Source organism: Dyella sp. 01N448 (assembly GCF_056399225.1).
In genome coordinates, this window is record NZ_JBFTQX010000009.1 from 1 (window position 1) to 57,671 (window position 57,671).

At 57.6% G+C, this 57,671-nt stretch carries 47 protein-coding genes (1 of these 47 running past the window's edge); 24 read left to right on the top strand and 23 right to left on the bottom strand.

The features are described from left to right. A partial coding sequence (locus tag AC1DKY_RS15430) for a hypothetical protein (protein WP_441604652.1) occupies positions 1-447 on the top strand: 447 nt, incomplete at its 5' end. Positions 448-644: 197 nt separating this feature from the next. On the opposite strand, the gene AC1DKY_RS15435 is transcribed toward AC1DKY_RS15430, so the two are convergent. Beyond that, positions 645-1,763, bottom strand: a complete 1,119-nt coding sequence (locus tag AC1DKY_RS15435; protein WP_441604653.1) for a class I SAM-dependent methyltransferase — start codon at positions 1,761-1,763, stop codon at positions 645-647. A 466-nt stretch (positions 1,764-2,229) separates the two neighbouring features. Here AC1DKY_RS15435 and AC1DKY_RS15440 point away from each other — a divergent pair, with 466 nt between their 5' ends. From AC1DKY_RS15440 to AC1DKY_RS15455, 4 genes are all read left to right on the top strand, one after another. Then, entirely contained in the window at positions 2,230-4,332 is a 2,103-nt protein-coding gene (locus tag AC1DKY_RS15440) for a hypothetical protein (RefSeq protein ID WP_441604654.1), read from the top strand. Positions 4,333-4,410: 78 nt separating this feature from the next. Further along, positions 4,411-4,794: a GtrA family protein gene (locus AC1DKY_RS15445; protein WP_441604655.1), complete on the top strand. Its 384-nt coding sequence runs from the start codon at positions 4,411-4,413 to the stop codon at positions 4,792-4,794. A 266-nt stretch (positions 4,795-5,060) separates the two neighbouring features. Further along, entirely contained in the window at positions 5,061-6,044 is a 984-nt protein-coding gene (locus AC1DKY_RS15450; protein WP_441604656.1) for a glycosyltransferase family 2 protein, read from the top strand. Next, positions 6,041-6,523: a hypothetical protein gene (locus AC1DKY_RS15455; protein ID WP_441604657.1), complete on the top strand. Its 483-nt coding sequence runs from the start codon at positions 6,041-6,043 to the stop codon at positions 6,521-6,523. The genes AC1DKY_RS15450 and AC1DKY_RS15455 overlap by 4 nt, the downstream gene beginning before the upstream one ends. Before the next feature lie 75 nt (positions 6,524-6,598). Here AC1DKY_RS15455 and AC1DKY_RS15460 read toward each other — a convergent pair whose 3' ends face one another. The 8 genes from AC1DKY_RS15460 to AC1DKY_RS15495 all read right to left on the bottom strand — a co-directional run bounded on the left by AC1DKY_RS15460 (position 6,599) and on the right by AC1DKY_RS15495 (position 16,554). Then, a complete protein-coding gene (locus tag AC1DKY_RS15460) occupies positions 6,599-7,204 on the bottom strand; it encodes a D-glycero-alpha-D-manno-heptose-1,7-bisphosphate 7-phosphatase (protein WP_441604658.1) in 606 nt (201 codons plus the stop codon). After that, complete coding sequence (locus AC1DKY_RS15465) at positions 7,201-7,902, bottom strand: nucleotidyltransferase family protein (RefSeq protein ID WP_441604659.1); 702 nt, start codon at positions 7,900-7,902, stop codon at positions 7,201-7,203. Before AC1DKY_RS15465 ends, AC1DKY_RS15460 begins: the two co-directional genes overlap by 4 nt. Further along, on the bottom strand, positions 7,889-8,488 hold the full coding sequence (locus AC1DKY_RS15470; RefSeq protein WP_441604660.1) for a D-sedoheptulose-7-phosphate isomerase: 600 nt from the start codon (positions 8,486-8,488) through the stop codon (positions 7,889-7,891). Before AC1DKY_RS15470 ends, AC1DKY_RS15465 begins: the two co-directional genes overlap by 14 nt. After that, positions 8,473-9,504 (bottom strand): GHMP family kinase ATP-binding protein, encoded by a 1,032-nt coding sequence (locus tag AC1DKY_RS15475; RefSeq protein WP_441604661.1) that lies wholly within the window; start codon positions 9,502-9,504, stop codon positions 8,473-8,475. The genes AC1DKY_RS15470 and AC1DKY_RS15475 overlap by 16 nt, the downstream gene beginning before the upstream one ends. Before the next feature lie 213 nt (positions 9,505-9,717). Beyond that, positions 9,718-13,056 carry a glycosyltransferase gene (locus tag AC1DKY_RS15480; RefSeq protein ID WP_441604662.1) on the bottom strand — a complete coding sequence of 1,113 codons (3,339 nt, stop codon included), beginning with the start codon at positions 13,054-13,056 and terminating at the stop codon, positions 9,718-9,720. 3 nt (positions 13,057-13,059) lie between these two features. Beyond that, the gene (locus tag AC1DKY_RS15485; protein WP_441604663.1) at positions 13,060-14,463 is read right to left on the bottom strand and encodes an ABC transporter ATP-binding protein; all 1,404 of its coding nucleotides are present in this window, start codon (positions 14,461-14,463) and stop codon (positions 13,060-13,062) included. Further along, positions 14,453-15,352 (bottom strand): ABC transporter permease, encoded by a 900-nt coding sequence (locus tag AC1DKY_RS15490; RefSeq protein ID WP_441604664.1) that lies wholly within the window; start codon positions 15,350-15,352, stop codon positions 14,453-14,455. Before AC1DKY_RS15490 ends, AC1DKY_RS15485 begins: the two co-directional genes overlap by 11 nt. A gap of 23 nt (positions 15,353-15,375) precedes the next feature. Continuing rightward, positions 15,376-16,554 (bottom strand): cystathionine gamma-synthase, encoded by a 1,179-nt coding sequence (locus AC1DKY_RS15495; protein ID WP_441604665.1) that lies wholly within the window; start codon positions 16,552-16,554, stop codon positions 15,376-15,378. A 236-nt stretch (positions 16,555-16,790) separates the two neighbouring features. Between AC1DKY_RS15495 and AC1DKY_RS15500 the strand changes: the two genes are divergently transcribed. The 6 genes from AC1DKY_RS15500 (at position 16,791) to AC1DKY_RS15525 (ending at position 22,647) form a co-directional block, all read left to right on the top strand. Continuing rightward, on the top strand, positions 16,791-17,579 hold the full coding sequence (locus AC1DKY_RS15500; protein WP_441604666.1) for a hypothetical protein: 789 nt from the start codon (positions 16,791-16,793) through the stop codon (positions 17,577-17,579). Between the two features lie 208 nt (positions 17,580-17,787). Then, the gene (gene rfbB / locus AC1DKY_RS15505; protein WP_441604667.1) at positions 17,788-18,858 is read left to right on the top strand and encodes a dTDP-glucose 4,6-dehydratase; all 1,071 of its coding nucleotides are present in this window, start codon (positions 17,788-17,790) and stop codon (positions 18,856-18,858) included. Continuing rightward, entirely contained in the window at positions 18,855-19,742 is an 888-nt protein-coding gene (gene rfbA / locus AC1DKY_RS15510) for a glucose-1-phosphate thymidylyltransferase RfbA (RefSeq protein ID WP_441604668.1), read from the top strand. The genes rfbB and rfbA overlap by 4 nt, the downstream gene beginning before the upstream one ends. Continuing rightward, complete coding sequence (rfbC, locus tag AC1DKY_RS15515) at positions 19,739-20,296, top strand: dTDP-4-dehydrorhamnose 3,5-epimerase (protein WP_441604669.1); 558 nt, start codon at positions 19,739-19,741, stop codon at positions 20,294-20,296. The genes rfbA and rfbC overlap by 4 nt, the downstream gene beginning before the upstream one ends. After that, the gene (rfbD, locus tag AC1DKY_RS15520; RefSeq protein WP_441604670.1) at positions 20,293-21,228 is read left to right on the top strand and encodes a dTDP-4-dehydrorhamnose reductase; all 936 of its coding nucleotides are present in this window, start codon (positions 20,293-20,295) and stop codon (positions 21,226-21,228) included. Before rfbC ends, rfbD begins: the two co-directional genes overlap by 4 nt. 6 nt (positions 21,229-21,234) lie before the next feature. After that, positions 21,235-22,647, top strand: a complete 1,413-nt coding sequence (locus AC1DKY_RS15525) for a mannose-1-phosphate guanylyltransferase/mannose-6-phosphate isomerase (protein ID WP_441604671.1) — start codon at positions 21,235-21,237, stop codon at positions 22,645-22,647. 69 nt (positions 22,648-22,716) lie between these two features. On the opposite strand, the gene AC1DKY_RS15530 is transcribed toward AC1DKY_RS15525, so the two are convergent. After that, positions 22,717-24,060 (bottom strand): phosphohexomutase domain-containing protein, encoded by a 1,344-nt coding sequence (locus tag AC1DKY_RS15530; protein WP_441604672.1) that lies wholly within the window; start codon positions 24,058-24,060, stop codon positions 22,717-22,719. Positions 24,061-24,860: 800 nt separating this feature from the next. On the opposite strand from AC1DKY_RS15530, the gene AC1DKY_RS15535 reads away from it, so the two are divergent. Together AC1DKY_RS15535 and AC1DKY_RS15540 are read left to right on the top strand one after the other, a co-directional pair. Further along, a protein-coding gene (locus AC1DKY_RS15535) for an IS3 family transposase (RefSeq protein ID WP_477179992.1) occupies positions 24,861-25,936 on the top strand; the annotation gives its coding sequence in 2 pieces (ribosomal slippage) (positions 24,861-25,119 and positions 25,119-25,936; 1,077 coding nt in all). Positions 25,937-26,990: 1,054 nt separating this feature from the next. Next, positions 26,991-28,004, top strand: coding sequence for a hypothetical protein (locus AC1DKY_RS15540; RefSeq protein ID WP_477179993.1), 1,014 nt, complete (start codon positions 26,991-26,993; stop codon positions 28,002-28,004). A gap of 589 nt (positions 28,005-28,593) precedes the next feature. On the opposite strand, the gene AC1DKY_RS15545 is transcribed toward AC1DKY_RS15540, so the two are convergent. The 4 genes from AC1DKY_RS15545 to AC1DKY_RS15560 form a co-directional block, all read right to left on the bottom strand. After that, on the bottom strand, positions 28,594-29,304 hold the full coding sequence (locus AC1DKY_RS15545; RefSeq protein WP_477179994.1) for a VRR-NUC domain-containing protein: 711 nt from the start codon (positions 29,302-29,304) through the stop codon (positions 28,594-28,596). A 170-nt stretch (positions 29,305-29,474) separates the two neighbouring features. Then, positions 29,475-30,056 carry a DUF6037 family protein gene (locus AC1DKY_RS15550; protein WP_477179995.1) on the bottom strand — a complete coding sequence of 194 codons (582 nt, stop codon included), beginning with the start codon at positions 30,054-30,056 and terminating at the stop codon, positions 29,475-29,477. Positions 30,057-30,213: 157 nt separating this feature from the next. Next, entirely contained in the window at positions 30,214-30,705 is a 492-nt protein-coding gene (locus AC1DKY_RS15555) for a PIN domain-containing protein (RefSeq protein ID WP_477179996.1), read from the bottom strand. Continuing rightward, positions 30,686-31,765 carry a helix-turn-helix domain-containing protein gene (locus AC1DKY_RS15560; RefSeq protein WP_477179997.1) on the bottom strand — a complete coding sequence of 360 codons (1,080 nt, stop codon included), beginning with the start codon at positions 31,763-31,765 and terminating at the stop codon, positions 30,686-30,688. Before AC1DKY_RS15560 ends, AC1DKY_RS15555 begins: the two co-directional genes overlap by 20 nt. 98 nt (positions 31,766-31,863) lie before the next feature. Between AC1DKY_RS15560 and AC1DKY_RS15565 the strand changes: the two genes are divergently transcribed. From AC1DKY_RS15565 to AC1DKY_RS15580, 4 genes are read left to right on the top strand one after another with little or no spacing between them, the layout of a single operon-like run. Next, positions 31,864-32,037: a hypothetical protein gene (locus tag AC1DKY_RS15565; protein ID WP_477179998.1), complete on the top strand. Its 174-nt coding sequence runs from the start codon at positions 31,864-31,866 to the stop codon at positions 32,035-32,037. A gap of 30 nt (positions 32,038-32,067) precedes the next feature. Further along, positions 32,068-32,328, top strand: a complete 261-nt coding sequence (locus AC1DKY_RS15570) for a multiubiquitin domain-containing protein (protein WP_038615170.1) — start codon at positions 32,068-32,070, stop codon at positions 32,326-32,328. Beyond that, positions 32,303-33,496, top strand: a complete 1,194-nt coding sequence (locus tag AC1DKY_RS15575; protein ID WP_477179999.1) for a ThiF family adenylyltransferase — start codon at positions 32,303-32,305, stop codon at positions 33,494-33,496. The genes AC1DKY_RS15570 and AC1DKY_RS15575 overlap by 26 nt, the downstream gene beginning before the upstream one ends. Before the next feature lie 2 nt (positions 33,497-33,498). Continuing rightward, complete coding sequence (locus tag AC1DKY_RS15580) at positions 33,499-33,930, top strand: ubiquitination-like system serine protease family protein (protein WP_477180000.1); 432 nt, start codon at positions 33,499-33,501, stop codon at positions 33,928-33,930. Positions 33,931-34,102: 172 nt separating this feature from the next. Here AC1DKY_RS15580 and AC1DKY_RS15585 read toward each other — a convergent pair whose 3' ends face one another. The 3 genes from AC1DKY_RS15585 to AC1DKY_RS15595 all read right to left on the bottom strand — a co-directional run bounded on the left by AC1DKY_RS15585 (position 34,103) and on the right by AC1DKY_RS15595 (position 36,110). Beyond that, complete coding sequence (locus tag AC1DKY_RS15585; protein WP_477180001.1) at positions 34,103-34,885, bottom strand: HNH endonuclease; 783 nt, start codon at positions 34,883-34,885, stop codon at positions 34,103-34,105. A gap of 469 nt (positions 34,886-35,354) precedes the next feature. Beyond that, positions 35,355-35,672: a hypothetical protein gene (locus tag AC1DKY_RS15590; RefSeq protein ID WP_477180002.1), complete on the bottom strand. Its 318-nt coding sequence runs from the start codon at positions 35,670-35,672 to the stop codon at positions 35,355-35,357. Between the two features lie 84 nt (positions 35,673-35,756). Continuing rightward, positions 35,757-36,110: a hypothetical protein gene (locus AC1DKY_RS15595; protein ID WP_477180003.1), complete on the bottom strand. Its 354-nt coding sequence runs from the start codon at positions 36,108-36,110 to the stop codon at positions 35,757-35,759. 310 nt (positions 36,111-36,420) lie between these two features. On the opposite strand from AC1DKY_RS15595, the gene AC1DKY_RS15600 reads away from it, so the two are divergent. From AC1DKY_RS15600 to AC1DKY_RS15630, 7 genes are all read left to right on the top strand, one after another. Beyond that, the gene (locus AC1DKY_RS15600; RefSeq protein WP_477180004.1) at positions 36,421-36,747 is read left to right on the top strand and encodes a helix-turn-helix domain-containing protein; all 327 of its coding nucleotides are present in this window, start codon (positions 36,421-36,423) and stop codon (positions 36,745-36,747) included. A 93-nt stretch (positions 36,748-36,840) separates the two neighbouring features. Next, entirely contained in the window at positions 36,841-38,412 is a 1,572-nt protein-coding gene (locus AC1DKY_RS15605; RefSeq protein WP_477180005.1) for a recombinase family protein, read from the top strand. A 15-nt stretch (positions 38,413-38,427) separates the two neighbouring features. Continuing rightward, a complete protein-coding gene (locus AC1DKY_RS15610) occupies positions 38,428-39,312 on the top strand; it encodes a plasmid partitioning protein RepB C-terminal domain-containing protein (RefSeq protein WP_477180006.1) in 885 nt (294 codons plus the stop codon). Next, the gene (locus AC1DKY_RS15615; RefSeq protein WP_477180007.1) at positions 39,309-40,220 is read left to right on the top strand and encodes a plasmid partitioning protein RepB C-terminal domain-containing protein; all 912 of its coding nucleotides are present in this window, start codon (positions 39,309-39,311) and stop codon (positions 40,218-40,220) included. The genes AC1DKY_RS15610 and AC1DKY_RS15615 overlap by 4 nt, the downstream gene beginning before the upstream one ends. A gap of 238 nt (positions 40,221-40,458) precedes the next feature. Continuing rightward, positions 40,459-42,204 carry a GmrSD restriction endonuclease domain-containing protein gene (locus tag AC1DKY_RS15620; RefSeq protein WP_477180008.1) on the top strand — a complete coding sequence of 582 codons (1,746 nt, stop codon included), beginning with the start codon at positions 40,459-40,461 and terminating at the stop codon, positions 42,202-42,204. 231 nt (positions 42,205-42,435) lie between these two features. Further along, a complete protein-coding gene (locus AC1DKY_RS15625; RefSeq protein ID WP_477180009.1) occupies positions 42,436-43,923 on the top strand; it encodes a TnsD family Tn7-like transposition protein in 1,488 nt (495 codons plus the stop codon). Then, entirely contained in the window at positions 43,920-45,167 is a 1,248-nt protein-coding gene (locus AC1DKY_RS15630) for a TniQ family protein (protein ID WP_477180010.1), read from the top strand. Before AC1DKY_RS15625 ends, AC1DKY_RS15630 begins: the two co-directional genes overlap by 4 nt. Positions 45,168-45,175: 8 nt before the next feature. On the opposite strand, the gene AC1DKY_RS15635 is transcribed toward AC1DKY_RS15630, so the two are convergent. The 6 genes from AC1DKY_RS15635 to AC1DKY_RS15660 all read right to left on the bottom strand — a co-directional run. After that, positions 45,176-46,660, bottom strand: coding sequence for a TniB family NTP-binding protein (locus tag AC1DKY_RS15635; RefSeq protein ID WP_477180011.1), 1,485 nt, complete (start codon positions 46,658-46,660; stop codon positions 45,176-45,178). Further along, entirely contained in the window at positions 46,657-48,879 is a 2,223-nt protein-coding gene (locus AC1DKY_RS15640; RefSeq protein ID WP_477180012.1) for a hypothetical protein, read from the bottom strand. The genes AC1DKY_RS15635 and AC1DKY_RS15640 overlap by 4 nt, the downstream gene beginning before the upstream one ends. Beyond that, positions 48,876-49,784: a hypothetical protein gene (locus tag AC1DKY_RS15645; protein ID WP_477180013.1), complete on the bottom strand. Its 909-nt coding sequence runs from the start codon at positions 49,782-49,784 to the stop codon at positions 48,876-48,878. The genes AC1DKY_RS15640 and AC1DKY_RS15645 overlap by 4 nt, the downstream gene beginning before the upstream one ends. Positions 49,785-50,790: 1,006 nt before the next feature. Continuing rightward, positions 50,791-51,555, bottom strand: coding sequence for an HNH endonuclease (locus tag AC1DKY_RS15650; protein ID WP_477180014.1), 765 nt, complete (start codon positions 51,553-51,555; stop codon positions 50,791-50,793). 11 nt (positions 51,556-51,566) lie between these two features. Continuing rightward, positions 51,567-53,450 (bottom strand): hypothetical protein, encoded by a 1,884-nt coding sequence (locus AC1DKY_RS15655; protein WP_477180015.1) that lies wholly within the window; start codon positions 53,448-53,450, stop codon positions 51,567-51,569. 73 nt (positions 53,451-53,523) lie between these two features. Continuing rightward, positions 53,524-57,671, bottom strand: the 3' portion of a protein-coding gene (locus AC1DKY_RS15660; protein ID WP_477180016.1) for an Eco57I restriction-modification methylase domain-containing protein. It continues 181 nt past the right edge of the window; the window shows 4,148 of its 4,329 coding nt (coding positions 182-4,329); the start codon falls outside the window, past its right edge; it ends in the stop codon at positions 53,524-53,526.

Genomic DNA, 57,671 nt, shown 5'->3' on the forward strand with positions numbered 1-57,671 from the left:
ACGCCCCGCATGCTGGGCAAACTTGCCGAGGGCCTGGCCGCCGTCGCCGCGCCGGACTCCACCTGGCTGTTCAATACGGGATTGCCGCACTACGTTCGCCAGGAAGATCCGGGCTACCTCGATCCCCGCAAGCGCGGGCATATCGTCTCCTACGGCATCACGGGCTTGCGCCACATCTTCGAGCCCTTCGGATTCTGCATTACGCCCCTGCCCGGGAAGTCGTTCGCGTTCCTGGCGGAATTCCAGCCAACTCAAGGCCAGCAGCAGTTCACCAGCGACCGCTTCTACGCGCCCGTGGAAGCCAATGTGCGACTTCTGCGTGAATCAGAGCTGCTCTATATCGCGGCATTTGAATCCGCGCGCTCGTACTACTATCAGAATGAATCGCTGGAGCGCGCGAAGTGGGCACTCAGCCTTGATAAAGAGCTGAAGCGGAAGTCCGCCTAACCCTGCCACCGCAGCAGCGGAATCCGGATGGGTCACGCAGCCGCGGCACTCGCCGCGGGGCGCGGCTGGTCGGCTGGCCTCGGCATGATTCGCCGCGAGGCCCTTGCATCACTGCCAACGCCTTCAGTGCAGCTCAGCCAGAACTCTGCGGCTCTGGCTGCCTGCTCCATGATCGCTCTTCAAGAGCAAGAAACACGTCAATCGGGCAAGCGCACACTCTGGCGCGGAGAGATGCCTCGCGAATAATGACGCTCCTCGCAGGCCTCCTTGGTCATCGCAGCAACCATGTGCGTTGGCTTCAGCGTACCGGCCCTGAAACCCTCTTCGTCAAAAAAGTGCAGCCTGTCGACGAACGCCTTGTCCCAGTCTCCATTGGCATCGAAATTGTGGCCAAAGGTCCTGTCGATGAACACGTCGACCACGTTCGCGAAACCGATGAAAAGCTCAAAGTCGAAACGCTCGAGCAGGAGTGGCAGCACATCCTGCGCGCGTATCCCTTCGAAGCCCTCATCTGAGCAATCCCAGTTCTCGTACTCTTCCTCATGCCTGCGCAGCAGCTGGTTATAGCGATAAGACTGGGGAAGCTCCTTCCAGAATTCCTGCACTGCCACCATTGCCTCAGGCCAACGCTGGTGGCCATTTCGTCCGATGATGTCGTGCACGGCAAAATAGCCTTTGTCTTTGAGGGCCAGTTTCACCTGGTCGAACAATCCCTCCAGATTCAATACGTGGTGCAGCGATTGATTGGCCATGATGCCCGTGTACTGGCCATCCGCCACCCATCGATTGAAGTCCCCTTCCACAAACTCCAGATGCTCCAGCACGCCCTCGCGCTCCGCCATCTCGCGGCCGCGCTTGAGCATGTGTGGATTGATGTCCAGGCAGCGAATGACGAATCGGGTGAGCCCCATTTCGCGCATGATTTTCGCGATGCGAACTTCTGCGTCGCAGTTACCTACACCGACGCTTAGGAAGACCGGCGATTCGTCGCCACAACGCGTGGCGCTCATGACGAAGTACTTGGCAAAGAACTGATCTGAACTGGTAAGGCCGAACTCTTCGAACATCGGCCTCAGATAATTATGCGACCAATAATGAAAGATCTCGGGAAGAACGTTGATGTCCTCAACATCCTTGTAGATTTCCTTTTCCGCCTCGATCTTCTTGGCGTAGGCGTCATCGTTGTATCCATGCCGGGAGCTCGCAGGATCGAAGGCAGGCTCCGCCGCGCTTGCAGGCGGGAAGGCGCCATCGCGATTCGTCTTGAAAAACGCCCTGATCCCCGGGAGGAAACGCTGGAACTGCGCCATAGCCATATCGCCCTCAATCGTTATGCTGGTCCACCAAGAAGAAACATTTTTCCCCCGAACCCACCGTCCGGGTCACAACCGATCCCATCGACGCTCGCGAAGCCCGGTCTCCGGACCCTGGGCACGCTGACGTGACCTTACCCACCTAATTGCCATGGGTATACGCGACGCCACGTCCTGTTGGCAATAGGCAGCATTGTGAGATGAGCCGCTCAACTCATTCCTGCGAAAGATGACTGATCAGCCAGTGACCTCGCCGCATAATCAGCCTGATTTTTTTACCATCCCATTACAGGCAAAACACACGCCCCCGCTCATTTCCGAGCCAGCAGTTTCTCGGAACCTAGCAGAGCCCGGCCGGTCGATCGAGTGATTTTCCGCCATTACAACACTATACTCATGGTCGCAAATTCATGCCGGTGCTTACTCCCGGCAGCACGGATTTATTCCAGGGAACCAGAGGGATCGACGTTTGTTCAGACAGCACTCGGATAAGCTGGCGCTTTTGTCTGTTCGCGCTCTTTCGTTGAGCGGATTGATTGCCGTTATTTTAGGCCTGTGGCTTACGCAGGTGCTCCAGGGATTGGACGGCCTGGTTACGTTTCATGGTCTACTTATATTGACCGGAATGCTGATACTGGGCGTTCTGCTAAGCCGCGTAGCCAACTGGCCAGTAGCCAACACAGTGCTTCTGCTGGCATTGCTTTTGTTGGTGCATTTTGTCGGTATAGCGCCACTGCTCGCGGCCTTTTTGGTGGCGGCCGCATCCTTGGTAATTGGATCCGTTATTTGCCGAAGCACCGCATGGGGTGACGTGGTAGTTGCCTCCTTGTGCGGTCTCGCCCTACTCGCCGCGGTGGCTGGGTGGCTGCTTCCTTTCCGGGTTCACTACTTTTCCACCTATCTGATCTTCCTTGGCGCAATCGTTTTCCTGGGCCGAAAGCGTCTGATGGGCGTGGCAGGAGGCGCGAGGCGTGGATGGCTGGACGCCGTCAGCGCGGCCCCGTTGCCCGCAGTACTTGGGGCACTGGCGATAGCGATGGCGGCCTTGGCGTTGTGCCCTCCTACGGTCCAGTATGACGACCTGGTCCTGCATCTTTTTATTCCCGAACAGTTGCTGGCTTTTGGCTATTACAAGATCGACGTTGCCAGTCAGGTTTGGAGCGCCGCGCCCTGGGCCTCGGATGTAGTTCAGGGTTACGTCGCGATCCTCGCCGGACACGAAGCGCGCGGCGCGGCAAATCTGATCTGGTTCTGTCTGTCCCTTGCTGGAATCTGGACGCTGGGCGGAGAACTTGGATTGACTCCGCCCTTCCGCTGGATGGCGATTGCGCTGTATGCGTCGCTTCCGACAGTCAGTGCGCTCCACGGAACGATGCAGGCGGACACCGCCATTACCGCGGTAACTGTCGCACTGACCGCCATTGTGGCGCGCATCTCAAATACACGCCGTGCGGCCTTGTTATTTCCTTTCTTCATTATCTCCGGCTTAGCGCTGGCGCTAAAGACAACACAGGCGCTGCTGGTAGTGCCCCTGGCCTTGGTGGCGCTTGCTTACGTTGGCTTTGGACCTTTCTTTCGTCAGCTTGCACGTGGATTCATTCCCGCACTGCTGATATTCGGATCGAGCCATACGTACGCGTGGCTTCTTACAGGAAATCCGCTCTTTCCACTATTCAACGGTTTCTTTAAATCTCCCTACGCCCCACTTCGCAATTTCGATGATCCTCGCTGGCATCACGGCTTTGGCCTGGACACGCTCTGGGCCTTGACCTTCCACACCAATCTTTTTCAGGAAGCGTCGGCTGGCTCGATAGGCTTCTCCCTGCTCGCCCTGAGCGGATGCCTGCTCGCAGCACTGTGCATAGCTCGAGTCAGGTGGATCGCGCTTGCATTGCTGGCTGCGGCGTTGGGGACGTTCGCCGGCATTCAATACGCGCGCTATCTTGTTCCGCTGTTTCCAGCGCTCATCGTCATCGCTCTCGTCGTATGGCAACGCGCCCGCCTGAATTTATTTGGCCAAGCCCTGCTGACCTTTGTCGTGTGGCTTAACATCCTATTTATTCCACTCTCGGTTTACATATACGAGGACGATCTGTACTGGACCATGCTTAGCAACATCAATACGCCGCCGGATGTCGTCAAGGCGGATATCCAGCGCAAATTCGCAATCGAATTGCTGGTTGCCAAACACCTTGATCTAGCATGGCCTGCCGGGTACTCACTGTATTTGGCAGACCCGGGGCGCCCATTTATTGCGCCTTTCGCGGGCCGGGCGTTTGGCAGCGCCTGGTACGACCCGAGCTTTCTGGGCGCCGCCGGACACGCTGACGAGGACGCGTCGGGCAACGCCTGGGCTGCCCTGTTCGAGCGAACCGGCATTTCCCACGTATTGACGACTGGCACAGTCTCACCAGCCCTGCAGTCATCGCTTCAAAGGATGCAAGCAGCGCCCGAATTGACGGAAGGTGACAGCATCCTTTGGCGCATTTGCAAGTTGAACTGCAATAGCGCATCGCATCCGCTGATCGACGCCCGAGATTTCAGCGTAAATGCGATTCGCGCGAAACGATAGGCTTCAAGATGACGTCATTGAAATCGCTGCTCGCTGAGCTTCAACACATTTCGAACCTCTCACTAGAATTCGCAGGCTATGAAGACGCTTAGACAAAGTTTCAGCTACGGCATTGTTGGAGGGCTACAGATTGCTGTGGACTGGACGATCTTTGTCTCACTCTCTGCCCTGGGCATAGAGAGCGGCATTGCGAACGTGGCTGGCCGAGGGTCTGGAGCCATGCTGGGGTTCTGGTTCAACGGCAAGTGGACGTTTTCGAAGGGACCGAGCACTACCCTTCGCTTTGCACATTTGGCGAGATTCCTGACCTTGTGGACAGTGACAACGTTGCTGAGCACTTTAGTGGTGATGGTTGCCGCCAAGAATCAGGGGTTGCACTTTGCGTGGTTGATCAAGCCAATAGCCGACGTACTCCTCGCGGGGCTCGGATTTGGGGTTTCAAAGCTGTGGATCTATCGGTAAGAATGGGGCAAGCCGTAAAGCTCAGCGCACCAGCGGAGCGCCCTTGGTCCAGCCGCCCATTGAGGTAGCGGGCCTGGATTGGGACAGGCGGTCGTGGTCGCACTATGAGGTGGAGCGGCCACAACGGGGATCAGTACCGCTCGTAAAGGCTGGGCACCGGTAACCAGTTGGCGAATATCCATTCGCTTAAAGACATGATGGTGTCCAAGCGACCCTGCGGGGACTCTTGGATGTGCCGTCGGTAGTGGATTTGTATGGATGCTTTCATGGACGCTCAGACACCAAAGATTGCCGTTGTCATTCCTTGCTACCGGGTCGGGAGGCTTGTGCTCGACGTCATCGCCAAGATCGGCAATGAGGTTGGCTGGATCTTTGTCGTTGATGACAAATGCCCCATTAATACTGGCGCGCTGGTTGAGACCGAGTGCAGTGACCCACGCGTCACGGTGATCAAGCATGAGGTCAATCAAGGGGTCGGTGGCGCGACCGTGACTGGCTACAAGGCCGCAATCCACACGCCGGCAAAGATCGTCGTCAAGATCGATGGCGACGGGCAAATGGACCCGGCACTCATTCCGCGCCTGTGTCGCACGATCTCGCGCGGCGCCGTCGACTACATGAAGGGCAATCGCTTCCATCGCATCAGCGATGTGTCCGGCATGCCCGCCATTCGATTGGTTGGCAATGCCAGCCTGTCTTTTCTGACGAAGCTTTCGAGTGGTTACTGGCAACTGTTTGACCCGACGAATGGCTTCACTGCCATTCATCGTGAAATGCTCTTGGAGATAGAGCTCGACCATCTCGCCAAGCGCTACTTCTTTGAGTCTGACCTGCTTTACAACCTCAACCAGCTAAGGGCTGTGGTTGGCGAAATGCCGATGCGCGCCGTCTACAACGACGAGCCATCCAGCCTTAGCCCACTCAAAGTATTGTTCCCATTCTTCAAGGGGAACATGAGAAATTTCTGGCGACGCTTGATATACACGTACTTCGTGCGTAATTTTTCCGTCGCCTCGCTGGAATTGCTTCTGTCCATTCCCCTGATGCTGATAGGCATCGTCTACGGCGTCACGCATTGGGTAGAGGGAATCAAGAGCGGTACGCCAACGGCGCCGGGCGTCGTCATGGCAGCAGCACTGCCACTTATCATTGGTTCGCAATTGCTCCTGTCGTGGCTCAACTACGATGTTTCGGCGCAGCCCACTCAGCCGCTACATCCGCTCCTTGAGCGAAGAGCAGGCTCACCATGAGGATCGGCCTTTGCCTGGCCGGACTCCTGTCGGTTGCGGGCGTTGCCTGTTCTGGCAACTCCGGGCACGCGCGCGGTTCGGAAGTTCCCGGTACGGGCTTGCTAAATGGCACGCCTGAAGGTTTTGAGCTGCCGGGCGTGAAACTCGAGCTAAGTCCGAGCAACCTGCGACTCTGCGATCATCCTGACGGGCGAATGACCGCGACGATAACGTGGGACGCGCGGGCCGCAGGCGTCAAGGATGTAACGATCTGGGTCAGCAGCAACCCTAGGTCGAAAGGGTCGCGCTTCTTTGAAGGGGCCGCAGTGGGCTCAGCCCAGACCGACGCATGGGTCGTCAACAACACGACTTTTCGCCTTAAGGAGAGTGGAAAGCACGGCCGCTTACTGGCCATTGAGAAGATCTCGACAGTGGACTGCCTCGCGCAGGCGCCCGCCACTAGTGCCAACGGGTCTCCGATGGCCTCTGTTCAAAAATAAGTCGTCGCTCAAACAGGCAGCCCCGGGTAGCACGCGAATACGTGCTCCATGGTGGCCCGCGCATAACAAGAGCAGCTATGGACCCTGAGGCTTGGCGCTCGGGCTCAGGAGTGCGTAGGCATTGCCAAAGGGGGATGCGCTGTTCGCATCAATCATGACTGCCCGTCCGACGCCCGCGGCAGACGCGGCCTCCAGGTCGCTCGGCTGATCCCCAACCAGGATCGAATCAGGCAAGGACAAATTGAAGAGCTCTTCCGCCGCGAGAATCATTCCTGGCTGTGGCTTTCGACACTCGCAATTCACCATCCACTGCCCAACTCCTGCCGTCGGATGGTGAGGACAATAGAAGGTGGCCAGCAATGGAACGCCTCTCGATGCGAATTGCTCATGCATCCATCGCGTGTAATCGAGGAATGTCGACTCGGAATAGTAGCCGCGCGCTATGCCGGCCTGATTGGTAACGACGACGCACAGAAATCCAGCCTCCTGCGCCTGTCGGCAGAAGTCAAAAACCCCGGGAACCCACTCGGTCTGATCCGGCCGGTGAACATAACCGTGGTTGACGTTGATAACGCCGTCCCTGTCGAGAAAAAGCGCCTTGCGACGCTTCAGCGAACTATCTTCGACAACCTCACCGGACAGATAGACTCCCGGTCGTGGCACAGCAGCGCCGCCGCTCATGAGTGTCGGAACAACGTCTGCGCCCGCTCGTAGTCCTCGGGCACACCAATGTCGATGAAGTCAGCCGTGGAAGTGAAACCGGTCACGTGACCCTGGGCGGTTTCGGGATGCAGAACGCAGTCTTCGAAGGAATAGGCCTGGTCATCCGGAAGAGCGGCCAGGGCCTGCTCGGAGAGGTAATAGCTCCCGGCATTGATATAGCCTTCGCCACTGCCGCCCTTTTCACGGAACGAGCAAAGCCGGTCACCTTCCAGAACGACAGCCCCATAACGGCCTACATCGGCCACGTGCGCCAGCGCGACGCCCAGTAACCGTCCGCTGGCTTCGACCGCACGTTCCATGGCCGACGGGTCAAAGCGAAGAAACGTATCACCATTGGCTACATGCACGGCCCGACCACGCAGCATCCCGGCGGCAAGTCGTATTGCCCCGCCGGTGCCCAAGCGATCCACTTCATGGGAATAGGCTATGGCCATGCCCTTCCAGGCTGACCCGATCGCGCTTTCCACTTTCTCGGCCATATACCCCGTTGCGAGAATCGTGCGGCGGATGCCGCTAGCCGCCAACTGATCGAGTACATACGCGAGAAAAGGCCGTCCGCACACGGGTGCGAGCGGTTTAGGCAGATCGGGTACAACATCACGAAGCCGGGTGCCGAGTCCCCCGACCAAAACGATGGCTTCTTCAGCCTTTGGCATGCGCGAAGATCTCGTGCTCGATCAGGCCGCAGATCAGGTGGCCGACGAATTCATGCCCCTCCTGCACCTTGGGTGTTTCACCCGAGGGCATACGGAAGCAGACGTCGCACAACTCCGCCATGGCGCCGCCGCCCTGGCCGGTGAATCCGATCACGCGCATGCCGGCAGTACGTGCGGCCTGAATGGCGCGAAGGATGTTTTTCGAGTTGCCCGAAGTCGAGATCGCGAACAGCACATCGCCCTCGCGACCCAGCGCTTCGACCTGACGTGCAAAGACGTAGTCGTAGCCGTAATCGTTACCGATGGCAGTAAGAATGCTCGTGTCCGTCGTCAATGCGATGGCCGGCAAGCCGGGACGGTCGAAGTAGAAGCGACTGACAAGCTCCCCCGCCCAATGCTGAGCGTCCGCCGCGCTGCCGCCATTGCCCGCGAACAGCAGCTTGTTGCCCTGGTTGAGCGCGTCGACCGACACCTGGACGGCCTTGAGGATGAGTTCGTGCAACGACGCGTCGCGCGACATGTGCTGCAGCAGCGCCACGGTCTTGTCGAACTCGGCTTCGATTTTTTCGATCAGATGACTCGCCACGAGGTCGCCCCCTGTTGAGTGAAGTGGAAATCCAGAACGCTGCCGCCCTCTTTGAGCAGGGCGCGCGTCAACTTGATGCGCTGATCCGGTGCGCACAGGAACATCATAAATCCACCGCCTCCCGCACCGGAAACTTTGGCTGCGGTCGCGCCATTTTCGAAAGCAAGCTTCTCCATCCGGTCAATCAACGGATTGCTTACGCTCGTTGCGGTGTTCTTCTTGGCTTCCCAGCCCGCCTGCAGCGTGGAGGCAAGGCCGCGAAGATCGCCCTTGAGCACACACTCTTTCATCTGGACGGCTTCTTGCTTCAAGCGGTGCATGGCGTCAATGGAGGTCTGGTTTTTCTCGCCCACATTGCGTGACTGCTGATCGATGATATCGGCCGATGCCCGGGAAACACCCGTGAAGTACAGCACCAGCGAGGCCTCGAGTTCGGCCCACACCCAGTCTTTCACGCGCAGCGGGTTAACGATCACCCGATCGTTCCCGTAGAACTCCATGAAGTTGAATCCGCCGAAGGTCGCTGCGTACTGGTCCTGCTTTCCGCCGGCCAACCTCAGATCCATGCGTTCAATATCGTAGGCAAGGTGCGCTACTTCGTACTCGCCAAGCGGCAACGCGAAATGCTCCACGAATGCCTGAAGCAATGCGACAACCATGGTCGACGACGATCCAAGGCCCGATCCCGGCGGCGCATCGGAGAAGGTCTGGACACAGAGCGGCGGTTGCTCTCCGCGAAGGAAATCCCGCGACACGCGCGAGTAGACACCCTTCAGGAGCCTGAGGGGGCCGTCGGTGTTGACCTGCTCTTTGGACGTATCGAAAGCTTCCTGGATGTCCACGTCGATGGCGTTGAAGCGAAGCTGTTTGTCGCTCGACTGACCCACCAGGGCGTACGCATAGCGATCGATGGTGACGTTCATGACGTTGCCGCCATAAACATCGCAATAAGGCGACACGTCAGTGCCGCCACCGGCAAGTCCAAGCCTGAGTGGTGCTCGTGCGCGTGTGGTCATGTAGCCTCCTTGGCAGCATGGCGACAAGCCCTGTGCCAACAGGGCGCATCAACCTGGTTCGTTCTCGGAAATTCAGCCCAACGGCCACTCAGGCTGATGGATGCCACACCATCGGGCGTGGCAGACACGTCAACCTGCTGTAAATCATTCAGAATATTCATGGCGCATCTCAGTTTTCAAGCGTTGGGCACTGCCCATCCGCTCCTTGATCCGTCAGCGATTAGCCATCTTCGCGGCAGGCCACTGAACGTCAAGGGACAGGACATCCCATAGGGCCTTCTCCGAGAAGCGGCTCTTCACGAACCGTTGCGACTCACGTGACACCTGGACCCAATGGAGGTCATCCCGCAGGAGTGACACCACGTGATCGGCAAAAATCTCCGCATCATCGCTGGCGGCGAGGAAATGGGACGTTCCCTCCAGGCCCTGAGCGCCGGCCGACGTGGTCACGCACGGCACGCCATAGCGCAGTGCCTCGATCACCTTGCCCTTGAGACCACCGCCAAAACGCAGGGGCGCCACCGCCACCTTGGCGTTCGCGTAGTGGTGATCCAGCTCCTCGTCGCTTACAAACCCCGTGACGGTGATGTCCTCACGGGCAAGCGCCTTCACCTCGTCGGTGGGATTGGAACCAATCAAGTAAAGGTGCACGCCCGGTACGCGCTGCTTGATACGCGGGAGGATCTCCTGCACCAGCCACTTGGCACCGTCGACGTTCGGCGAGTGTGCAAAGCCTGCGACGAAGATCAGATCCTTGCGCTCGCCAAGATTGTTCTCCGGCTGCTCGGGGAACGATTCGAAGGCATATCCCGGCACTGTACGGGCAGGCGTTTCCAATGCATGCGATTGCAGCCAACGCTGCACGTACTCCGTTTCGCCATCAGCCGGGTAATAGATCGTATCGACCTTTGACCAGACCGATTCCTCAAGCGAGGAAAAACGTTCGCGCTCCTTCAGCAATTCGGGAGTCGGCTGGATCTTCAGCTGCTCACCGATGCGCAGATGATGAATGTCGTGGCCGTAGTAAAGGACATTCGCCTTGCTGTGACGACGAATGGGCTCCAGGAACGGACCGGCGACATGCGGGCGACTAACAAGCACACAATCGATGCTTTCACCGTTCTCGCGCATCCATTTGGCAAAGCCGTTCCGGTACTCCACGCCGTAGATCACTTCCACGCCGATCTGCTGCAACTTTTCGCCGTAGGCAGCGTCGTACCAGAGATTCTCCGGCCAGAACTTCACATCGACGCCGTGGTCCCTGAACGTCTTGATGAACTGCCACATGGTGCGCGACCCCGCATCGCGGTCCGGTTGCGGGATGTAGTGGTCGATGATCAGCAAAGTAGGGGTTTTGCCAGTCCGTCCACGGGCCAATTCGACGTGTTCGGCATTGGGGAAATGGTTTGCCTCAAGCGTGGCCTGCCATTTCTTGAAGAACTTTTTCTGGTTCTCGACCTGATAAGCCTTGATGCCGGAGTTCACGTCAGTGCCGTGCGAAACGCCTTCGAAATGGATGACCACCGACTTCGGCTGGTAGTAGAGCTTCAGGCCGTGCGCACGCACCTTGAAGGCAAGGTCTGAATCTTCGCAATAGGCTGGCACATAGATCTCGTCGAACCGACCCAGCGCCTGGAAAAGGTCGTTGCGCAACAGAATCGAAGCGCCCGAACAATAATCGGCTTCACGAACGTAGTTGTAGATGCTGCGCGAAGGATCATCGAGGCGCCCATAGTTCCACGCGCTACCGTCTCTCCAAAGGATGCCGCCGGCCTCCTGCATGCGGCCGTCCGGATACACGAGCTTGGAGCCAACCATGCCGCAGTCGGGAAACGTGTCGAACACCTCGAGCATGGCGTCGAGCCAGCCGGGAGTGACTTGCGTATCGTTATTGAGCAGATAGAGGAATTCGCCCTTGATCAGGGTCGAAGCCCGATTGCACGAGCGAACGAAACCGAGATTAGTCGGATTTTCCTCAAAGCGAAGGCCAGGAACCGATCCAAGCCACTTGATGGCTTCGTCGCCGGAAGCATCCTCGACCACCAGCACCTCATAGGGCACCTTGGGTGGATTTTCCATGATCGAGCGAAGACAGGCACTCGTATAAGCGAGCTGCCCGTAAGCAGGAATCACGATGCTGACAAGAGGGCTGGGGAAGGTCGGAAAAGATAGCCCCGAGATATGTTCAGCCGGCGTCTTTTCCTGTCGCACCTGGTTGACGGCGGGTGCCGTGCGCGGAGCGCGACCTCGCCGGCGTTGCAGCACATCGCGAAAATAACCCACGTCGCCCCGCCCCAAACGGGCAAGCGCCCGCAACGGTCGGGTGATACGCCAGGAATGCGAACCAAGGACGTGCGACATCTGGGTCTGCAAAGCCACCAGTTCGGATTCCAGCGAAGCGGCCCTCAGCTCGGAAGCCTTGCGATCGCGCCGCAGCCGCAAAAGTTCTTCAGTGGAGTTTGTCTGCGTTGCAAGTCTGTTCTGGGCGTCGGAGATCGCTCCAAGCCCTTTACAAAGCTCTACAAGCTCCGCCTCTTCGCGATTCTCCAGTTCCTCGTAAAGCCGCCCCAGAGCAGTTCGCTCGCTCTTGAGATCCTCGACTTCCTTGTTGAGCGATGTCGCCCAGGCGCCAATTTTTCGATGGTCTTCATCCAGTGCGGCATACAACCGTCGGGATGTCCCCAGCTCAGCGTCCAGACCCTGTGCCCAGGCAACCGTATCGTGGTGCTCCTGCACAAGGCTGGCGTAGGTTTGGTTTAGCTGATCGAAATCCTTGCTTACGCGCTGCCCCCAACGAGCTACCTCACGATGGCGCAAGTAAAGATCCTCGCCTTCCGTCATTAACACGGATGGCGTCGACTCCGGTAGTTCCACGTCTTGCGCCGCCGCGACGGCGATGAAGTACACCGGGTCGACCAACTGCGAAGTGCGCGCGACAACCGTGTCGCCCGTATCGGTCAGGGCGGAAATCTCCGGCCTTGCATCCGAATCGTCCATCGGCATGAGCGCGGAGGCCACGGTCATGCGCTGCCCGTAGTAGCGCACACGCGGAAAATGCGCGCGCAGCAGTACGTCCAACTCAGTGAAATCAAGTTCCTTTACATGGAACTCGTTGTGGTGGCCGGCCTTGTCTGAATATACGGGGCGATTGGGCGAGGAAATCACCAGGAAGCCGCCGGGGCGAAGTACACGGCGGATCTCGGTGATCATTTCTTCGTGCTTGTCGTGATGCTCGATCGTCTCGAAGGAGACAACAACATCCACGGAGTGATCCGGCAACGGAATGGCCGCCGCATTTCCTTCCTTGAATTCCAGCCCGGAACGCTCGCCATAGGCTTCGCGCGCATGCGCGACGGCTTCGGCCGAGATGTCCACGCCGATCACCGACGCCGCGTATTGGCTGAGCATGGCGCTGCCATAGCCCTCGCCACACGCGATATCCAGTACGACCTTGTCCTTGACCAACGGGCAACACCAGGCATAGCGATGGAAGTGCTCTTGCCTGATCTCCCCGGCTTCGGTTGGAACAAAACGCTCTCCGGTAAATTCCACAGCTCAACCCTCGATTCGCTGGATCTTGATCGAATGCATAGGTATACCCACCAGGCCGTGCTTCATGGTGCTTTCGCTCGCCCGGAAGGTCAGCGCGTCATGAATCCAGTGCTGCTGGGTGTGGTCGTCCTGAGAACCTGAAGCCAACGCTACATCGATCGAGTAGTCGCCAGTGGGAAGAATGGGCATACGAAAATCGAATTGCGCCCGAAGGACTGTGCCGGCCTGAGCCATCATCGGCGTGCTGCTGTAGGTCAGATAGCTGTTGTCGCCGAACAGCCGTTGCCCAAGGCGATCCTTCACGTAGAAACCGAAAATCGGCGTCTCTACGTCGGCGTTCACCTCGGCATCAATTTGGAGGCTGACCACCTCCCCACCGGTAAACAGCTGGGTATCGGATCCATCGCCGCCAACGAGCTTCGCACCTGAAATGCGCGCCTGCCCCGCGCCGAACTGGTTACCCATGTTCTCGGGATCAAAAGCGAAGACCTTGATGCGGTTGAGACCTTCTTGTCCCTGCAGCACGGCTTGACGAGCGTCCACGACGTCTTCAGGGATCGATGGCGCTGCCGGGCGTCCAATGGACTTCACGCCAGACGTAGAAGCTGGCTTGACGGTGACAGCCTGCCCCCCGGCGAGTCGATCGGCAGCATGCTGTTCAGCCAGGTACCGTTCGACCACATCACGAGTAGAGCCGTCCATCAGCTGGCGTCCCTTGTCCAACCAGATGGCGCGATCGCACAAATTGGTCACTGCGCCCGTATCGTGACTTACGAACAAAAGCGTGCCCCGCTTTTGGAAGTCCCGCAGAAAGCGCATGCACTTCTGGGTAAACCTGACGTCGCCAACGCTCAAGGCCTCATCGATGATGAGGGTGTCCGCATCGACATGAGCGGCAATGGCGAACGCAAGGCGCACGTACATGCCGCTGGAGTACGTCTTGACCGGCTGATGGATGAAATCACCGATGTCGGCAAAGGCCAGGATCGAGTCGAACCGCGCGCGCAACTTGACGTCCGAAATACCGTAGAGAAGCCCACTCAGGTAGACGTTCTCTTCACCCGTAAACTCCGGATTGAAGCCGGCGCCCAACTCGAGCAAGGCGGCAATGCGCCCGTTCGTGCGCACCTCGCCTTCGGTGGGGGTCAACGTACCGCAGACCATTTGCAGCAGGGTCGACTTGCCCGAACCATTGCGTCCGATGATGCCAACCGTTTCACCGCGCCTGACGCTGAAACTCACGTCGCGCAATGCCCAGAATTCGTTGTGGTAGGCAAGATCGTGGCGACCCACCACGCGACCCAGTCGCGGAAGAATCATTTGCTTGAGGCGATCGGCCGGGCGAGCGTAGATATCGTACTTCTTGCCCAGAGACTCCACGGAAATGTTGTGGCTATCAGAGGACATCGGCAAACCCCTTGCGCGTACGTTCAAACCAGCCAAAAGCAAACCAGGCAAAGACACATGCCGCCACGGCGTAACCGCCGAGCAATGACCAGGAGGGCATATGGCCCCACACCAGGACGTCGCGCGACGCCTCGACGATGACGGTCAATGGGTTGAGATAAAGGAGGTTCCGATACTGCTCCGGGATGTACTCCGGCGGATAGAAGATCGGCGCCAGGAACATCAGCATCGCGGTAATGATGCCGATCGCCTGCTTCAGATCGCGCAAGAACACGCCAAGCGAACTAAGCAGCCAGATCATGCCTGCGACAAAAGGAATAAACGGCAGAACCACCAGGGGAAAAAGTATCGCGGTCCAGGGAATGCTGCCGCGCACAAGCAAAGAAAACCCCAACAGGACCACCGTCGAAACGAGCAAGTGAAACAGAGCCGACCCCAGTGTGCTCCAGGAGAGCGTCTCCAGCGGGAACACCACCTTCTTCACGAAGTTGGTGTTTTCCACGATCAAGGTCGGGGCTCGATTGGCACATTCCGCAAACATCGTGTTGATGTTGAGGCCGGCAAAGAGGATGACAGCGAATTCGAACTGCCCCGTGGTCTGCCCCGTCCAGCGCGACTTGAAGATCAGGCCGAACACAAGGGTATAAACCCCCAGCATGAGCAGCGGGTTGAAGAATGACCACAGCAGTCCTATGAAGGACCCGCGATAGCGGCCGATCACATCACGCCGGGCCATTTGCACGACCAGGGGCAGATGACGCAGCAAAGCTTTGTACGGGGAGGCTGGGTCGCTAAGGCGATAGGGTGAAAGCATGCTTATCCAGTGGATCTGAAAAGATGGTGCATCGCCCGGATTTCTGGAACCCGGGCGCTGCGGGACGGCGTCCATGGCGTCTTGCGCTGGAAACGTGCTTACGCCAGGGCTGCGGCCAACTCATTTTGCAGATCACGCAGGTCCTCGACGCCAACCGATAGGCGAATGAGGGAGTCGCTGATCCCCAATCGCTTGCGATTGGCAAGCGGAACGGATGCGTGGGTCATGATGGCCGGATGTTCGATCAGGCTCTCAACACCACCCAACGATTCGGCCAACGCAAACAGGTTGCATCGCTCCAACACCCGGCGAGCCTTCTTCAGGCCGCCCTTCACTTCCACACTGATGATCCCGCCGAACCCGTCCATCTGTCGCTTGGCGAGCTGATGCTGGGGGTGGCTTTTCAGGCCTGGATAAATAACCCGTTCGATCGCCGGATGAGCTTCGAGCCACCGCGCGAGTTCCATGGCGCTTTCGCAATGGGCGCGCATCCTCAGATGCAGCGTCTTGAGACCACGCATGGCGAGGAACGCATCGAAGGGGCCCGAGACGGCGCCCACGGAATTTTGCAGAAAGGCCATTTGCTCGGCGAGTTCCTGCGTTCCCGCCACCACGATGCCGCCGACCATGTCCGAATGACCGTTCAAGTACTTGGTGGCCGAATGGAGCACCAGGTCGGCCCCGTATTCGAGCGGGCGCTGGAGCATGGGCGAGCAGAAGGTGTTGTCCACCACGAGCAGCAGGCCATGCTTCTTGGCGAATGCAGCCAATTTGGCGAGATCGACCAGCTTGAGCATGGGATTGGTGGGCGTTTCGGCCCAGATCATGCGTGTATTGGGCTTCAGCGCAGCCTTCAGGGCCGACGCATCGTTCAAGTCCACAAAGGTGAAATCGAGCCCCGCCGAGCGACGACGAACACGCTCAAACAGCCGGTAAGTACCGCCGTAGAGATCATCCATCGCAATGACATGGCTACCCGAATCGAGCATGTCCAGTACGGTGGCGGCTGCGGCCAGGCCCGATCCAAATGCAAAACCGGCTTTGCCGCCTTCCAGTTCCGCCACGCACCGCTCATAAGCCATGCGCGTGGGATTCTGGGTCCGGGAGTACTCATACCCCTTGTGCTTGCCGGGGCTCTCCTGAACGTAGGTGGAGGTGGCGTAGATGGGCGTCATGATCGCGCCAGTCGTCGGGTCAGGATGTTGCCCTGCGTGTATCGCCAGGGTTCCCAATCCAAACTTCGACTGTTTTGATCCTGCTCTGGTCTTTGTAGCCATAGTTTTAAGCTTCTGTCCCGCCCGAACCGAAAGTTCTACATCTTACCTGTCATGCCTGCGGCAACGTAGGGCCCGAGGCCGTGATCATTCATTAAAGCCCTGCTGGCGGGCTCTGGGTCTCGATTCTGTGAAATGGTTTTATTTACGATAATTACAATATCTTAACTATTGATCGTAGAATCCCTACGCCAAATGTTACGCTTTGATTACGCGGAAGCCGTCGCTAAACTGACGGCATGCGTGCTTCGCCCGTGCTGGTTCACTACCACATATTCAAGAACGCAGGCACCAGCATCGACGAGTGCCTACGCCATTCGTTTGGCGAATGCTGGGGTGCCTACGAGGGGCCTCACGCTCATGCCATCCAGTCGAGCGAACAGCTGGCCGCGCACCTTCAGGCCAATCCGCAGCTGGCTGCGGTATCCAGTCACCTGGCGCGTCCCCCGGTACCCACCCCAAACTGTCTGCCGATCGCGTTTATCCGCCACCCGTTGCTGCGGGCTTACTCCGTCTACCGGTTTACCAGGCAATGTCCCTCGCAACCTTTCTCTGATGTCGCGCTGGCCACGGGTTTCGATGGATATATCCGCTGGGCGCTGCGCAAGGAGCCGGGCAGCATCGTGATACGGGATTATCAGGTAGTGCACTTGTCCGATGCCTCCTGGCGGTGTGACCACATCCTCGACGCCAGAGCGCTGCCGGAGGATCTGGAACAAGCACGCGCCCTGATCTCGTCCTGGGGGGTTGTGGGCGTCGTCGAACAGTTCGACCTTTCCATCCAAACCTATCAGGCGTTGTACGGGCCGCAAATGCCGAAACTGGTCTTGATGCCATGCCGAGAGAACTGCACGACCGGTGGCCGAGCATCCACCGAAGAGCGCGTCGAGGCGCTGAAACAGCTACTAGGACAGGATCTCCACGACCAATTCATGGCTGCAAATCGGTTGGACCTTGCCCTGCATGCGCATGCCACCCATGTCTTGCAGCAAGCGGGACGGCGCCTGGATTTGCCCCGTCTGGATTGAGAGGGCGCGCCAGCGCGCCAGGCGGTTCAAGCGCCAGCCAGCACACAACTGGCGTTAACCGCTCCTTTCCGGGCCGCCTTGGGAATAACCGCCATTCCTTGGTTGTAAGCAATAGTGCAGGCATTATTAGCAGCCATCGGGAAATGGCTGCCAGCCTCGGCTGCCATTGACTTGAAAGCTACGCATCAACGACACACGGAATATGTCCATGAGTTTCAGCTCAAACAGCGGCGCCACCCTTCTGGTCACCGGCGGCGCCGGCTTCATTGGCGCCAATTATGTGCTCCAGGCCGTGGCCCAGGGACATAAGGTGCTCAATCTGGACAAGCTCACCTATGCGGGCAACCTCGATACGTTGTCGTCCTTGGACGGCAATGACCGGCATATATTCGTGCAGGGCGATATTGGCGACCGCGAGCTCGTCTCCAGCCTCTTGAAGACACATCACGTGGATGCCGTGGTCAACTTCGCCGCCGAATCCCATGTCGATCGTTCGATCGACGGTCCTGCCGCGTTTATCGAAACCAATGTCGTGGGCACGCTGGGCCTGCTGGAAAGCACCCGCGATTACTGGCGCTCGCTGGACGGCAGCGCACGAGCAGGTTTCCGCTTCCTGCATGTCTCGACCGACGAAGTCTACGGCTCGCTGGGTGACGAGGGTCAGTTCAAGGAAACGACGCCCTATGCGCCGAATTCGCCCTATTCCGCGTCCAAGGCCGCATCCGATCACCTGGTGCGCGCCTTTCATCACACCTATGGCCTGCCCACGCTGACGACCAATTGTTCGAATAACTACGGCCCGTACCAGTTCCCTGAAAAACTGATACCGCTGGTTATTCAAAAGGCCTTGGCGGGCGAGTCGCTGCCGGTTTACGGCGATGGCCTGAACGTGCGCGACTGGTTGTACGTAGGCGATCATTGCACCGCGATCTCGCGCGTGCTCGAGGCCGGTCGCGTGGGCGAGACCTATAACGTTGGTGGCAATGCCGAGCGTGAAAACCTCACCGTGGTCAAGACCATCTGCGCCCTGCTGGACCAACGCAGCCCGCTGGCCGATGGTCGCAAGCGCGAATCGTTGATCACGTTTGTCAAAGATCGCCCTGGTCATGATCATCGCTACGCCATCGATTCGTCGAAACTCCAGACCGAGCTCGGCTGGCGTCCATCGCAAACGTTCGAATCGGGCATCAAGCACACGGTCGACTGGTATTTGGGCAACACGGCGTGGGTTGCACGCGTGCTGGATGGCAGCTATCGCATGGAGCGACTGGGCGCATGAGCAACTCAAAGGGCATCATCCTGGCCGGCGGCTCAGGAACACGGCTCTATCCGATCACGCAGGCAGTGAGCAAACAGCTGCTGCCCGTGTACGACAAACCGATGATTTATTACCCGCTGGCCACGCTGATGCTGGCGGGCATCCGCGACGTGCTGATGATCAACACGCCGCACGAACAGGCCTTGTTCCAGCGCCTGCTGGGCGACGGGAGTCAGTGGGGCATCAACATCACGTACGCGGTGCAGCCCTCTCCCGATGGCCTGGCGCAGGCCTTCATCATCGGCCGTGATTTCGTCGGCAATGACCGCAGCTGCCTCGTCCTGGGCGACAACATTTTTTATGGCGTGGGCTTTACCGAGCGCATGAAGCGCGCCGCGGCCCGCGAACGCGGCGCCACCGTGTTCGGTTACTGGGTCAAGGATCCGGAACGCTACGGCGTGGCCGAATTCGACCAGACGGGCAAGGTCGTCGGGCTGGAAGAAAAACCCGCCGTCCCCAAGTCGCATTACGCGGTGACCGGTCTGTATTTTTACGACAACCGTGCACCTGACTTCGCCGCAAGCCTGAAGCCCTCGCCGCGCGGCGAGCTGGAGATCACCGATCTCAACCGCTGCTATCTCGACGACGACTCCCTGCACCTGGAGCAATTGGGTCGAGGCTATGCCTGGCTGGATACCGGTACCCATGAGTCCCTGATGGAAGCAGGCAACTACATTCAGACCATCGAGAACCGCCAAGGCCTCAAGATCTGCTGCCCCGAAGAAATCGCCTACGTCAACAAGTGGATTGATGCAGAACAACTGCTACGCCTGTCGGCGCCACTGTCCAAAACCGGCTACGGGCAATATCTACAGAACCTGATCAAGCAAGGCTACGTGGGATGAAGTTCATTGAATCCTCACTGCCCGGCTGCTTCGTCATCGAACCGCAGGTCTTCGGCGACTCGCGGGGCTTCTTCTATGAAAGCTACAACGAGGCCAAGTATCGCGAGGCGGGCATCGACAGGAGATTCGTCCAGGCGAACGTTTCGCGCTCGGCCCGCGGCGTACTTCGTGGCTTGCACTACCAGTGGCCGCATCCGCAGGGCAAGCTGGTCAGCGTCCTGGAGGGCGAGGTCTACGATGTAGCGGTAGATATCCGCCGAGGGTCGCCGACCTTCGGCCAGTGGGCGGGCGTGATGCTCACTGCGGAGAACCATCGCCATTTCTGGATACCCGAGGGCTTTGCCCATGGATTCTGCGTGGTTTCCGAATTCGCCACGTTCTCCTACCAGTGCACCGATCTCTACGACGCAAAGGCCGATGGCAGCATTCGCTGGAATGACCCGGCGATCGGCATCGACTGGCCCATCTCCGCCCCCCTGCTTTCCGACAAGGATGGCAAGGCGCCCCTGCTTGCCGACGTGGCGCTGGACCGCCTCCCGGAGTATCGCGCTTGAAGATCTTGCTGTTGGGCGCAAACGGGCAGCTGGGCCGCACCTTCTTGAGCCATGGCGGGCTTGCGTCCCGCGGAACAGTGGTCGCCGCCACCCGTGACGGCAAGCTCATCGACCAAGGCGCCGGCATTGCGGCCGACCTGTCGGCCCCGGAAACCCTGGCGACGTTGCTGGATCATCAGCAACCGGACGTTATCGTCAATGTCGCTGCCTATACGGCAGTGGATCGCGCCGAGCAGGAAGAAGCCATCGCCACCCGCATCAACGCCGAAGCCGTCGGCGTCCTGGCCCGATGGGCCAAGGCCAACGACGCGCTGCTGGTGAACTACTCCACCGACTATGTGTTTGCGGGCAACGCCAACCATCCTTATGGCGAAGATGCCGCGGTAGCGCCTGCCGGAGCCTATGGCCGCAGCAAACTGGCCGGTGAGCAAGCGCTTGTGGCCAGCGGTGCGCACTATTTCAACTTCCGCACGGCATGGGTGTATTCGCCGGTCGGGCAGAACTTCCTGCGCACCATGCTGCGCCTCGGCGGTGAGCGAGACGAACTTCGCGTCGTTGCCGATCAGATCGGCAGCCCAACCGACACCATCTTGATTGTCGAAGGCAGCTTGACGGCCATCGATCGCTGGTTGAGCGCCGACGCAAACACGCGAAAGAACCTGGAAGGAACCTACCATCTGACGGCAAGCGGCCAGACGAGCTGGTTTGGCTTTGCTTCCGCCATTGTGCAAAGGGCGGCCCAACGAGGGCTTCTTTCGAAAACGCCCATCGTGCATCCCATTGGCAGCAGCGATTTCCCGACGCCTGCCAAACGGCCCGCCTATTCGGTGCTCGACAATGCGCGGTTTGTCCGCACATTTGATCATCCCCTACCTGATTGGCAGGCAGGGCTGGAGCGCACGCTCGATATGCTCACCCCCGTCCACAACTGAACCCTTATGCTCATTCCCCTCATACTCAGCGGTGGCAGCGGGACCCGGCTATGGCCGATCTCGCGCAAGAATCTCCCCAAGCAGTTCCTTTCACTGGCTGGCAGCGAAACACTGTTCCAGCAAACCGTGAAGCGCGCCTTGCGCCTTCCGGATGTCGCTGCACCCGTCGTCGTTGCAAGCGACGACCATCGCTTCCTGGCGGCCGAACAGCTGCAGGAGCTGCAGGTTCCCGATGCAAGCATCTTGCTGGAGCCGGTCGCCCGCAATACGGCGCCTGCGATCGCCGTAGGTGCGCTGCAAGCCCTGGCCAGGGATCCTCAGGCGATCCTGCTGGTGCTGCCGGCGGATCATCTGATCGGCGACGATGAAGCGTTCGGGGATGCGGTTGCCAAGGCTCGCCCGCTCGCCGAGCAAAACTGGCTGGTGACGTTCGGCATTCGCCCCGATCGACCGGAAACCGGCTTTGGCTACATCCGCCGGGGCAAGCCGCTGGAAAGCGAGACGTTCCAGGTCCAGCAGTTCGTGGAAAAGCCCAAGCTCGAGGTGGCCGAAGGCTATGTATCGAGCGGCGAGTACGACTGGAACTCCGGCATGTTCATGTTCCGGGCCTCCACGTATCTGGACGAGCTTGGCGCACACGCACCGGCCATGCTCGCCGCCGCTCGCGCGGCATTCGATAAGGCGAACACGGATCTGGACTTCATCCGCCTCGACAGCGAAGCCTTCGCCTCGGCGCCGAGCGACTCGATCGACTATGCCGTGATGGAGAAGACCTCGCGCGCCGCCGTGGTACCGGTGGCTTGCCGCTGGTCCGACATCGGTTCATGGGACGCGCTCTGGCTGGCTGCCGAGAAGGACGCCCAGGGCAACCATCTCGAAGGCGACGTCATCGCACTAGACACCACCGGCAGCCTCGTACGCTCACACGACCGCCACCTGGTGGCCACGGTTGGCCTGGAAAACATCGTGGTCGTGACCACGCCCGATGCCACCCTCGTGGCACGCCGCGATGCATCGCAAGACGTGAAGAAAATCGTGGAAGCGCTGAAGGCTGCCGACCGCACCGAACACGATCTGCATCGCGTCGTGCGCCGCCCCTGGGGCATGTACGACTCCCTGGAAAGCGGTGACCGCTTCCAGGTGAAGCGCATCGTGGTCAAGCCTGGCGCTGCCTTGAGCCTGCAGATGCACCATCACCGCGCCGAGCACTGGATCGTGGTCAAGGGCGTGGCTGAAGTCACTTGCGACGACAAGGTGTTCCTCCTCGCGGAGAACCAGAGCACCTACCTGCCCTTGGGCAGCAAACATCGCCTGCGCAACCCGGGCAAGGTGCCCGTGGAGCTGATCGAGGTGCAGTCGGGAAGCTATCTCGGCGAAGACGACATCGTCCGCTACGACGATGTCTACGGTCGCGCGTAAAGGCCGCCCTGCCGCTGCAAGAACACGCATGACCACCAGATGAGAAAGGGCCCCGCAGGGCCCTTTCCTTTACGCGCGTATCAGGTCGGACAACTCGCGAGTCTTCGCTTCCATCAAGGCGGCGTCACCGCGCGACTCCACATTGAGTCGCAGCAGCGGCTCCGTATTGGACGAGCGCAGATTGAAGCGCCAGCTTCCAAAATCAGCGCTGACGCCATCCACATAATCGAGCGTCGGCTGCTGTGCGGCAAAGTGCTCGAGCACTTTCGCCACCACGGCCTTCGCGTCGGCCACCACGAAATTGATTTCGCCGCTGCACGGGTAGGCAGCCATGCGTTCGGCCAACATGTCCGCGAGCGTCACGCGGGTCTTGGAGACGCGTTCGGCCACCAGCAACCACGGAATCATGCCCGAATCGCAATAGGCAAACTCGCGGAAGTAATGATGGGCACTCATCTCGCCGCCGTAGATCGCGTCTTCAGCACGCATTCGCTCCTTGATAAAGGCATGCCCGGTCTTGCTTTCGATAGGCACGCCACCCGCCTGTCGCACCATGTCGATCGTGTTCCACGTCAATCGCGGATCATGGATGATCTTTGAACCGGGGTGCTTCTGCAGCAGCTGGGCAGCAAGCAGGCCGACGATGTAGTAGCCCTCGATGAATTCGCCCTTCGCATCGAAGAAAAAGCACCGATCAAAATCGCCATCCCAGGCAATGCCGAAGTCAGCACCATGCTGGCGGACCGCGTCGGCCGTGGCGTCGCGATTCTCCGGCAGCAACGGATTGGGAATGCCATGGGGGAAGCTGCCGTCGGGCTCGTGGTGAATCCGGATGAATTCCAGCGGCAGATGCGCATCCAGCAGGTCGATCACGCCACCCGCGCCGCCGTTGCCCGCGTTGACCACGACCTTGAGCGGACGCATGGCTTGCGGATCGACATAAGACAGCAAGTGTTGAATATAGGCCGACTTGTCGTGATCGCGCGCGACCGAGCCGCGCGTCGCCGCTATCGGGCCGAAGTCATTCGCTTCGACCAGTTGTTCGACGTCACGCAACCCGGTATCGCCGCTGATCGGTCGCGAGCCTTCGCGAACCAGCTTCATGCCGTTGTAGTCGATGGGATTGTGGCTGGCGGTCACCATGATGCCGCCCGCCACCTGCCGATGGAACGTCTGGAAATAGACCTCCTCGGTGCCGCACAGGCCGATATCAATCGCGTCGCGCCCCTCGTCATTCAGGCCGCGAATGATCGCTTCTGCGAACACAGGGCTATCGCGACGGATGTCAAAGCCAACCACGACAGCGCCCTCGCCAACAGCACGAGCGAAAGCGCGCCCTAGCCGATAAGCGATGTCCTCGTTGAGTTCATCCGGCACGCGGCCGCGAATGTCATAGGCCTTGAAACACTTCATGGAGAGCGACCGCAAGAGTGGGAAGCGCTCATTGTATCGCCTGTGGCAGCGCACTCCTGCCAGCGGGTCGCCCGGCGTGGGCGACGTCGCCGGCTCTCAGGCAAGAGCCGGCGAAACTCCTGGCGTACCTGGTTTGACCTAAAAGAAGCTCCAACAGAGGCCGCGCAGTTGCGCGGCCTCTGACCGTAAAACTGCGCAACAAGCACACCAAAAAGATTCCAACAAGCCAAGGACTGGCCGGAAAAGTTGGGCTGACAAGCTAATAGAAACTCCAACGGCCTATCTGGGCCGGCCGTTGCCTAAGACGCTTATGAATGGGACGCTCGTGACCTGTAGGGCGCCTATTTGATAGATCGCGAACACGGGCGACGTGCAAGGCGTAGGTTGGGCAGCCCGCATGGATGAACACAAAGGGCCTTGCCCGGGAGGTCCACGTCCTCCAAGCAGGCAGCGGCCTGGAGCCCACCTGTCCACCCGCCAGTACCCGCGAATTTTGACGTTTGGTCCATCGGTGCGGGGTTACGAGCGTCGAGATCTATTCGATAGGCTGCATCAAGCCGACCATGTTCTTCTGCACCTTTTGGGGGCCGATATTAAATTAATATTTTGGCGATTTCGTAGTATTAAAAAGCCCGCGGCGGGGCTGCATAGGGCTGGGTGATCTGCCCTGCATGCCGATTGAGTCGGCTTCGGGTCGGACGGGATGGGCATCTGGCTTCGCCTGCCCAAATACGACGTCCCCCCAGTTTTGAGTAGCATGGCGATTTGGAGTCCAATCCCCCAACTGAAGGAGATTGGACGTGAAGAAGCGTTTTTCCGAAGAGCAGATCATCGGCTTCCTGCGTGAGGCCGAAGCTGGCGTGGCAGTGAAGGATTTATGCCGCAAGCACGGCTTCAGCGAAGCCTCGTACTACCTGTGGCGCAGTAAGTTCGGCGGCATGACGGTGCCCGAAGCCAAGCGGTTGAAGGAACTGGAGACCGAGAACACGCGGCTAAAGAAGCTGCTGGCGGAGTCGATGCTGGAAATCGAGATCACTCGCGAGGCATTGCGAAAAAAGTGGTGACCGCACCGGCACGACGGCTGCTGGTGCGGGAAATGACAGGTCACGGACTGAGCGAGCGCCGTGCATTGACGGTGCTGCGCATGAGCGCCAGCGCCCTGCGTTACGCGCCGCGCGCAGACCGCAACGGTGACCTTCGGCAACGGATCATGGCCTTGGCACAGCGGCACAAGCGCTACGGCGTCGGAATGATCTATCTGAAGCTTAGGCAAGAAGGGATGCTCGTAAACTACAAGCGTGTCGAGCGGTTGTATCAGGCCGCAAAGCTGCAGGTCCGTCGCCGCAAGCGCAAAAAGGTGCCCGCAGGCGAACGGCAGCCCTTGTTTCGTCCTATGGCACCCAACGAGGTCTGGTCGATGGACTTCGTATTCGATCGCACCGCAGAGGGCCGCGTCGTCAAGTGCCTGACGGTCGTCGACGATGCCACGCACGAGGCCGTTGTTATTGAGGTTGAACGCGCGATCTCCGGTATGGGTGTGACGCGCGTGATGGATCGCCTGGCGCTCACCCGCGGCCTTCCAAAGGTGATCCGTAGCGACAACGGCAAAGAGTTCTGTGGCAAGGCGATGGTCACCTGGGCCCACGAGCGTGGCGTGCAGCTGCGCCTGATCGAACCGGGCAAGCCGAACCAGAACGCCTATGTCGAATCGTTCAACGGCCGCTTGCGCGACGAGTGCCTCAATGAACATTGGTTCCCGAGTCTGCTTCACGCACGCACCGAGATCGAAAACTGGCGCCGGGAATACAACGAGGAGCGGCCAAAGAAGGCGTTGGGCGGGCTGACACCCGCCGCCTACGCCGAGCAGTTAAAGTAACTCCGGACTCTAATTCGCTCCGCTACTGAAAGCGGGGGGACGTCGAATAGACGCTGCGCTCTACACCATGCTCCAGCCGCACTCTATAGACCGCCGCTCCTCTGACCAATCGTGATTGGATCTCCGCGGGTCCCAGGTTATCTAGCCAGACCCAGGCTCCCACCCAATCGTCTTTCACGATGGGTGGCTGGTTGATGCGGATGAGCTCACGTTCTGCGAAAAGGACGCGGAGAGCCTCCCAGTCCATGGGTGGCGCCGCATGCAAGGGAACAGCTCTGCGCTTGGACTCTCTGCTCGCTTGAAGGTCCGCTAAGAGCTGGCGATGGGAGGCTTCCCAGGCCCTGGCTGCTTCCGGCAACCAGACCCAATGCCGCGGGGCCTCGAACAACACCCACTGCCTAAAGGCGTCAGGCGTGTCCATTAAGTGCCCCGGGGTATTTGAGAGATCAATCTCAATCATTCGCCCATCAACTCGACGCACCTCCTCGGTCTTTTGCGAGCCAACCTCGTGGGTTACCCGGACCTCGACCCACAATCGACCGTCGCTGTCTTCGACCGTGACGTCCGGCCTAAACGGCCCGTATCCGACTTCGACTTGCCCATTCCAGATGGGAGTAATTCGGCCCGGCCATTCGACGGTCACTCCCCAACGAAGCTCGCCATTGTGGTCTCTGGCCGCCGGTGGATTGGGCCTCTCACCATCGCCAGTCCAGGCCGGAAGCTGCAGCGCTGACGTCTCGGCTAGAACCTGTTTGGCATAGCGATGGAGCGCAGTCTCTGCGCACGAAGGCCCCTGGGTCGCGCACGAATGGGCAAAGTGAGGACGCCTGCCACCGTTGCCGTGTTTGGCATTCAGGAATGCCCCGCAGCCGGGACACTGGCAGCCACACACTTGCCCACGAGGAACGTCCAGGGGGGCCCACATCCTGCCGTCCCTGAGCCCAAATGGGATGCCAATCGCCTGCCAACCCGCGTCTGCACTTGGGTGCCTTGCCATGGTCGGGCTCCGTCGCTAAGAAGGAGGCCAGACTGGAAGCCACGGGAGCAGGTAAACATGGAGAAAGAGGCGCAAACCGGTTTGCCGACCCTTTCGGCGTTAGAGCTATTCGTCCGTTGGCTTGAGGAGGAGACAGCCAACAGCAAAATTCGCCAGGTCTTGGTGGTCCTCGCACTCCAGACCAAATCCGCCCTAGAGAGGGGGTATAGCCCACCGGTGGCGGAAGTCGTCCAGCTGGCCGCCTGGCGCCGCGACCACTTTGGAGGCATGCCAACAGAAGAGGACGTCACCGGCAAATGGATGCCATCGTCCTCAGTTCAAACGTGGTGGATGAACCGCGAGAACAGCAGGCGGCAGTTTTTCCAAGAGGCCGGGGCTACTCTTGATGTCGACCTCGTCATCCAACAGGGCGGCGGCCGAGGCAATCCGACGACTTACCAGCTCAGTTTTTCACCAGCTGGTCTACCACCCCTCGAAACGCCACTAGAGCTGGAAATGGCAGCGTCTGGGACCGTCCCAGAACGTATCGTCTACCAACATGAGCCCGCACGGGCCAGCTGGTTCCTCGCGCCCCTTATCAACCGTCCGTTCTCTATGCGTTCGTGGAAAGGGGGACTCTTCATCTTACTCGTCGCCGCGCCTTTCCTCGTTGCGGTGGCGTGTAGCTGGCTGACGATTTTCTATGTTCTCAGTCGACAGGGGCACATCCCTGCGTTTGTCGGCTCGGCCGCTTTCATTGGTGCGTTTGCAGCGGCCCTCACTTGGGGATTTCGTCCGCTATGGCAATTGCCGACCTTAAGGCTAACCATCGCTCACGATTGGATGCTCAGACTGAACCAATGGTATGGCCAGTTTCGCCTTAGCCATGACAGTGATAGCAAGACGAAGGGCCGCTTCAGTTTGGTCCGCTTCTTCGCAATCTGCCCCATTTGTGCCGGCAGCATCGAAATTCGCGAAGGGGGCGCCGCCTTCCCAGGTCGCCTGGTGGGCTGTTGCTCGGACAATCCGCGCGAACACGTCTACAGCTTCGATGCTGTGACATTCTCTGGGCGGCTGCTGATCACTCGATAATATGGAGATGTGTCGACGCACATTTCAGCTACGCGCACCAAACCATCGGAAACCTAACAAGGCTCAGGGCGTGCGGTCCTTGCCGTTGTCTGGCAGCCATCGTGGCCCCAGCCGGCCCCGTCTGTCATCGTCACAATGTGATGCGCACCCTTGGCAGAACCCGTCTGCGCTGTCCCCATCTAACGGGAGTGCACACCCACGGCAGATCACCCCATTCTCCATGGCCTCCGACCAATCTCCCATCTTTTCCTCCTTATGCTCCTAGCTGAGCACCCTTGGATACATGGCAAGATCTTGCGACCAGCCAAGCACAAGAGCAAGAGTGCCATTTGCACTCCGCCATATGGTTGGTCCGCTGATACCAGTACGTCTTCGCCCGCAGCCAAGCTATAGGAGACAAGCCGACGTGATCTATCGCCCCGTTGGGGCGCCGATACTAAATTAATATTTAGGCGGTTTCGTAGTATTAAAAAGACCGTAAGCATGACGCGTCGCCAGGGTGATCTGCCCTGCCTGGCAATTGCGTCGGCCTCGGGTCGGAAGGGAGCATCCTTTCCATGGCGAGAACTTTTCACTGCACCGCAAACGATTAGCCGGCCAGCACACTTGCCAGATAGAACTCCAAGCCCAGTGGGGTCGCGATATCTCGGGCAATGACTTTCTGGCTCGTGCGGAGGAAGTCGCCCGGCGCTTTCACCTCGACGAAACGCAACTCGCCATTTCTCCACATCGTGATATCCGGCCAACCACTGCGATAGGTGTAGGGATCTTTAGCAAACAGCTCCGCAATTCGGCTGAGGAGGCTGAGCCCCGCCACAGCCATGAGATCCACGAGCATCCAACACTCAATCCCCGGGAAATGATCCTGGACGGACCGGGTCTGGGGCATCTTCCCCGCCAAGCGCTCCAGCAGGCTTTGACGCGGCGCGGAAATTGCGGCGAAGTTACGTCGCACTTGGTCCACTGTCGCCTGACGCAGCGTAGCCAGCATCTGCTCCACTGGCACTCTGTGCTCTGCAAAGGCAATGTTCTGTGCGTACAGCGCCTCGATGTACGTCATCCGATGACACGGAGGCACAGTGAGGAAAGACATACATTTGATCAGCGTGAGGATCAGTCCGCCCTCGCCCGAATACCCGCTCCACCCTTCCCGAGCGAAATGAGCTAGGACCGATTGCTCGACCGACCGGACGCATCCGTCCACCCCCACCCATTGCTCCGCGGTCGTTCCACGAGACAACGCTACTTCGATATGGCGAAAGCCTGTCCTTTCGGCAACACGGGCAATTGCAGACGTCATGCGGTTCCTTGCGAAGACATCGGGTTACACCAAGACTCCAAATCGCAGGGCAATGTGAGCAAGCCCAATATGTCCGTAGTTGGCCCATCACCGCAACCGCAACCGCTCGGCAGATTAGCGGTTGAATCCGTCATCTTGAACCCGTCGTCACCACGCGCCCATTGCAGAGCTCATGGATCGACCAGGATGCACTCATCACGGGGAACATCCGTCCAACAACTGCTAATTTTGCGATCACGACAAGTAACGTAATACCTATGGCCCAGGAGTTTGCGCGTTTTGGCCAGATTCTTCCCGGTTGGGCCCCGCTCTCCTTTCCTGTAGTGCTGCCACCCGCGAAAGTAGATCTTCCTCTCTTCCTCAACGTCACGTCGAAAGCGAAAGACGTCTGAAGCTTTAGGCCGGTTGTCCGCTTGCGCGTGTACTGGGGCGGCTCGATCAACCCACTCAAGAAAATGAGAGGGTCGAAACCTATTCTCCGGGTCATATCGGAGGCCAAGTAATTTAACGAGTGCCTTGTACTCGTCGCCAGCCATTGTGGTGTCTTGCACCGCATAGCTTTCGCTAACTTTGAATTCAAAGGCCATCGATCCGCCACGCAAGCCAAGTAAAAGAATGTGGGGACGCTCGTCGGCCAGGAAAATGACATCGAATTGGGCTTGACCGTACTCGTAATCGAAGCGATATCGATCCATCCCTAAAGCGACCATACTCTTGTGCAACCTACGGAGTCCGTTCATCACCACCGCCATTTCTGTATCTCCCACATCAGCTACCAATCACGTTTGGCTGTTTTTAGTTATCGCTTCTTCAACGGCATCGCAGGCCAGATCTAGGCGCATTCGAGTAGGAAAGAGCAAGATCAAGTGCTCAATAACTAGCCTTTTCTTCGAGCGAACCGGGTTGTCATCACCGCAACTGCCAGCGTTGCAATTGAGCCTCCACGTCCTCCCAAGGCAGCCGGCTCCCATCTCGGCGCATCGCCTCGTAAGCGGCAGTGACGCGCTCGAGTGTCACCAATTTCGCCCCAAACAGAAGGTCTATCAACCAGAGCGTCCCTCGGATCTCAACTTGTTCCATCTGGGCGACGTCCCGGAGAGCACCATCACCTGACAACAGAACGCATCCAAGCGAGCGGGCGAGAGCCAATGCAAAAAGATCATTCAAGCTCACGCGCCGAAACTTCACGGCGCAAGCCTCTACGTACTCCACGGCATCCGGCGCCTGAGCGACCACTTGCAGGCCCAATCCCGGCAGCACACCAAAGTTTTCCGCCAACTCTTCCAAATAGAGGACGTCGGGCACGCAAAACTCCACCTCGGGAAGACGAAACATTTCCGCCAGCAGGTCGCCCGCAGCGAGGTCGATGATGATGTTTGCGTCAGTGACAACCAGGCGCATCGACGGCATCCATGCGACGGCGGGCACGAAGCTTGCTGAGTTGCATACCCATCAGCTCAGCTGCTTTTGATTCTCCAATCAAATCCTCTGCCAAAGCTCGATAAACCAGTTGCTCGAAACGGCGCGGAGTCTCTTTGGGATACGGCTCACCCGGTTCCAACTCGCGCCAGGTACGCCCCTCTCCTTGCTGCGCGAAGAAGTCCCAATGTCGGCGCGCGGCCGCTCTATTTAGGACTCCCAAATCCTGCGCACGGTAGATCCACCCATTCATGCTTAGCCCCCAGTCCCGTTTTAACAGGTACAGCTCTTGGGGTTCTAACCATGATCGGGATTCGCCGAGAAGGCGAAGCACTTCGCTCTTGGGCGCGAGAAACGCACCGGCAAAGCGATTGCAAGCTCGCTCTTCGTCCAATGACGCAGCTAACCGACCGTGAAGAACCAAGTGGCCCAGCTCATGAGCAAGGGTAAAGCGCTGGCGATCACCCGGCCAATCTTTGCCCACCACGACCACGGTATGGTCATTGGCTCTTGCGACTAAGCCATCAAATTTCTTGTCACCATCGTGCGGAGTCAGGATGACCTTGATGCCTTCCTCCTCCATCTTGTCCATCAGATTTCGGATTGGCCCAGTCCCCAACTGCCAAGCTGCTCGGACGCGGTCAGCTTGTACTTCAACGTCCTCATAGGTCGCCACTTCGCCCTCCAGGTTGCCCGGCGGCGAGAAGGCTTTGGGCCAAGACACTGGGATGACAGCCTCTAGCTCCAGCCAACGCTCCAGTTGTTCCCGTACGTCGGCTAGAGCCTTCTCTTCATCTTTGGCGGACAGCTTGGAGTGCTTGCGAAATTCAACTTCCGACAACTCAATGGCTGGCTGGCGGAAGAAGTATTCGACCCTTACGTTCATAGCCTTAGCCAAGCGCAACAAGGTCTCGCTGGAAGGCTTCAGCTGCTCGCGTTCGAACTTAGAAATGGCCATAGCACTTAGCCCGACAAGCTGGGCCAGCTCTCGCAAGGAAAGCCCGGCCGCAGTGCGTCCCTGTTTGATTCGATCACCTAGCATGGCGCTCTCGTGGTTTACATAAATCTTGTGTCTATTGACACATCGTAAACCAAGACCTATAGTTTACGCAAATAAACAAATATATGGAATTTGTAAACATGGCAACCAACCCTCCTGCCGGGGACGGCCACCGAAATGGGGCTGTTCGCGATCGCAGCCAGACCTACAACCCGAAGAACGATCGCTGGACGAAGCGCGACGCAGGAACYGGCCAGTTCATCAATCAGAAGGCTGACCACAAGCCGTTCAAAGGCGTGCGCAAAGAGCGGTAACGCCCATCCACACCCCCAAGAGGTCACTGCATGACTGCCGAACACCCCGAGAACCTGCACGAAAAGACCTTCCAGATTTTTGTGAATTCCCGCCCCCGCAAGGTACCGGGGCCGCAAATCTCGTTCATTGAGGTCTTGCACCTGGCAGGTTTCAACCCGCCTGCGGAGGAACTGGATCTCTACGACGTGGAATGGACGCACGGCCATCAAGCTGGTCGCCTGACCAACGGACAAAGTGTCGAACTTGAGAACGGGATGCGCTTCGATGCTGGAAAATCCAACCGCTCGTGATCCGGCAGTCCAGCAGCTCGTCGATGAGGGTTATACCGTCCAGATCGAAGATCGGTACCTCATCGTCGAGCAAGTTCCCTATGTTTCTGCGGCAGGCGTCGTCAGTCGCGGGGCCCTGATCTCAGCTTTCCGCGAAGAGGAAGGCCGCTGCATGCTCGACAACGACCACACCGTCTGGTTCACCGGAGCTGTGCCATGTGGGCCAGATGGTCGATCGCTTGCCAACGCAATGGTGGCCGACACCAGCTGTTTGACCGTGGCAGGACGGCAAGTGCAGTGCCGGCTCTCGAACAAGCCCGATCCGATCGGTAACTTGCTCGACAACATCTACAACAAGATGACGCATTACATTCGCAAGTTAACCGGCTTTGCTCAGGCAGTGGAGTTGGGTGTATCGGCGAACGGTGACCGCGGCAGTTTTGGGCAACGGCAGACACCATCTCCCTTTTATTTCCACAATGACACGATCGTTCGCGCGGGCCTGGATGAGTGTGAAGCAAAATTAAAACTTCGAAAGATCGCCATCATTGGTACAGGAGGCACCGGCAGCTACTTGCTTGACGCACTTGCCAAGATCCCGATCGACTCTGTGCATCTCTACGACGATGACAGCATCGCGCCGAAAAATGTCTTTCGCATGCCTGGCGCACTGTCGAATGAGGCAGCCAACGCCGGTATCAAAAAGGCAACGTACTTGGCGCAGGTGTATGGCCTTATGCGTTCGGGCATCCATGCTCATGAGTACCGCATTGACGCTACGAATGTACACGAGCTCAACGATTGCGACTTTGTCTTCATTGCCATCGATGATGGCCCCTCGCGCCAGATCATTGCATCCCACTTGGTTCAGCAGGGCATCCCATTTATCGATGTCGGCATCGGTGTTGACCGCGTTCCAGAGATTAGCCAGCTGATCGCCCGGACACGCGTGACGCTAGTGACGCCCGACTCCGCGCACTTGGTTGCTGATCTACCGACCCAACCGGACGCGCAAGAGGCCGTCTATAACAATATCCAGCTGGTAGAACTTAATGCACTGAATGCATGCTTGGCAGTCATCCGATTCAAGCAGTTTTTTGGCTTCTACGCGGATGATGCCGGGGCCGATGTCGTCAAGTATGTCCTTGCGTGGAGTCGCCTCATCACTACGCCCGACATGGCAGCGTAAAGATGAAGATTCGCGCGCTGGAACCCCGCTTCGTCGAGCACCTCCCGGAAAGGTTGGAAGACGGCTTACTCTATATAAGTGAACCGTTCGCCCTGGCTGCTCACAAGTGCTGTTGCGGATGTGGGGAGGAAGTCATCACACCCCTGAGACCTGCACACTGGAAAATCGTAAAGGGGCAGCGTGGTGTCAGCTTGTGGCCATCCATCGGGAACTGGAAGTTTCGCTGCCGATCGCACTACTGGATCCGGGACAATCAGGTCATTGCAGCACCCCCAATGTCCCCCCGACAGATCCAACAGGTGGAGCGCCGCGATCTGCGAGACGCCGATCGCCACATCCAGACGATCAACCGCCAAGCGGCCAGCCAACAGACGGTCTCAACAGGGACGAAATCCTGGCTCGCACGAGCGTGGCACTGGCTGGGCACGCGTTGAAAAGACGGACCACCGCTGCGCCGCCTCTCCCGGCTTTGGCACCCCGACACGCGGTGAATGCAACAGTGTGCGTTCCAGAGCAGTGCTCGCTGATCTTGCTCTGGATGCCCCTGACGTTGCTGGCAACGCCAACAGCTCCGCGTCATTGAATGTAGAACTGCACCCAATTACATCAGGGTTTTGACCGCGCCTCTTTGGTGAGGATTTCAGACCACTCGATGCCTTCGCGGTGTCGGATTAGGTACTTTACGATTCCAGGTGGCACACTGCGCAGCCGCATCCCCGAGCGGATACCTAAGGCAATGGCGTCCGCCGGGCGAACATCTGGGCCAACCAGTAAAACACCGTTGGCAGAGAAAGAAATCATCCTGCGATCGAAGAGCTTATCCAAGTTTGGACTTAGTAGGAGGCCGTTGTCTGGATCAAGCCGTTCGCTATTGGTCTCGCAGGCGCGCCAGGACACAATATGCGATGCGACTAACGCGGTCTCGGGTCCACAGCCAAGAACACTGCAGGTCTTCCAGCGATGCAGAAGTTTCTTCCTAAACCACCCCTGGCCCAGGCGGGCTAGCAATAGCCGCTCTTTCTCTGTATCTCTGACGGATCCGATAATTTCCTCTGCCGCCTGATCTGAGATGTAGTCAGTAAAGGCAGGCTGGTTGGATCGTTGCGGATCCTCAACAGCGAGTGGGTGAGGCGACGGTGTACCTGAATAGTGCTTGTGCACCAGCGAGCAGCCCGCGTGAGCTGGACGATGCTCGAAGTGAGCCTCATTTCGCCCATTTCGGCTGGCCTTCATAAGAATCACGGGACCATGGCATTCGTGGCATCGAACTAGCGCTGTTTCGCGGTGCGGATGAACGGCCGACACAGGCCAAATTTCCCATCGGTTGCCGGTCCACACCTCGCAACTCTTTTTGTCTTCGGGTCGACCATACACGTGATGACGTTCCATGCGTGCCCTCTCTCTTAGGGAAATCTATCGAAATCTAGGGATGGCGGAAACACGACAACGTAGGACGTGGCCATGTGGTCCAGCCGTGGAATATCCGCGGCACGTCCTGCGTCTTTACGGGTGGGCAGCGCCCGAATGTAATCGCAATCGGCCACGCACATCATCCAGAACGCCGCAGTGTTGGCTTCCAAGAGCTGACGAATCAGTGCGGCCGCTGACCGTACGATTCTGCCTGAATTAGGCGAAAAATCGCCGCGTGATGCTCCAGCGCTCGAGAGATGCCGCATCGCGATAACTGTGCACGGAGGGACGGCGGGGCCTTGGACGGGAGCAGTTCTATGACTCGCCCATATCGCGTGTGCGACTCGAGCCACGGTCAAGCACCACTTGGTGTCCGGTGCATCTATTGAAGCGTTCTTCTTCGTTGGATTGGGCAAAGACTACCCGCTGGGGATCGCCTTTGAGCTCGTTACGCCAGGTTGTAGTAGAGCTCTGCGTAATAGTCGCCTGTGCAAACCGGGATTTGTCCCAAGATCTCCTTGACGACTGGCGGAATCCAACGATTCAGCAGGGCGGACACTTCCTCGTTCGCGCTGGATATGGGACACGAAACGATACCTTGATGAAAGTACTCATCGAGCTTGGTTTTGAGGATCCTTTCTGTTCGATACGTGCTTCCCCCAATCGCAAGGCATAGCCGCACTCCCTCTCCAGTGGCGTAGTAGCTCATGTAGGAGATAAATAGGCCCCTTCCGAGAAAATTCTGATCGATGCGGTCATTGGACATGATCCAGTGCCTCCGGAGGACGTAGGGCGATCCGCCCTAGGGCGTACGCCGCAATCGCCCTGCTTGCGGCCAGTTCTCGTACATTTAGTAGAAGTCGCCAAGCCCCATGCGATATCGCTCGTAGGCGTCTGCATAGTCTTCCTTCGATAGCTTCTTGGCTGCAGGCCCGATAACTATCCTCGCCTGTACTCGGTACCAGGCTTCAAACTCGGGTGGATCCAATATGACGTTACAGCGCGCGGCTTCGTACTCGGGGCCACGTAGGCTGTCTCGCCGCTTTTTCAGTCCATGCAGTGACTGGACCGTTCGGTCAGCAACCCGCGCACGCGCGGCGGGCGCCCCTTTTGCCATGGCGTAGGCGCCTCCCCAGATGACCTGCTCCATTGGTGATAGCTTCACCCAAAGGTACGCGGGACTATGGCGCTTGGTCGTGACCATGGCTGACTCCTTGGAAGGCATGGATCTGTCGAGCTGCCAGCGAGTCAATCGTGAAACGATTGCTCCGAGATGCATAGCTAACCACCGTGCAATATCAGGTCCTAAGACAATCGCGGACTACGGAGTGATCTATCCAAACGGCGAACCGGTTTTCAGGGGTGGGAGGCAAGTTGGGCCGCGATCCTCGCAAGATCAAGCGGCCAATTTCCAGACTTGGCCACGACCACGGGCTGGCCTGCACAAGTGTTTGATGCTGGCCAAACTGAGTGCAACCATGTCGTTCTGAGGCACATCAGGGGTATTCAACTGCGTGAGCAACCGTATCCGAGTTTTGCGAGAAGCCCGAGGCTTAACCCTCGACTCGCTTGCATCTCAAGTAGGCACGACCAACCAGCAGCTCAGTTTGCTTGAGACAGGCAAGCGGCGCCTCACCGTAGATTGGCTGGTACGGCTCGCCCTCTCTTTGGATTGTCACCCTTGGGAGCTCGTGGACACCATCCTCCCCGGGCCTCCCCTGCCGGAGGAAATCCATCTCCTCGAGCGATTCAGGACATTGACGCAAGGCCAAAAGGAAGCACTTCTGCGGCTTGTCGACTCTATGGCCCCGTCAACACACAACGCACTTTCAAGCGCTTAACCTCCAAACAAAACACTGAATTCTATTGACAAAATTCAACATTTTGTCTAATGATTCGCTCTCTCAAAGCCTATGCACTCCAAAGGAGCGGCAATGGCTCAGCGATCAATTGCAAAGCCAGACAACGGGCCGGGCCTGCCTATCAGGGTGGCCCAGTACGTCCGCATGTCGACGGATCATCAACGGTACTCAACAGAGAACCAGGAAGAATCCATCGCGAAATACGCAGCCCAACATGGGATGCACATCGTTCGAACGTATGCCGACGAAGGAAAGAGCGGCCTCAGCCTAGAAGGTAGAGAGGCACTCAAGCGCCTTATTCAAGACGTTCAGTTCGGCACGACCGACTTTTCGGCTGTTCTCGTCTACGACATCAGCCGTTGGGGGCGATTTCAGGACGCTGACGAAAGCGCCTACTACGAATACCTGTGCAGACGCTCAGGAATAAAGGTCTTCTACTGCACCGAACCCTTCGAGAACGATGGCAGCCCCATGGCGACCATCATGAAGAGCGTCAAGCGGGCCATGGCGGGCGAGTACAGCAGAGAGCTCTCCAATAAGGTGTTCCAGGGGCAATGCCGGCTCATTGAACTTGGCTTTCGACAAGGTGGGGCGCCAGGTTACGGACTCCGCCGCATGCTCCTTGATGAGCATCGCTTAGCCAAAGGGCAGTTACGCCGTGGCGAAAAGAAGAGTCTCCAGACCGATCGCGTCATCCTTGTACCCGGCCCAGACGATGAAATCGCGGTCATACGTCAGATCTACAGATCCTTTCTTGAAGAAGGAAAGACCGAGCGGTTGATCGCAGAAGACCTCAATGCCGTGGGCTTAGAGAACGACTATGGAAAGCCCTGGACGCGGGGAGCCATCCATCAAGTACTAACCAACGAAAAGTACATTGGTAACAACGTCTACAACCGAACATCAGGCAAGCTCAAACAAAAGCGGGTGCAGAACGCTCCCGAAATGTGGGTACGCAGAACCGGCGCCTTCGACTCCGTCATTTCTCCAGAACTATTTGAACAGGCCCAAACGATCATTTCGGCCCGCTCAGAGCATCTGGATAGCAGCACCATGCTACGGATGCTCCGCGACCTCTATGAAAGGACCGGAGCGCTATCGGGGCTATTAATCGACGAGCAAGACGAAATGCCCTCAAGCCATGCCTATAGCGCGCGCTTTGGCGGCCTCATCCGCGCATATGCCCTAATTGGCTTTCGTCCTCAGCGAGATTACCGCTTCATCGAACTCAACAGATCACTTAGGAAGATGCTTCCAGAGATCATGACTCAGGTGACATCCGACCTTGAGCGCATTTGCCTCTCGGTAGACGCTAACCCGCACGAACGCAGCCTTATGCTGGTCAATGGCGAATTCACGCTTTCAATTGTCCTCGCGCGCTGCATCCAGCTGACAAGCGGAACATTCCGTTGGCATGTTCACTTTGATACTGGATTGGCGCCGGACATTACGATCGTAGTTAGGCTTTCTTCGGACCAACGGACGATCCTTGACTATTACCTCTTTCCTCGCATCGATCTACCGCTTCGTCCTCTTAAGCTCGCTGAGGATAACAATGCGTTTACGCTCGATGCTTACCGATTTGACTCATTGGATCCCTTGTTCGCCCTGGCAGATCGGGCACCACTTGCGTGGGCAGCCTGATCGGGAGAATCTGACATGCGAACTGTCGAGTTAGTCCCTATCTCGAAGATACATGTGCTCAATCCAAGAGCAAGAAATCAACGGCAATACAGAACCATTGTTGAGAACATCGAAAAGATCGGCCTTAAGCGGCCGATCACCGTGACTCGACGATCACAGGAAGGTTCCGAGGACGAGTTTGACCTTGTCTGCGGCCAAGGTCGCCTGGAGGCCTACCAACTCCTGGGCATGGACCGCATCCCAAGCATGGTCATTTCAGCCGACGAGGAAGACTGCATGGTCATGAGCCTTGTCGAAAACATTGCTCGGCGGCAGCACCAAGCTGTCGAATTGATGCGGGAGATCGAGGGTCTGCATCACCGTGGGTACGACGATGTGCAGGTCGCCGACAAACTTGGCGTCACCGCCTCTTGGGTGAACATGATCTTGGGCCTATTGGAGCATGGAGAAGAACGCCTTCTGGCAGCCGTCGAGAAAGGCATCATCCCGATAAGCCTCGCCGTAACGATTTCGAGGAGTGATGACACAGGCATACAAGAGGCCCTCGCCAGCGCCTACACCCATGGCATCGTCAAAGGGAAGAAGCTGGCGCTCCTAAGGCGCATTCTTGACCAACGTAGCCTTCGCGGTAAGAACGAACGACATACCTCTGGCATCAATCGAAAGGGAAGCAGGAAGCTAACTGCTGAGCATCTTCGACGCATCTTTGAGCGAGAGGTAGGGAAGCAACAGCTAATGGCCAAGACGGCCGACTTCACGCAGAAGCGCTTGTTCTTCGTAGTTCAAGCACTCAAGCATCTCCGCCAGGACCCAAGCTTCGTCGCCCTGCTACACCGGGAAGGCCTAGGCACCATACCTGGCCCATTAGAGCGGCGGATGGCCAAAGGAGACTTGGCATGAGCGACAAAATCCCTCCGGCCGCCTTTGAGAGCGAAACGCAAAACGTGCCGCTGTCTTGCATCATCCCCCTTAAACCGATGCGAGCAACCATTAAGCAGAGTCAGAAATACGCACAGATCGCCGCATCCATTCATGAGATTGGGATGGTCGAGCTACCTGTGGTCGTTTCAAATCTACAAAAGCCTGGCACGTACTTTCTGCTCGACGGCCTTCTTCGCATCGAGATCGCGCGCGAGCTTGGGTGGACAGAAGTTGAATGCCTTGTATCGACGGATGACGAGGCGTACACGTACAACAAACGCATCAGTCGCCTATCAGCCGTTCAAGAGCACAGGATGATCGTCCGAGCCATCGAGCGTGGCGTCGATGAGGAACGAATTGCCAAAGCTCTAAGACTTGATGTCAACACCGTCAGGCGACGCTTCCGAATGCTGGATGGTATTTGCGACGACGCGGTTGAATTATTGGCGGATGGGCCATGCCCTAGAAATGTCTTTGAGATCCTTAAGCGTATGAAACCCATGCGCCAGATCGAAGCCGTCGAGCTTATGATTGGCCAGAAAAACTACTCATCCAACTTCATCAAGACAATCCTCGCTGCCACCCCAGACGAGCAGCTCGCCGCCAACAAATCGCGGCCCCAGTTCCAGGACATTTCCCGAGAGCAGATCGCCAGGCTCGAACGCGAGCTTGCGGCGGCGCAGAAGAAGACCAAGTACGTTGAAGAGAGCTACGGCGAGGATGTCCTCGAGCTAACGATTGCAAAAGCCTACCTATCAAGATGTTTGAAGAAACCCGCCATCGTGAGCTGGCTGCAAGAACATCAGCCCGACTATCTCGCGGAGTTTCAAGAAGTAACGGAAATGACCAATTTGAACCCTGAAGGTACAACCATTTCAGCTCTTTGAAGAGAGCATTTGGCGATCGGTAAAAGTCGGCCGGGTAGATCAAACCAATCGATAGCATGCTTTATGACCCTAAGGTCCCCTTAGCGCTCGGCTTCGGGGCGAACAAGGTGCAGGCCAACCAATTCATTCAACTGAGAAATCGCTCCTGGCCCGGCCTGGCCGGCACTCGCCAACCACTGAAGTTGGCTGATATAACGAAACAGGATAGGCACACCGGACGGCCGCCTCAGGGGAACACATGCAACAGCAGAACATTCCAATCGCCACGCTGGTTGATATGTACAAGCGTGGCGAACTCCGTTTGCCGGAGATTCAACGACATTACGTCTGGCGCGCTACCCGCGTGCGAGATCTTCTTGATTCTCTGTATCGTGGGTATCCCAGCGGATCCATTCTCATGTGGGAAACCGACGAACCGATTCCCACCAGAGACTTTGCGATCGCCCAAGACAGCAATGCCTTTGCTGGTCGCAAGCTCCTTCTTGACGGACAGCAACGGCTGACATCCTTAACAGCGGTGGTCAACGGCGATCCCGTTCAGGTCCGAGGACGAAGGCGACCCATCGATATTCTATTCAACCTGGAACACCCCGATGGTCCGCCTAGCGAGGTTATCGAGGTTGAAAGCGACGAAGTCTCCACCATGACACCCGACGACGAGGAAACCGAGGACGGAGATGATGCCGACTCCGAAGAGGGCTTCCAAGAAAAGCTCACTCGTCGAACCTTTGTCGTCGCAAGCCGAAGCCTCCTCTCGCAACCTCACTGGGTGTCGGTAAGCGAAGTATTTCGCAACAACAATGACGCGGAATTGCTTGAACGCGCCGGCATTGAATCATTCAAGGACCCCCGCTTCCAGAAGTACTCGGATCGCCTGAAGAAACTTAGAGCAATCAAGGACTACTCCTACGTCGTACACGTGCTCGAACGGGGCATGAGTTACGAAGAGGTGACTGAAATCTTTGTTCGCGTGAATTCCTTGGGCGCCAAGCTCCGCTCTTCGGACCTCGCGCTCGCGCAGATGACCTCCCGTTGGCCGAACCTCCTCAAACAGCTCGAGCTTTTCCAAGAGGAGTGCGAGCAAAGCTGGTTCACGATCGACCTTGGCCAACTGGTTCGATCCATTGTTGTCTTTGCTACGCATCAGTGCCTCTTTCGAAGCGTCGCATCGACGCCGATAGAGAAGCTGAAGGCGGGCTGGGAGGAAGCCAAGGAGGGGCTGCGCTTTGCAATCAACTTCCTTCGAAGCAACGCGGGCATTGAAGATGAGTCTCTGCTCTCGTCCCCGATGTTCATTCATGCATTGGCGGCCGTCAGTCGCGTTAAAGACAACAAGTTGTCAGATGTAGAGCAGCGCGCGCTCCTTCATTGGCTCCTCGTTGCGAATGCGCGTGGTCGTTATTCTCGCGGCTCAACCGAAACGCTGCTTAACGAAGATCTAGCGATCATCTTCCGAGGTGGAGGAGTTCCCGCTCTCATCGAACCAGTACGTCGCCAGTTTGGCCGCCTCCACGTTGAGGCCGGTGATTTGGCCGGCCGTGGTGTTAATAGCCCCCTCTTCTCGCTGGCTTACTTGGCGCTCAAAGCCGCTGGCGCCAAGGACTGGTACAGCGGGCTTGGGGTATCGCTAACGCATCAGGGTAAGTTGCACTTTATCCAGTGGCACCACGTCATCCCCAAATCGCTGCTTAAGTCACGCGGTTACGAAACGGGTGAGATTAACGAGATTGCCAACATGGCATTTATCACTGGCCAGACAAACAGGCGCATCAGTAATCGCGAAGCGACTGGTTACCTCGCTGAGATTGTCGCAAGCCAAGGCAAACAGGCGCTGGAGAGCCAATGTGTCCCCACTGACCCAGCTCTATGGTCCACCGACTGTTACCGGGAATTCCTGCAGGAACGCCGTGCTGCTCTAGCCAATCGGATGAATCGATTTATCGAAGCACATGCGGGTATCCCGCAGCCCGAAGGTCTCCACTGACAAAGTGCAGGGGCTCTTCTTGCTCACCGAAAGGCAGCGCAATTTAAAACAGCCAAGAACAGATGCCTTTCGGTGATCAATGCTCAACCTGGCCGGAATACGCAGTCGAGCTGCAAATAAAGGCCTTGGTCACGCACATCCCTACGTTTTCCGGAATAAATAATCCAACTCCACAAGTGACGGAACCGGTGATCTAATCAAACAATGACCTAGATAGGCGCTGGTCGTTGCGTGCTTTTCAACCTGCCATGCTTGCTACCAAACCAGACTCTATATAGCTGGTGTGGGTTGGTGCACGCGTGGAATGGATTGAGCCCAGTCGAAACGAGTCTTAGGCTATTCGGTTCGAAACATGCCGCCCTCATTCACGACTTTCCTTCGCATCTCGCGGGGTTACAGAGGAGCACACGTGGCTGCCTAGGCTTGACGCGTACGCTGGCGCTGGAACACACCCTTCTAGGCTATTTTCTTCCGTTGGCGGGCGCCGAGCTCGTGTCGACCATACTTAGCAGGACCTTTCACGACGCCATGCCAGAGCTAAAGATGGTCCTGGGGATCACGGCGAGCCGCATTGGAGGACGCCATCCACTCAAAGGATGCATCACGTGCTTCAAGGAGGACGAAGAGTCGTGCGGCGTCGCTTACTGGCATCTGGACCATCAGTATCCGTCAGTTGCCGTTTGCCGAAGGCACCGCTGCCCTCTCTCCCTCGTATGGGACACAGTTACGCCTGTCCATCGACGGGGGTGGCTGCTTCCAGCAGGGGGACTGAAGAAACAGTGGATTGAGTACCCGAATCTCGAGCCAGTTCAGATCGACCGCCTTCTCAGATTGGCGGAGTTTTCTGAACACTTCTCTCGACGCTCCCCCGGATCCTTAGACTGCACAGTGCTCGCCCGTACATATCAGACAGCTCTCCGGGCCCATGGCCTTGCGACAGCGAGGGGAAGCCTTAGGTTGGCTGCATTGGTGAAGGCGACCCGATCGCACTACAAAGGCATAGAGACAGTCCCAGGCTTTGAGGCACTCCAAGCTGTCACTCAGGATTGGCCTGGTCTGGCTGCAGTGCTTGCCCGTCGAAAGCCACGGCCGGGGCACCCACTAAAGCATCTACTGCTGATAACGATGCTATTTGACACGTGGCAGGACTTCGAAGTGGCCTACGACGCTTCACGTTTGCAGGGGCCTTGCAACATCGGCCCCGAGCCGCGGGTAATAAATCATGTGTCGGAGGACTTCTGCGATCTCGTGACGGAAGGCCACTCAATACGATCTGCGAGTCGAATGGTCGGTATCAGCGTAACGACGGGTGTGATATGGGCCAACCGGAGAGGTCTACCGTATACACCGCGCACCAAATCCTTCTCGGCTTCTATGAAGACGTCAGCAAGAAAGTTATTGCGCCATGGCGCGGACGTTGCTGTCGCCGCCATGGAAGTTGGCATCTCCAGAATATCGATCAGCCGACTTCTCTCGTCTGATTACGAGCTGAAGGAGGCGTGGAAGTTAAGCCGGTTCCTCAGGACAAGAAAACAAGCGCGAACGCGCTTCATCCGCCTTCTTCAGCAGAATGCAATGGCGCAAACGAAGCAAATACAGGGGCTCTCTGGAAGTCCCTACATATGGTTGTACCGAAATGATCGCGAGTGGCTCCGAGAGAATATTCCCAGCCTCTGGAGGAATTTCAAGCTGCGCAAGAATCGAGGTACAACGACATGAGGACACTTGGCTTCATGCCACTGCTAAGGTCGGGCGACGAAGTTACGACGGCAGTCGCGTTGCATCGCGAAATGTTCACTTCATTTGAGAGCTCGTCTAAGGAGCTTTATGGGAAAATAAAATCATCCCCTGATGTGCTCGGTTCACGCATTGGCGATCTGTCAAACAGGTTATTCGGTAGCTTCGGTTCCCCACGAAAAGTGCTTGAACAGCACACATTGTTCGGGGCCTACTCCAGCGTGATGGCACCATCGGCGGCCGACACACTAGCGCGCCACCTCATCTCGGGAGAAGCCAATCGACATCGTTGGGCGTTTAGAGGTCACCGTAAAAGGAAAATTCCGTTGCTCTCGTCCAGCATCTTCCGAATTTGTCCTCACTGCATGGACGAGGACATAGCGTCACAGGGATTTGCCGCATGGCACGTTCTTCATCAGCTGCCGTCGATCGGTCACTGCGCTAACCATGGGGCGGCATTGCACGACGACCTCTCCACCCAGGGCAGGCATGGGGCGCGTAAGTGGCCTTCCGGTCTACCTACAATGAAATGTCTGGGAAAGCCCACAGACATGGCTTCTCGTCTCTTCATGTCCGATGGATATGCCGCTCACCTCAAGCTATGGGAAGAGGCGTTCGAAGGTAATCTGATCGGCATCAAGCCGGATGTCTGGACGCTTGTGATGGACGCAGTTGTTATTCATTACGGCACAGTGGACCAGGCGTGCACGCAGATTGTCCACGCGATTGAATCGAGTTGGCACGTTCCCATCGAAGAGCTTGCTCTGCGACTTCATCTTCCCGATGGGGCGTCCTTTGTACGGGGAGAATTGGAACAGAAAATCCACGCGAGCTACGTTGCCTCGCGACTTGTGATTTGTGGGGCCCTCGATGTTTTAAAGCTTAGTCCGTCGAGGAAAGATACGTCGCCATGGCATTTCCCCATACCTCTTTCGTCACCGCGACCCTATGGGTCCTGGATTTCAACAGCGACCCAGGAAACACTGCGTCGATGCGTATTCGACCAGAATTTCCCGCCCGCCCTGTGCCGATCGCTTGCTGAAGACATGGATATCTATTCGGTGGCCAATGCATCGGGGATCGATCGCATCATCCTCAGGTCTTTCGTAAGGACGCTGCATGACGATCTCCTCTATACCATGTCAAAGGAGCAATCCTGGGATAGGTCATCCTGGCTGACCAAAGAACTCGATCGGCGAGAACTCGCATGGTCATCCCAAGCCTGACGGAGGTGTTATCGCATCTTGGGAGTCCCCCGTTCCGCTAAGGGGCGCAGGATTTCTTGCACGTTTTCGGTCCCAGCAAACGATTCCAATCGCGCTTCATGAGCCCGTAGATCTTCCGTGCCCAGTTCCTGCCGGAGCATCCGAGCCCTTTCCATCTTCTCAAGCCTCGCTTGTTGCTTACCGAATTCTGCACGAATCGCCTCCACGGAGGACTGCACGTTGGGAGCGGCGAACGTCTTTGGTTGATCGCCAGCCCCGATACCGGTACCACTGCTCTCGCTATCCGCCTCGGCCTTGGCAGCCTTGGCCGGTATATCCAAGAACTTGCTGCCAATGACGCCCGATACCTGTGAGGCCATCGCTGATAGTTGCCTAACCCTCGGCGACTGGGCCGCCGCCGCAATATCCTCAATAGACATCCGCGCAACGGTTCCCCCACGACGCAGGGCTATCCGCTGCGCCTCAAGCCATACGGGAACAAACAGACCAGGCACGCCCGAGGTTAACGGAAAGCTCCTTTCAAGCACCTCCGCCACAGCCGGAACTTCTTCACATAGTGAGAAGCCACACATACCAGGTACAAAGTCCTTCGCCCACCAAAGATCGGCAGCAGACGCGGGCACGAGTTGATGGTAGCCGGCAGTCGAAAATCGCCGCATGGTCTGAGCGTCCGATTCAAGGCTGATAAACGCCAATGGGTTACCAAGGAGAAGGACAGGAATTCCCAAGTTCATGAGGCCGAGATAGAACAGAACGAAACTACGGCACCAAAAACTCTCTCCGAAGTTGTCTCTTTGGTTTTCATCAATGGCCAGTAAGCCTACTCGATGATTGGAGAGAAGCTTTGTCACGAAGAGAAGAGCGGCATCGAGGTTCCGCAGTTTTCGAAAGGTGTCGTTGTAGTCGGTGCCAAGGAGCGTATCCAGCGCAGCCACAATACGTGCCAAAACGCCGCCTCGCGTGCCATTTGACGGGGCATCAATTACAAGGTAGAGAACCTGCGTCAGCGATGACCAGCCACATGCCTCGCTTCTTCCATGCACGACAACTTGCTCTGGCGCTACGACCGAAAGCGCTCGCTCAAGTAAATCGGATTTGCCCATCCCGGTGATGGCCGAAATGATGCCGCCTCCGTATCGTACGCGTAGGGATTGCAGGTTGAGACGACGGATGTCTTGTGTGAGAGCCAGCGCGTTGATGCGCCGTTGCTCAGCGACAGACATCGGGTTCCGAGCCATCAGGCTTCCGCGTAGCATCGACTGGATGCTGTCGGCGGCGTCGATGATCATACGATGCGGCCAATAGTGATCATCACTGAGTTCCAGGAGCGGCGTACGCAGCTCGGGCGGCACGGATCGCCAGTTGCACTTTTTGAGCGGTTCGGACAACAGAGCGCTCGGCCAATTATTGAAGGTAATGAACGGCGCCACAGCTTCCAGCAGTGGGTTGTCTCCTCCAAGAACATCGAGATGGCTGCGGTCTGCCTCGGTCATATGACTGCCTCCTCAAGAAACTTCTCCATTGCCAGATCGGCAGCGGACATTGGCGCGGATGTTGGTTCTGAAGAGGCCGCAGGCGCGGGGAGTCGCTTGTTGTCCGTTGTCCGAATACGCTCAATTTCTTCTTCGCGGTTCTTGCGAAGCTCAGAAATTTGCTCCTTCTTGCTCAATTTCTTTGGCTGCGACTTCTGTTCCGCCAATTTTTCCTTTCGTGCTTGGCGCTCAACGGCGTCACGTCGAAGTGTCGTGTTCAGCTGCCTCTGGTCAACCTGGCCCCTTGCAAGGTCCGCTCTAATATCCTCCTCAGTCACATGCTGAACGAAATCCACCAGTGAAATTTCGTTCTGTGCATGGATGTCTGCGACGACGTTCGGGATTCGCAGCAAGCCTTCAGCCGTAGGAAGCCAAACTTGGCTCAGGTCCTTGCCGTCGAACCTCACGCTGATCTTGACAGATGTTTGTTTCGCCGCCGCACGTTTCCACCGGTGGTCCTGCTCAAGATTGCTGATGTAGAAGCGATTACCCGGCAGATACCTGATGCCGTCCTCCATCAGAAGGTGAATGCCGTCACGTCGCATGACGGCTGCTGTCTCCGGCAGCGCATAGGTGCGCAAATGATTGACGTCGCACGGCAGACTCGCGCATGCGTTATGGTCGCGGAGCCATTTGAATATGTTGAGCCTAGTGGGGCGTACTTCCGCGATCAACATGTCGGTCGGTGCGAGATCGTGAACTTCCTGGTTGTTGTATTCGAGAACCCATGACAGGAACTCCCGCATGTATTCCGGATAGTTCCATAGCGCCTCTAGTGCCGGTGCTTTTTCACCGCGTTGCCGCTGTTTTCCGCGAGTCGTTCCCGACAGCTTGTGGTCAAGCTCTTTGTGGTCCGTGTGATGCTGGGTTTCAACCTGGCTCTTGCTTTGCCCGCTGTAAGACTTGGCAAACTCGATACCGAATCGGAAGTTCTTCTCGGCCTCGACCATTGCGGCAGATTTCATTTCCCCCTGGTCAGCCAAGTACAGCCGGTGCAACATGCTCGGAAAGTCATCTTCATCGATCGCGATGCCGAATTTTGCATATAGTTCGACCTTACTGTCTGCAGAACACAGAATCGCCTGCATGCACGTCTCGTAACTCGGTGCCTCCCAGCCGACGTAGAATCCAACAAGAAGCGTCGACCGCACATCCTTGACGATGGTGCGATGCATGGGAGGTAATACTTTGCACCGCGAGTATACGGATGTGAGATAGACGTCCGTGCTTGTCGAGTCAATCATGGCCATCTGGCCGACGGCATGAACCTGGTCCTGAGCGCTTCCGGCAACGGCCAATGTCGATGTGTTCCAACCGTCTACCCCAAGCATCCTCCGTTGCAGAGGACTACCGTGGATCTTTCCTCCCCAATACTCAAATTGCACCTGAGTCGGGCGCAAGTGGGACTCCCACAGCACGCATTCGATCTCGCCTTGATCGTTTTGGCGCGTGTCTGACCAAAACGCAGCGCAGGTTCGCAGATACGCATCGCGTACAGTGACACGGGGCTTAACAAGGCTGTATCCAAGCGCGAGCCGCTCTGGATCTCCTTCCTTGAGGATATAGCCCTCGCTCTCGAAAGCACCACGAATATAGGCTCTGGATTTGCGACCAAGGCGCTGTCCCGTTTGCACTTTCCGCTGTCCGGGACCACCGCACTTGCTCCAATTGGGTATCAGGCTATTTATACATTCACCACCCGCCCAGTACCGATGTAGCCAGCTATAAATGGTCGGCACACTTCGCTTATGAGCGATCGCTTGGGATTTAACTTCCTCCCGCAACATTGGCGCGATGGGCGCCAGGCTTTGAGCAGCATGCCCCCCCACAAGCGCTTCCACGACCTTCCAGCGCCGATCCCTTTCTGCCATGCGCTTTTGACGCAACTTCTTTTCTCGATCTGTGGGAGCTTCATTCACATAGTCAGCGTCTGACAGCTGCCATAACCCGGGAAGCGGAACGGTTGCCGATACCAATGCGCCAACCGCGACGTCATTCTTAATGTCTTCAAGGCTGAAGCGCTCAGGACCTGAGGCGTACCTGGATTTGTGGCCGGGTATAGTTATGAGCCATATCGAATCACTTTCTTCATCGATCGCCAGGACGCGGTGAGGCCTTTCAAGCGTCTCGCATCCGTCGTCGATCGCTGGTCGAATGATGTGCCCAATGGCCGGCCTCATGGCTGATCTCCGAACCAATGGTTCTGGAAATCCTTTTTGATCTGTACCCCGCCATGGCAAAGCGGCCGCGTGGTGTGAATTGGGAGAGAGAGGTTGGCATCCAGGTGCTGATACCAGAGAGCAATCTTTAAGGCTCGATGTTCTTCTTCAACAGACCAGCCGACTCGATGGCTCGCCCGGCCCGAGGCTCCGTACACGGGTTCAACATAGGCATACTTACGCATCGTCGCCAGGTAGTCTTTGTAGGCCTCGGAGTTAACCAATAGCCTCAGCTTGTCTATCGGCTCGATAGGCGCGAGCCAATGGAGCTGGACAACGAGCGTTTTCGACAATTGCTCCGGATGCACCAGGTGGTGCTGGATATTTGCCGCCAAACAGTAGCGACGATCTAGCTCGAGTCGCTCCCGCAGACGCTCGCCGGGGCCTGCCTTCAAGTAGAGGCTAAGTGGCTTGCAACTAAACCCCACAAGCTGACTTGAACACAGTTTTTCCGGGATGGTGGCCAAGAGATCAAGCGTGAGGACTGCTGGGATGCCCATGCCGGGGTAGCACCCCAGTCGGATGCCCGCGTCTGCAGCCACAACGGCCATGCCCGGGTGATAATCGGGTTCGCCGGTGTGCTCGCTGATAGCGCGCACGGGCTGCGGATGTGGCCAGGGCCAGAGCGGATACTGCTCTCGAACATCTTCGGCACCAAGCCACCAGAGCAAAAGAGCGAATTCACGCTCGCCCCGCGATAGATAGTGGGCCAGCCGGGTGAGGTGTGGAACGGGGATCAGGTTGAGGTTGGAAAAGGGGGAGGATCTTTTCCGCGTGATCTCCTCCCATGGTCGATAGTCGTCTCCCACGCCCATGCCTCGCCCTGACGCGATCATGGCCATGAACTTCTTGGGGGTCATTTTCATTGCGAATGGCCCGTTGAGGGCAGACACTCGCCACTGATGGCTCTGGCTACTAGGGCCAACGCCGAGTCAATGCACTTCTCTGGCATGCAAGCCTCCCCACCGCCAAAAATGGCGGTGTTACATATCGGGATGGCCGGAGGCTTGACGGGATAGGCGGCAGGGGTACAGACTCCTGCTCAAGCGAACCAGGCTTGAGCCATCAAGTCGCGCCGGAAAAACCACCCCGCCACAGGGTGGTTTTTCTTTTTCCGGATGTTGTTTAGACCACTGAACTTAGACCTCGCCCTCCTTTGCTGGGTGAAACTAATCTGGAACACCAAACATTTAGTTCGATTCCCGATCGCCAACGGATATCGAAGTGACCATAGTGGCCAGAGGGCGTCGGTTCCGTTTGGTATTCGGGAAGGGCGATGACACGTTGCTGCACCCCAGGCAGCAAAGGTGCGTGGCCCGAGGAGGTTGTCATCCTACTCATGAGGATGAATTCCCGCGCTAGTCGTCACGACTGTGGCCCGATCGATCCAGGCAGCAACAACAGCCGTCGAGGCGAACCAGCCGCGACGGCCCTCTATGGTAAACATTGGAATAGGTAACGTCTGGCGGATGCGTGCACGCCGAAGAGCCTCAGTGCTTTCAAAACCTAGAATCTTTGCAGCAACTGATGCGCGCAAGATGGCCCCGTGCTCTCGCATAAGCCATCGGGCGGTTGGAGATTTGTCCACGTCCCGCTCGGTCATGCCCAGTCCGTCCCGGCTGTACGTCAGGGCCAAACCTACTCGCCTCACAAAAACACGTCAAGTACTTGATTTCGTTGCGTTTACTAGTATGAAAAAGGGGTGATCAATCCAAGCAAACACAGGGGCTTGCGGAGTAAGCATAGATTTCGCTTGAGCCCGGTTTGAATTTCTATTCCGTTTCGTACAAGACCTGTGCCCTTTTGGGTTACTCGCGCTAATGGATCGTTGCCTCCCTAGCGGAGCCAGGAGCCACCATTATCTCTTGTCGATTATGGCGCTCCCCAAAAGCGCTCAGCCCTATGCCATGCCATGCGGACCAAATGCACATCTGTCAGCGCGACCGGTGATTGCCAACGGAGCTCTTCTCGCGCGGCCAGACTAAGGTGGGGCGAGAATAACGGGTTGCCGTTATCGTCAAAGGTGACAAGGCCACGATCAAAAGCGGCGTCCCACAACGCAGACAGCAGAAGGCCATTATGGACATCTAGCCGCTCAGCATCACTGGCGCAGACGCTCCATGGCACGATATGAGAAGCGCGCAGTAGCGCGGGATCGGTGATACCAGTCAGCGGACACGAGCCCCGCCAATAGTCCACCAAACTCGCTCGAAAAATGTCCTGGCCGATGCGCTGGATAACGAGTCGCTCGGCTTCAGTAGTCTCGGGCAGCATGCTGACCTTTGCCAAGAACGCTTGAAGCGGTGCATCCGGCAGGCTCGCAGCCAGCTGATAGACACGAGGCATGGCAGCATAGAGCGCTCGCAGATCGTCGAATACATATCGCGCGCAGCCAGGGCCGGGGATGTCGACGCGAGAAAGATTCAATTCTTCGACAACACCGGCATGGTCGAGGGCGAGGGCCCAGGGGCCCTGCGGCCCGAAAGCGGCGAGATGGATCACGCCTTGTGCAGTAGTAGAACCATAACGGGACCACCCGCTATCTTCGCCAAGAGCGCGACGAAACCCGTTCTGCCAAGCAACCTTCTGACATTCTTGCGAGACGATGAAAGTTTGAGGAGATTCCAACGCAATCATTTCGGCCCTCATCAAAGGTCCATCCCAAACAGGCGTTCTGTCGCAGGAGTTGAGCTCATTCGCAGCCTGACGTAGAGGTCATTCTGTAACTCGAGCGGTGGTGCACTCGTGGTTGTGACGATGTATTGGAAGCAAGGCGTTACTACCTTCAGTTCCCATTGTTGTAGCAGGATGAAGAGGCGAGCGTATAGCTGCCCATCCAAGTCCGCTTCACGCGGGCTATCATGAATTAGGAAAGCAGGCAGATCTGCCTTTTCCTCAATCGCCATTTGCAGCGCTGCCAAGTCAAAAGCAACGACCTTGAGTGAGTCCAAGGCAGCAGTCGAAACTTCGCCTCTTCCAGAAAATTGGGCGTCAACCTTTAGGCCATTTCCATCTAGCTTGATTGCGCCTTCTACGCCCTCGGGAAGCCAATCGGCCATAACTCCCTGGTATTTCTCCTCCAGCATTTTGATGGCCGCCCTGGCCCGCGAGCGCCCTTGATCCAACTGCGCGCGAACCGTCTCTAGTTCATCAGTTCCGTGACGCAATGGCTTCACGACCGCCTCGCTGTCACGCAGCTCCCGTACTTCGTCAAGCGTGCGACGTGCCCGATAGATTCGATCCTGGACTTCAATCGAACCTGTTTGCGCGAGCCGATTGGCTGCGTCTGCTTCCTGAACCTCTTTCTCAAGTGCCCGTAACTTTGGTTCGATCTGATTTATCAGGGCTGCGATCCTATTCGCCTCCTGTTCGGCATTGGACGCCTCTTCATCCAGGTCTCTCGCTCTCTTCTGCTTTCCCTCAATCTCGGCCTTGAGTGCTGCGAGATCGCACTGCTCGAGAGAAATGCCGCAGCCCCTCGCCTTGACGTCATCTATCCGGACTTTGCAGATCGGGCAGATCCTAACCTTCCCTTGTGTGATATCTATTTGCCCGAGATTTGCTTCCGCGCGAAAGCGTTCGGCCTCACCTCGCTTGAATCGCACTTCGTTCTCAGATTGCTGCTGCCTGACCTCTAAATCGCCGCGACTCTTAGCGAGTATATGCAAGCGGGTGAAGAGCGAACCGATGTCGGGTGGAGCTGGCAAGTTGACACGAATCGCTTCGGTCAACGCCCTCTCTGCCAGCGATACCAATCCTATTCGACCAATGGCGTCCTCGAAACCCACGTCATCTTCAACACCTAAGGCTGCTCGTATTGAGCTCAAGCTCTCGGCATGCGACTGCTCACGATAGGCTTGGCGGCGACGTTCGTTCTCCGCTGCAGCCACAAGCTCTCGCTCACGGGCAGCAGCCCCTTGCTCCTCCGCATCAAGGGCGCGCAGTGCAAGGCGAACCATTGTTAGTTTGGCTGTCTCGCCCAGAGCCTGCGCACGTGATCGGGTATAAGTGCGCGGCGATCGCCACGACAAAATGTCCGCAAGACGGCATTCCTGATCGCGGGTCAACCAGGCCCGCAGAACATCCCAGACCTGCTCGGGAGCCACCTCGGGAGGAGTGATCCCCGCAAAGCCTGAAAAGAAAGCGCCAATCAGGATGGGATCAAGGGACGAACGATCATCTTCACGGCGGACCGAGGTCAAAGCCTCTTCGATGGAGCCCATCTGAACAACAAACTGACTGCTGCGAAGCCCCAACGGACGAACAGCCACCCAACAGATACCGTCGATTAGAACTTCAGCAGCCACCAAGCCCTGCGGAAGCTGCGACGAAATACGTCGGTGCTGTTCCTCTGTCGCGAATTCCGGCTCACCAAGGCAGGCACGTAGTAACCGGCAAAACGTCGTCTTGCCACTGCCATGGGCTAGCGAGCTATTGCCACTGGAGGCCATGTCAGGCGTCCAGATGATGTTGAGGCCAGGCCTAAGAATCACATCCCGGATGAAAGTGTCGGGATTCTTCAAGATGGCCAAGCGGCGCACCCAAAGGCGCGGGCCCGTGCGACCCGCCGGGGCCTCCGGAGGTCGAATCGGCGCGGCAAACATATCAGGCTGCCGTACCACCACCGAACCTCTTCCAGATCACATTATCTTCCGGTGCAATGGCAGCAGTCAGGCTCTCTGTGGCGAGGTTTCGAATCACGCGCATAGCAAATGTTACGCGCTGGGCATCGGCAGATTCGACCCTTAATCCTGCCGGCTCGAAATCCCGCCCCCGTGCCCATCCACCGTCAGCACGCTCCTCTAGTTGACCAGAACTCAAAAGCGTCTGGAACATTGAGCGCCAGACTTCATTGATCTGTGGGCGCAAGCGGGTTACCCCAGTCACAGGCTGCGCCTCGGGGCCAACGAGTCTGGTCCAGTGCGCCCGTTCGGAGCTTGACAGCCATGGGGTTAGTAGCGCCGGCTCCGCGAGGCACGCAATAAGAAACCGCACGCGCTTGCCATCCTCAGCTGGATCTACAAGCCATAGAGTGTACTGAGCAACATAGCGGAGACGACTCGATGGCGGAATGTCCGCTGGCCACGACCATGCCCCGTCCTGCAGAACATCAAGTGGCGGAAGTTCGACGGGTACCGCCAAATCACCGGCCGGTGTCTTGGCAAGTAGCATCGTTTGTTGCGCCTCCTTGGCCTCCGTCTTTTCCCAGGCTTCCATGATCAATCGCTGAGTACGGAATTCGCCAAATTCTCGTAGTTCACGGTTGCGCAAGGCCTTGAAGGTTTCGATCCCGCAATCCGCGCCAAGTATGTTCGCTGGATCCAAGATGTAGAGCATTTCGTCCTTAGTTAGTCCAAACACCTCACGCGCGACGAGAGTATCGACTTCGGCGGCTAGTGCCGCTCGGCGATCCGGGTCTTCGACAACATCGTCAACGGACCTCAAGATGTTGGCCTCCACGCCCATCTTACGGAAGGCATCCATCTCAGGCCCCACAGCGCAGAGCGCGCAGACACGCTGAGCAATTTCGTCAGCGGCTTTGGTTTGTTCAAAGTCTCGCGGAAAAGGCAGGCTGTCCATAATCGTGTAGGACATGGTCAGCGAAACCTTTTTACGAACCAAGAAATCCATGGCAAAAGAATTGGCTATTCCAAGCCATAACAGAAGATCCTTGGCGCCTCCCTTTGCAAACTCAATGGTTGGAACTTTGTGGCCGCTGACGACTTCCTTCGGGATAAGCGCCGCAACTAGACTGCGCGAATTTGTTGGACTCGCCACGTCTCCGAATCCAATCCTGTATCGACAGACTCGATCAGCAAGCTTGTCGGGAATCGACTCCTGCCGAACTCGCCATTGCGGCCGTATGCGTTTGCGCGGCGATCCAAAGGGCATGTCTTCCCAGACAGCGGATCTGCCACGACCAGAGACGTATCCCTTGGTTCGATAGTCGAAGGCATCGATCATGCGCCCTTCGTAAACAGGTAGACCAATGTCTCCATCCGTGAACAAACCGCGGTCGGTTCCCATATCCACTTCACGCATGTAATGACGATAAGGTGCTCCTTCGACCTGGGCGCCGAACTTGGGATAGCGCGCGTACATCTTTGCGCATACATCAATCTCCGACTGATCTGCAAACTCCATCACTGCCAGCGCATCCGGCGAAAACTCTTCAACGATTGAAACCGGAATCGTTAGTGTGCGACCCACAATAACGTTTTGCAGTCCTTCTGTTGAATTAACTCGAAAGGACGCCAAGAATCGATCGGTCTGGCCGCCTTTCCATGCCACGTACAGACAAAACTTCATTCGTGTATCAATCGCGGGGAACCAGATGCCCTTGGAGTTTTCGAATCCGGCAAGACTCTTTAGGCAAAATGTCTCGAACAACTCCCTTCTAATCGCAGTCGCATTTGCTCCGTTATATAGCCCCTCGGGAACAAACTGTGCCGCCACACGCCCTTCGCGAGTCGCAGCCAGCGCAGTCTCGACGAACATTCGGTAGACGTTGAAATCGCCCTTCCCAAGATTGCCAGGCGCAAACAACCTGTAACGGCCGCTGGACTTGATGAAATGGACCGATGCATAGAGATCCGCACAGTGCTTGTTCCAACGTGCGGAGATAGCAGGATTCGAAAGCAAGCGATTGACGACTGATTTCTGATCTACCGGGGATAGATGCCGCACGGTTGGGTCGTAGACCGAGAAGAACTCCTTGTAGTCCGGACTCATGGCGTCCCAAGGAGGATTGCCAAGAACCAAGTCAAACCCACCACGTTGCATGACATCCGGAAACTCAAGCGGCCAGTGGAAGGCCCGCGCCTGGCGTGCTATTCCGACCGCCGTGCGCATCTGATAGGGCGCGTCATATTCTGCGAACGCGGCCCAGAGCTCATCGGTCGTTGGTACGATCCGCGCGACCGGCCCTTCAGGCACTCCTCCTGTTTTCGGTAACAGGAACGCTGCAACATAAAGGTCCGCCGCGGTCTGCAACTGGTTGAATGTAGACGAAGCACGCAATGTCTCCAATCGTGTGCGCTTGTCGTTGATTTCCTCCACAGTGCTTTCGGGTAGCGCACGTAGGCCGGCAAAGTCCGCGGCCAGCGGCCTCATGGCCGGCATGCGCGTACGGCGATTATCGAAATCGAAGCCGCCCTGCCCGGCCTTCGCATCCTGGTTAACCCTAAGGTAGTACTTAGCAGTTTCTTTATCGTCGGCTGTAAGCGGCTTGTACGCGGCATCGGGAATGCCGTCCTGCAGCACCCTGAGGTCAAACACGCCAACCAGCGCATCGCCGCAGCGAACCTGTGCATCGAAAAAGCCCAGCGGCAGGCCGGGATCCACGGTTTCGATCCAGAGTGCGACCTTGGTCAGCTCCACTGCCATAGGATTGCGATCTACGCCATAGATGCAGCAGCGCGCAACATCACGCAGCGCATGGCGAAAGTCTGCCAGTGATGGCGTACCCTCAGCACGGATGCGAGCCAAACGCGTGGCGATGCGGCGTGCAGCCCCCAGAAGGAAGTGGCCGGAGCCACAGGCCGGGTCAACCACGCTGAGTTCGAGCAAAGCCTTGGCTGGGTCGTCTGCTTCAGACTCCGTTCGGTCGAGAACGGGATCAAGCGCGGCATCAAGCAGGGCCTGTACCAGGCTATCTGGCGTGTAGTAGGAGCCAGAGGTTTTGCGCTGATTGCCCTTCATTTCGGCCGCTTCGGAGGCGAAGGCGAGGGAGCGACCATCAGCACCAATTTGTGGCTGCAGTTCCAGCAAGGACTCGTAGACGGAACCGAGCTCCTCCGTTTCCATCGCACGCCAGTTAACTGGCACCATTCCCGTCCTATCGCTCAACCAGGCTAAGCCATAAAGCGCCTTCATTAAGGCAGCATTTCGGATGCGTGCGCTACTCAGGTTCGGTAGCTGTTCTTCTCCGAACAAGCCGGCAAGTGCAGGCAACGCCAATACCTGTTGTCCGTGAGCGAGGCCACGAAAGACGATCTTTATACCTTCGTAGCGATCATGATGCCGGTCCCAGGTCGCGCGACGCACGCACTGGGTGCGCAGCATGGCCATGCTGTAGCCGTCAGCATATAGCTTGCGTGCTTCGGGCTCAGCATCCGGCGAGTGCAACAGATTCCGGTCCTCGGCCACCATCAGGAAGATGAGGCGATAAACAAGGCGTAACAACTCGTTGAACCAGTCCGTCAAAGCCAGCTCACCGGTGCTTAGACGGGTTGCCAATTCGGGGTTAGCTTGCAGGAAGCCGGTACCGAGCACCAGAAGAGCGGCTTGGACTTGACCGGCAAGGCGATCGCGCGCGGCCTCGCCCTCACGGCTGCCTGCCTCGCGCCAGCGCTCGAGCGCACAATCGGCCGCCGGGGCCCCCAACATTCCGAAGCGGCTGCGGTGGATCATCAGCCAGAGCGCAGCGAAGGACGCTGCGTCTTCATTTTCGAAGATCTGGTTAAGGTCGGCTTCGATGTATGACGGCCGCGTAAGTGAAGCGTTGTCCCGCATCAAGCGCAATTGCGAGCCGTTAGTCACTAAGCCCCAGAGGGCCTCGTCGCGTTCGTTCAGAGTGTCCTGGAGTGCAAAAGCCGGGGAGCGCGAGCGCTCGACAGACAAGGTCCTACTGCGTCGGTCAAGTGCTTCGTCGGGTGGGACCACCACCACCGGCACTCGCCCGCCGGCGAGGAAAGTCACGATATCGCCCCCGGCTTCGAGATCGGCGAAGCCAAAGGTTTCGCGCAGGAAGT

Coding starts and splice junctions, on each gene's coding strand:
- AC1DKY_RS15620 (WP_477180008.1), top strand. CDS start 40,459: ATGCAACAGCAGAACATTCCAATCGCCACGCTGGTTGATATGTACAAG.
- rfbB (WP_441604667.1), top strand. CDS start 17,788: ATGAGTTTCAGCTCAAACAGCGGCGCCACCCTTCTGGTCACCGGCGGC.
- AC1DKY_RS15485 (WP_441604663.1), bottom strand. CDS start 14,463: ATGTCCTCTGATAGCCACAACATTTCCGTGGAGTCTCTGGGCAAGAAG.
- AC1DKY_RS15495 (WP_441604665.1), bottom strand. CDS start 16,554: ATGGCTACAAAGACCAGAGCAGGATCAAAACAGTCGAAGTTTGGATTG.
- AC1DKY_RS15580 (WP_477180000.1), top strand. CDS start 33,499: ATGAAGATTCGCGCGCTGGAACCCCGCTTCGTCGAGCACCTCCCGGAA.
- AC1DKY_RS15555 (WP_477179996.1), bottom strand. CDS start 30,705: ATGCGCCTGGTTGTCACTGACGCAAACATCATCATCGACCTCGCTGCG.
- AC1DKY_RS15540 (WP_477179993.1), top strand. CDS start 26,991: ATGGAGAAAGAGGCGCAAACCGGTTTGCCGACCCTTTCGGCGTTAGAG.
- AC1DKY_RS15465 (WP_441604659.1), bottom strand. CDS start 7,902: ATGCCAAAGGCTGAAGAAGCCATCGTTTTGGTCGGGGGACTCGGCACC.
- AC1DKY_RS15615 (WP_477180007.1), top strand. CDS start 39,309: ATGAGCGACAAAATCCCTCCGGCCGCCTTTGAGAGCGAAACGCAAAAC.
- AC1DKY_RS15460 (WP_441604658.1), bottom strand. CDS start 7,204: ATGAGCGGCGGCGCTGCTGTGCCACGACCGGGAGTCTATCTGTCCGGT.
- AC1DKY_RS15635 (WP_477180011.1), bottom strand. CDS start 46,660: ATGACCGAGGCAGACCGCAGCCATCTCGATGTTCTTGGAGGAGACAAC.
- AC1DKY_RS15435 (WP_441604653.1), bottom strand. CDS start 1,763: ATGGCTATGGCGCAGTTCCAGCGTTTCCTCCCGGGGATCAGGGCGTTT.
- AC1DKY_RS15500 (WP_441604666.1), top strand. CDS start 16,791: ATGCGTGCTTCGCCCGTGCTGGTTCACTACCACATATTCAAGAACGCA.
- AC1DKY_RS15630 (WP_477180010.1), top strand. CDS start 43,920: ATGAGGACACTTGGCTTCATGCCACTGCTAAGGTCGGGCGACGAAGTT.
- AC1DKY_RS15650 (WP_477180014.1), bottom strand. CDS start 51,555: ATGATTGCGTTGGAATCTCCTCAAACTTTCATCGTCTCGCAAGAATGT.
- AC1DKY_RS15445 (WP_441604655.1), top strand. CDS start 4,411: ATGAAGACGCTTAGACAAAGTTTCAGCTACGGCATTGTTGGAGGGCTA.
- AC1DKY_RS15645 (WP_477180013.1), bottom strand. CDS start 49,784: ATGAAAATGACCCCCAAGAAGTTCATGGCCATGATCGCGTCAGGGCGA.
- AC1DKY_RS15475 (WP_441604661.1), bottom strand. CDS start 9,504: ATGACCACACGCGCACGAGCACCACTCAGGCTTGGACTTGCCGGTGGC.
- AC1DKY_RS15530 (WP_441604672.1), bottom strand. CDS start 24,060: ATGAAGTGTTTCAAGGCCTATGACATTCGCGGCCGCGTGCCGGATGAA.
- AC1DKY_RS15525 (WP_441604671.1), top strand. CDS start 21,235: ATGCTCATTCCCCTCATACTCAGCGGTGGCAGCGGGACCCGGCTATGG.
- AC1DKY_RS15570 (WP_038615170.1), top strand. CDS start 32,068: ATGACTGCCGAACACCCCGAGAACCTGCACGAAAAGACCTTCCAGATT.
- rfbC (WP_441604669.1), top strand. CDS start 19,739: ATGAAGTTCATTGAATCCTCACTGCCCGGCTGCTTCGTCATCGAACCG.
- AC1DKY_RS15545 (WP_477179994.1), bottom strand. CDS start 29,304: ATGACGTCTGCAATTGCCCGTGTTGCCGAAAGGACAGGCTTTCGCCAT.
- AC1DKY_RS15595 (WP_477180003.1), bottom strand. CDS start 36,110: ATGGTCACGACCAAGCGCCATAGTCCCGCGTACCTTTGGGTGAAGCTA.
- rfbA (WP_441604668.1), top strand. CDS start 18,855: ATGAGCAACTCAAAGGGCATCATCCTGGCCGGCGGCTCAGGAACACGG.
- AC1DKY_RS15560 (WP_477179997.1), bottom strand. CDS start 31,765: ATGCTAGGTGATCGAATCAAACAGGGACGCACTGCGGCCGGGCTTTCC.
- AC1DKY_RS15450 (WP_441604656.1), top strand. CDS start 5,061: ATGGACGCTCAGACACCAAAGATTGCCGTTGTCATTCCTTGCTACCGG.
- AC1DKY_RS15455 (WP_441604657.1), top strand. CDS start 6,041: ATGAGGATCGGCCTTTGCCTGGCCGGACTCCTGTCGGTTGCGGGCGTT.
- AC1DKY_RS15640 (WP_477180012.1), bottom strand. CDS start 48,879: ATGAGGCCGGCCATTGGGCACATCATTCGACCAGCGATCGACGACGGA.
- AC1DKY_RS15550 (WP_477179995.1), bottom strand. CDS start 30,056: ATGGCGGTGGTGATGAACGGACTCCGTAGGTTGCACAAGAGTATGGTC.
- AC1DKY_RS15590 (WP_477180002.1), bottom strand. CDS start 35,672: ATGTCCAATGACCGCATCGATCAGAATTTTCTCGGAAGGGGCCTATTT.
- AC1DKY_RS15605 (WP_477180005.1), top strand. CDS start 36,841: ATGGCTCAGCGATCAATTGCAAAGCCAGACAACGGGCCGGGCCTGCCT.
- AC1DKY_RS15610 (WP_477180006.1), top strand. CDS start 38,428: ATGCGAACTGTCGAGTTAGTCCCTATCTCGAAGATACATGTGCTCAAT.
- AC1DKY_RS15585 (WP_477180001.1), bottom strand. CDS start 34,885: ATGGAACGTCATCACGTGTATGGTCGACCCGAAGACAAAAAGAGTTGC.
- AC1DKY_RS15575 (WP_477179999.1), top strand. CDS start 32,303: ATGCTGGAAAATCCAACCGCTCGTGATCCGGCAGTCCAGCAGCTCGTC.
- AC1DKY_RS15490 (WP_441604664.1), bottom strand. CDS start 15,352: ATGGACGCCGTCCCGCAGCGCCCGGGTTCCAGAAATCCGGGCGATGCA.